The 56,637-nt window shown below is 59.5% G+C and carries 50 protein-coding genes, 1 tRNA gene and 1 pseudogene (1 of these 52 only partly in view); 32 read left to right on the forward strand and 20 right to left on the reverse strand.

The window, feature by feature from the left end:
* From purC to ACIOVB_RS08030, 3 genes are all read left to right on the forward strand, one after another.
* The coding region (gene purC / locus ACIOVB_RS08020; RefSeq protein ID WP_401266497.1) for a phosphoribosylaminoimidazolesuccinocarboxamide synthase at nucleotides 1–622 on the forward strand (622 nt) is incomplete at its 5' end.
* A gap of 84 nt (nucleotides 623–706) precedes the next feature.
* A tRNA-Ser gene (locus tag ACIOVB_RS08025) sits at nucleotides 707–796 on the forward strand.
* A gap of 490 nt (nucleotides 797–1,286) precedes the next feature.
* Nucleotides 1,287–2,291: a glycosyltransferase family 2 protein gene (locus tag ACIOVB_RS08030; protein ID WP_401266498.1), complete on the forward strand. Its 1,005-nt coding sequence runs from the start codon at nucleotides 1,287–1,289 to the stop codon at nucleotides 2,289–2,291.
* Between the two features lie 141 nt (nucleotides 2,292–2,432).
* Here ACIOVB_RS08030 and ACIOVB_RS08035 read toward each other — a convergent pair whose 3' ends face one another.
* Nucleotides 2,433–2,639 (reverse strand): hypothetical protein, encoded by a 207-nt coding sequence (locus ACIOVB_RS08035; RefSeq protein ID WP_401266501.1) that lies wholly within the window; start codon nucleotides 2,637–2,639, stop codon nucleotides 2,433–2,435.
* A 151-nt stretch (nucleotides 2,640–2,790) separates the two neighbouring features.
* A complete protein-coding gene (locus ACIOVB_RS08040; protein ID WP_187680173.1) occupies nucleotides 2,791–2,982 on the reverse strand; it encodes a DUF1508 domain-containing protein in 192 nt (63 codons plus the stop codon).
* Nucleotides 2,983–3,194: 212 nt separating this feature from the next.
* On the opposite strand from ACIOVB_RS08040, the gene ACIOVB_RS08045 reads away from it, so the two are divergent.
* Both ACIOVB_RS08045 and ACIOVB_RS08050 read left to right on the forward strand, forming a co-directional pair.
* Complete coding sequence (locus ACIOVB_RS08045; RefSeq protein WP_187680174.1) at nucleotides 3,195–4,115, forward strand: LysR substrate-binding domain-containing protein; 921 nt, start codon at nucleotides 3,195–3,197, stop codon at nucleotides 4,113–4,115.
* 53 nt (nucleotides 4,116–4,168) lie between these two features.
* Nucleotides 4,169–4,534, forward strand: a complete 366-nt coding sequence (locus ACIOVB_RS08050) for a 5-carboxymethyl-2-hydroxymuconate Delta-isomerase (protein WP_187680175.1) — start codon at nucleotides 4,169–4,171, stop codon at nucleotides 4,532–4,534.
* Between the two features lie 3 nt (nucleotides 4,535–4,537).
* Here ACIOVB_RS08050 and ACIOVB_RS08055 read toward each other — a convergent pair whose 3' ends face one another.
* Together ACIOVB_RS08055 and ACIOVB_RS08060 are read right to left on the reverse strand one after the other, a co-directional pair.
* A complete protein-coding gene (locus tag ACIOVB_RS08055; RefSeq protein WP_401266504.1) occupies nucleotides 4,538–5,473 on the reverse strand; it encodes a LysR substrate-binding domain-containing protein in 936 nt (311 codons plus the stop codon).
* 197 nt (nucleotides 5,474–5,670) lie between these two features.
* Nucleotides 5,671–6,855, reverse strand: a complete 1,185-nt coding sequence (locus ACIOVB_RS08060; protein WP_401266507.1) for a cyanate transporter — start codon at nucleotides 6,853–6,855, stop codon at nucleotides 5,671–5,673.
* Between the two features lie 400 nt (nucleotides 6,856–7,255).
* Here ACIOVB_RS08060 and ACIOVB_RS08065 point away from each other — a divergent pair, with 400 nt between their 5' ends.
* From ACIOVB_RS08065 to ACIOVB_RS08080, 4 genes are all read left to right on the forward strand, one after another.
* Entirely contained in the window at nucleotides 7,256–8,905 is a 1,650-nt protein-coding gene (locus tag ACIOVB_RS08065; protein ID WP_401266509.1) for a phosphoethanolamine transferase, read from the forward strand.
* Between the two features lie 163 nt (nucleotides 8,906–9,068).
* Nucleotides 9,069–10,202: a ribonuclease D gene (rnd, locus tag ACIOVB_RS08070; RefSeq protein WP_187680179.1), complete on the forward strand. Its 1,134-nt coding sequence runs from the start codon at nucleotides 9,069–9,071 to the stop codon at nucleotides 10,200–10,202.
* The gene (locus ACIOVB_RS08075) at nucleotides 10,199–10,492 is read left to right on the forward strand and encodes a YcgL domain-containing protein (protein WP_187680180.1); all 294 of its coding nucleotides are present in this window, start codon (nucleotides 10,199–10,201) and stop codon (nucleotides 10,490–10,492) included. The genes rnd and ACIOVB_RS08075 overlap by 4 nt, the downstream gene beginning before the upstream one ends.
* Before the next feature lie 105 nt (nucleotides 10,493–10,597).
* Complete coding sequence (locus ACIOVB_RS08080; RefSeq protein WP_401266512.1) at nucleotides 10,598–11,530, forward strand: D-2-hydroxyacid dehydrogenase; 933 nt, start codon at nucleotides 10,598–10,600, stop codon at nucleotides 11,528–11,530.
* Between the two features lie 124 nt (nucleotides 11,531–11,654).
* Here ACIOVB_RS08080 and ACIOVB_RS08085 read toward each other — a convergent pair whose 3' ends face one another.
* Nucleotides 11,655–12,248, reverse strand: coding sequence for a nitroreductase family protein (locus tag ACIOVB_RS08085; protein WP_305441902.1), 594 nt, complete (start codon nucleotides 12,246–12,248; stop codon nucleotides 11,655–11,657).
* A gap of 165 nt (nucleotides 12,249–12,413) precedes the next feature.
* Here ACIOVB_RS08085 and ACIOVB_RS08090 point away from each other — a divergent pair, with 165 nt between their 5' ends.
* Complete coding sequence (locus ACIOVB_RS08090; RefSeq protein ID WP_122608869.1) at nucleotides 12,414–12,863, forward strand: YcgN family cysteine cluster protein; 450 nt, start codon at nucleotides 12,414–12,416, stop codon at nucleotides 12,861–12,863.
* 35 nt (nucleotides 12,864–12,898) lie between these two features.
* Nucleotides 12,899–14,128, forward strand: coding sequence for a hypothetical protein (locus ACIOVB_RS08095; protein ID WP_401266514.1), 1,230 nt, complete (start codon nucleotides 12,899–12,901; stop codon nucleotides 14,126–14,128).
* Nucleotides 14,129–14,241: 113 nt separating this feature from the next.
* Here the strand turns inward: ACIOVB_RS08095 and ACIOVB_RS08100 are convergent, their stop codons facing one another.
* The 4 genes from ACIOVB_RS08100 to ACIOVB_RS08115 form a co-directional block, all read right to left on the reverse strand.
* Nucleotides 14,242–14,619 carry a DUF2892 domain-containing protein gene (locus ACIOVB_RS08100; protein WP_187680184.1) on the reverse strand — a complete coding sequence of 126 codons (378 nt, stop codon included), beginning with the start codon at nucleotides 14,617–14,619 and terminating at the stop codon, nucleotides 14,242–14,244.
* Between the two features lie 81 nt (nucleotides 14,620–14,700).
* Nucleotides 14,701–15,171 (reverse strand): RNA methyltransferase, encoded by a 471-nt coding sequence (locus tag ACIOVB_RS08105; RefSeq protein WP_007911337.1) that lies wholly within the window; start codon nucleotides 15,169–15,171, stop codon nucleotides 14,701–14,703.
* A 101-nt stretch (nucleotides 15,172–15,272) separates the two neighbouring features.
* The gene (locus tag ACIOVB_RS08110) at nucleotides 15,273–15,644 is read right to left on the reverse strand and encodes a YajD family HNH nuclease (protein ID WP_007911336.1); all 372 of its coding nucleotides are present in this window, start codon (nucleotides 15,642–15,644) and stop codon (nucleotides 15,273–15,275) included.
* A gap of 48 nt (nucleotides 15,645–15,692) precedes the next feature.
* Nucleotides 15,693–16,379 carry a spermidine synthase gene (locus tag ACIOVB_RS08115; RefSeq protein WP_093103748.1) on the reverse strand — a complete coding sequence of 229 codons (687 nt, stop codon included), beginning with the start codon at nucleotides 16,377–16,379 and terminating at the stop codon, nucleotides 15,693–15,695.
* Nucleotides 16,380–16,457: 78 nt separating this feature from the next.
* On the opposite strand from ACIOVB_RS08115, the gene ACIOVB_RS08120 reads away from it, so the two are divergent.
* A complete protein-coding gene (locus tag ACIOVB_RS08120) occupies nucleotides 16,458–16,742 on the forward strand; it encodes a hypothetical protein (RefSeq protein WP_187681368.1) in 285 nt (94 codons plus the stop codon).
* On the opposite strand, the gene ACIOVB_RS08125 is transcribed toward ACIOVB_RS08120, so the two are convergent.
* Nucleotides 16,739–17,212: a cyclic nucleotide-binding domain-containing protein gene (locus ACIOVB_RS08125; RefSeq protein WP_186548822.1), complete on the reverse strand. Its 474-nt coding sequence runs from the start codon at nucleotides 17,210–17,212 to the stop codon at nucleotides 16,739–16,741. The two genes, ACIOVB_RS08120 and ACIOVB_RS08125, sit on opposite strands and share 4 nt — an antisense overlap.
* 202 nt (nucleotides 17,213–17,414) lie before the next feature.
* Nucleotides 17,415–19,469 (reverse strand): S9 family peptidase, encoded by a 2,055-nt coding sequence (locus ACIOVB_RS08130; RefSeq protein WP_401266519.1) that lies wholly within the window; start codon nucleotides 19,467–19,469, stop codon nucleotides 17,415–17,417.
* 1,206 nt (nucleotides 19,470–20,675) lie between these two features.
* On the opposite strand from ACIOVB_RS08130, the gene ltrA reads away from it, so the two are divergent.
* From ltrA to ACIOVB_RS08150, 4 genes are all read left to right on the forward strand, one after another.
* Nucleotides 20,676–22,373 (forward strand): group II intron reverse transcriptase/maturase, encoded by a 1,698-nt coding sequence (ltrA, locus tag ACIOVB_RS08135; RefSeq protein ID WP_401266521.1) that lies wholly within the window; start codon nucleotides 20,676–20,678, stop codon nucleotides 22,371–22,373.
* 95 nt (nucleotides 22,374–22,468) lie between these two features.
* Nucleotides 22,469–22,966 (forward strand): MFS transporter, encoded by a 498-nt coding sequence (locus tag ACIOVB_RS08140; RefSeq protein WP_401266523.1) that lies wholly within the window; start codon nucleotides 22,469–22,471, stop codon nucleotides 22,964–22,966.
* A gap of 16 nt (nucleotides 22,967–22,982) precedes the next feature.
* The gene (locus ACIOVB_RS08145; protein WP_024012022.1) at nucleotides 22,983–23,759 is read left to right on the forward strand and encodes a class II glutamine amidotransferase; all 777 of its coding nucleotides are present in this window, start codon (nucleotides 22,983–22,985) and stop codon (nucleotides 23,757–23,759) included.
* Nucleotides 23,760–23,771: 12 nt separating this feature from the next.
* Nucleotides 23,772–24,314: a DUF2937 family protein gene (locus ACIOVB_RS08150; protein ID WP_305441908.1), complete on the forward strand. Its 543-nt coding sequence runs from the start codon at nucleotides 23,772–23,774 to the stop codon at nucleotides 24,312–24,314.
* 172 nt (nucleotides 24,315–24,486) lie between these two features.
* Here ACIOVB_RS08150 and ACIOVB_RS08155 read toward each other — a convergent pair whose 3' ends face one another.
* Entirely contained in the window at nucleotides 24,487–25,401 is a 915-nt protein-coding gene (locus ACIOVB_RS08155; RefSeq protein WP_401266526.1) for a LysR family transcriptional regulator, read from the reverse strand.
* A 158-nt stretch (nucleotides 25,402–25,559) separates the two neighbouring features.
* Between ACIOVB_RS08155 and ACIOVB_RS08160 the strand changes: the two genes are divergently transcribed.
* From ACIOVB_RS08160 to ACIOVB_RS08175, 4 genes are all read left to right on the forward strand, one after another.
* Nucleotides 25,560–26,846 carry an MFS transporter gene (locus ACIOVB_RS08160; RefSeq protein ID WP_305441910.1) on the forward strand — a complete coding sequence of 429 codons (1,287 nt, stop codon included), beginning with the start codon at nucleotides 25,560–25,562 and terminating at the stop codon, nucleotides 26,844–26,846.
* A 77-nt stretch (nucleotides 26,847–26,923) separates the two neighbouring features.
* Nucleotides 26,924–27,676: a 5-oxoprolinase subunit PxpA gene (locus ACIOVB_RS08165; RefSeq protein ID WP_401266528.1), complete on the forward strand. Its 753-nt coding sequence runs from the start codon at nucleotides 26,924–26,926 to the stop codon at nucleotides 27,674–27,676.
* Complete coding sequence (pxpB, locus tag ACIOVB_RS08170; RefSeq protein WP_401266531.1) at nucleotides 27,673–28,377, forward strand: 5-oxoprolinase subunit PxpB; 705 nt, start codon at nucleotides 27,673–27,675, stop codon at nucleotides 28,375–28,377. Before ACIOVB_RS08165 ends, pxpB begins: the two co-directional genes overlap by 4 nt.
* Nucleotides 28,374–29,291 (forward strand): biotin-dependent carboxyltransferase family protein, encoded by a 918-nt coding sequence (locus ACIOVB_RS08175; protein WP_401266534.1) that lies wholly within the window; start codon nucleotides 28,374–28,376, stop codon nucleotides 29,289–29,291. Before pxpB ends, ACIOVB_RS08175 begins: the two co-directional genes overlap by 4 nt.
* 87 nt (nucleotides 29,292–29,378) lie before the next feature.
* Here ACIOVB_RS08175 and ACIOVB_RS08180 read toward each other — a convergent pair.
* From ACIOVB_RS08180 to ACIOVB_RS08190, 3 genes and pseudogenes are all read right to left on the reverse strand, one after another.
* Nucleotides 29,379–30,528: pseudogene (locus ACIOVB_RS08180) on the reverse strand (VWA domain-containing protein).
* A 12-nt stretch (nucleotides 30,529–30,540) separates the two neighbouring features.
* A complete protein-coding gene (locus ACIOVB_RS08185) occupies nucleotides 30,541–31,386 on the reverse strand; it encodes an AAA family ATPase (protein WP_401266536.1) in 846 nt (281 codons plus the stop codon).
* A gap of 189 nt (nucleotides 31,387–31,575) precedes the next feature.
* Complete coding sequence (locus ACIOVB_RS08190) at nucleotides 31,576–32,652, reverse strand: DUF748 domain-containing protein (RefSeq protein WP_401266537.1); 1,077 nt, start codon at nucleotides 32,650–32,652, stop codon at nucleotides 31,576–31,578.
* A 127-nt stretch (nucleotides 32,653–32,779) separates the two neighbouring features.
* Between ACIOVB_RS08190 and cysK the strand changes: the two genes are divergently transcribed.
* From cysK to ACIOVB_RS08205, 3 genes are all read left to right on the forward strand, one after another.
* Entirely contained in the window at nucleotides 32,780–33,754 is a 975-nt protein-coding gene (gene cysK / locus ACIOVB_RS08195; protein WP_401266540.1) for a cysteine synthase A, read from the forward strand.
* Nucleotides 33,755–33,939: 185 nt separating this feature from the next.
* Entirely contained in the window at nucleotides 33,940–34,878 is a 939-nt protein-coding gene (locus ACIOVB_RS08200) for an aspartyl/asparaginyl beta-hydroxylase domain-containing protein (protein WP_401266542.1), read from the forward strand.
* A 479-nt stretch (nucleotides 34,879–35,357) separates the two neighbouring features.
* Complete coding sequence (locus ACIOVB_RS08205; RefSeq protein WP_401266544.1) at nucleotides 35,358–36,221, forward strand: DMT family transporter; 864 nt, start codon at nucleotides 35,358–35,360, stop codon at nucleotides 36,219–36,221.
* Between the two features lie 38 nt (nucleotides 36,222–36,259).
* Here the strand turns inward: ACIOVB_RS08205 and ACIOVB_RS08210 are convergent, their stop codons facing one another.
* The 4 genes from ACIOVB_RS08210 to ACIOVB_RS08225 all read right to left on the reverse strand — a co-directional run bounded on the left by ACIOVB_RS08210 (nucleotide 36,260) and on the right by ACIOVB_RS08225 (nucleotide 40,395).
* Nucleotides 36,260–37,201, reverse strand: coding sequence for a LysR family transcriptional regulator (locus ACIOVB_RS08210; protein ID WP_095187746.1), 942 nt, complete (start codon nucleotides 37,199–37,201; stop codon nucleotides 36,260–36,262).
* 67 nt (nucleotides 37,202–37,268) lie between these two features.
* Entirely contained in the window at nucleotides 37,269–38,798 is a 1,530-nt protein-coding gene (locus tag ACIOVB_RS08215; protein ID WP_401266546.1) for a tripartite tricarboxylate transporter permease, read from the reverse strand.
* Nucleotides 38,795–39,328 carry a tripartite tricarboxylate transporter TctB family protein gene (locus ACIOVB_RS08220; protein WP_401266548.1) on the reverse strand — a complete coding sequence of 178 codons (534 nt, stop codon included), beginning with the start codon at nucleotides 39,326–39,328 and terminating at the stop codon, nucleotides 38,795–38,797. The genes ACIOVB_RS08215 and ACIOVB_RS08220 overlap by 4 nt, the downstream gene beginning before the upstream one ends.
* A 53-nt stretch (nucleotides 39,329–39,381) precedes the next feature.
* Complete coding sequence (locus ACIOVB_RS08225) at nucleotides 39,382–40,395, reverse strand: Bug family tripartite tricarboxylate transporter substrate binding protein (RefSeq protein WP_401266550.1); 1,014 nt, start codon at nucleotides 40,393–40,395, stop codon at nucleotides 39,382–39,384.
* Between the two features lie 378 nt (nucleotides 40,396–40,773).
* On the opposite strand from ACIOVB_RS08225, the gene ACIOVB_RS08230 reads away from it, so the two are divergent.
* The 7 genes from ACIOVB_RS08230 to ACIOVB_RS08260 all read left to right on the forward strand — a co-directional run bounded on the left by ACIOVB_RS08230 (nucleotide 40,774) and on the right by ACIOVB_RS08260 (nucleotide 49,604).
* Nucleotides 40,774–42,114, forward strand: a complete 1,341-nt coding sequence (locus tag ACIOVB_RS08230) for an MFS transporter (protein WP_401266552.1) — start codon at nucleotides 40,774–40,776, stop codon at nucleotides 42,112–42,114.
* On the forward strand, nucleotides 42,107–43,075 hold the full coding sequence (locus ACIOVB_RS08235; protein ID WP_401266555.1) for an amidohydrolase family protein: 969 nt from the start codon (nucleotides 42,107–42,109) through the stop codon (nucleotides 43,073–43,075). Before ACIOVB_RS08230 ends, ACIOVB_RS08235 begins: the two co-directional genes overlap by 8 nt.
* On the forward strand, nucleotides 43,072–44,076 hold the full coding sequence (locus ACIOVB_RS08240; RefSeq protein ID WP_401266558.1) for a 4-hydroxythreonine-4-phosphate dehydrogenase PdxA: 1,005 nt from the start codon (nucleotides 43,072–43,074) through the stop codon (nucleotides 44,074–44,076). Before ACIOVB_RS08235 ends, ACIOVB_RS08240 begins: the two co-directional genes overlap by 4 nt.
* Before the next feature lie 336 nt (nucleotides 44,077–44,412).
* Nucleotides 44,413–45,738, forward strand: coding sequence for an MFS transporter (locus ACIOVB_RS08245; protein WP_401266560.1), 1,326 nt, complete (start codon nucleotides 44,413–44,415; stop codon nucleotides 45,736–45,738).
* Between the two features lie 33 nt (nucleotides 45,739–45,771).
* Nucleotides 45,772–46,947 carry an L-rhamnonate dehydratase gene (locus ACIOVB_RS08250; RefSeq protein ID WP_401266562.1) on the forward strand — a complete coding sequence of 392 codons (1,176 nt, stop codon included), beginning with the start codon at nucleotides 45,772–45,774 and terminating at the stop codon, nucleotides 46,945–46,947.
* A gap of 54 nt (nucleotides 46,948–47,001) precedes the next feature.
* Nucleotides 47,002–47,997: an AraD1 family protein gene (gene araD1 / locus ACIOVB_RS08255; RefSeq protein ID WP_401266564.1), complete on the forward strand. Its 996-nt coding sequence runs from the start codon at nucleotides 47,002–47,004 to the stop codon at nucleotides 47,995–47,997.
* A 26-nt stretch (nucleotides 47,998–48,023) separates the two neighbouring features.
* Nucleotides 48,024–49,604, forward strand: a complete 1,581-nt coding sequence (locus tag ACIOVB_RS08260) for an aldehyde dehydrogenase (NADP(+)) (protein WP_401266565.1) — start codon at nucleotides 48,024–48,026, stop codon at nucleotides 49,602–49,604.
* Nucleotides 49,605–49,717: 113 nt separating this feature from the next.
* On the opposite strand, the gene ACIOVB_RS08265 is transcribed toward ACIOVB_RS08260, so the two are convergent.
* Nucleotides 49,718–50,626 carry a DMT family transporter gene (locus ACIOVB_RS08265; protein WP_401266568.1) on the reverse strand — a complete coding sequence of 303 codons (909 nt, stop codon included), beginning with the start codon at nucleotides 50,624–50,626 and terminating at the stop codon, nucleotides 49,718–49,720.
* A gap of 227 nt (nucleotides 50,627–50,853) precedes the next feature.
* Between ACIOVB_RS08265 and aceK the strand changes: the two genes are divergently transcribed.
* The gene (gene aceK, locus ACIOVB_RS08270; RefSeq protein WP_401266570.1) at nucleotides 50,854–52,575 is read left to right on the forward strand and encodes a bifunctional isocitrate dehydrogenase kinase/phosphatase; all 1,722 of its coding nucleotides are present in this window, start codon (nucleotides 50,854–50,856) and stop codon (nucleotides 52,573–52,575) included.
* Between the two features lie 233 nt (nucleotides 52,576–52,808).
* Nucleotides 52,809–56,637: the 5' portion of an ATP-dependent RNA helicase HrpA gene (hrpA, locus tag ACIOVB_RS08275; RefSeq protein WP_401266573.1), read on the forward strand. 83 nt of this gene lie beyond the right edge of the window; the window shows 3,829 of its 3,912 coding nt (coding positions 1–3,829); the start codon lies at nucleotides 52,809–52,811; its stop codon lies beyond the right edge, outside the window.

Below are 56,637 nucleotides of genomic sequence, written 5' to 3' on the forward strand. Positions count from 1 at the left end.
CACCTCGGCGTTCGACGGCAAGCGCATCGAACAACTCGACCGCAAAGGCATGGTGAACAACAAGTTCAACGCCTTCATCATGCAGAAACTCGAAGCGGCCGGCATTCCGACCCAATTCGACAAGCTTCTGGGCGACAACGAGTGCCTGGTGAAGAAGCTCGACATGATCCCGGTCGAGTGCGTCGTGCGTAACTACGCCGCTGGCAGCCTGGTAAAACGCCTGGGCGTCGAAGAAGGCCTGAAGCTCAACCCGTACACCTTCGAGTTGTTCCTGAAAGACGACGCCAAGGGCGACCCGTTCATCAACGAATCCCACGTCGTGGCATTCGGCTGGGGCACCGCCGAGCAGTTGGTTCGCATGAAAGAACTGTCGCTCAAGGTCAACGAAGTGCTGACCAAGCTGTTCGACGACGCCGGCCTGCTGCTGGTCGACTTCAAGCTTGAGTTCGGCGTGTTCAGCGACGGCTCCATCGTCCTGGGCGACGAGTTCAGCCCGGACGGTTGCCGTCTGTGGGACAAGGACACCAAGAAGAAGATGGACAAAGACCGCTTCCGTCAGGGCCTCGGTGACGTTATCGAAGCCTACGAAGAAGTCGCCAATCGTCTGGGCGTACCGCTTTAATCGACGCAAGCATCTGATAGCACGGAAAAAATTTGCGAAAGGGGGTTCGCTTTCGGCAAAAGTGTTGTTATGATGCGCGCCGTTGGAGAGATGCCAGAGTGGCCGAATGGGACGGATTCGAAATCCGTTGTACCTTCACCGGTACCTAGGGTTCGAATCCCTATCTCTCCGCCATTACATAGAAAAAGCCCCGTAGCTGAGAAGCTGCGGGGCTTTTTTGTTTGTGCGTCTTACGTACGGGGGAGAGGTGCGTAAATTTCGCAGCCGAAAACCTCCGGGATGAAAAATTTTGGGCGGCGTTTTTTGAGCGGACAACACCCGCAAGGTGGCCCCTTTTAGCTCTTTCTGAGGTCATGTAGTCAGTCCCCGGTGTCACCCCTTCGCATAGCCCCGTCCAAGCTGGCTCGTCAACATTGAGCTATTTAATCCGTAGCGGTCGGTCGTGGCCGGCATGTATTTACCCGGCAAACAGTTAAGGGATTTATCTCCCATTGATTCAAACCGCAATCGATAAGGTAAGTCCTGCGTCTGGATGCGGATCTTGACTGCTGTGGTAGGAGAGGGGCTGCTTTTCGCTGCTCAAGTGTAGTTGGTGTATCACCGTGTTATGATGTTAAACTTATGATCGTGTTTTTTATTTTTTTAAGTTTAAAGAGCATATATCATGTTGGATTCGAAGGTCTCCGTTATTATTGCTGCATATAATGTAGAAGATTATATAGTTGAGACAATGGAGTCGCTCTTTGGGCAAACTGTTCAATCATCGGAAATCGTGATTGTTAACGATGGGTCGACGGATGGAACGCTGGCGTTAATTAATTCAAAGTATGGGCATGACAGCCGTGTAAGAATAATCACCCAAGAAAACAAGGGCGTCGGCTGCGCCCGTATGGTCGGATTCAATGCCGCTACAGGGGACTACTTGTTTTTTTGCGACCCGGATGATGTGGTAAGCCTCGATCTTTTCGAAGGCTTTAATAAAGCATTAAATGAAAACAGTGATTTAGAACTTTATTACTTCTCGAAACGCTCTTTTGTTGATTCGAGTGGCAAGCGCAATTACTTGAAGCGTGATACCGCACCTTCCCGCGAGGGTTGGTTCAGTAAGGGCGTGGAGCTGTTCGAGGATCTGATCCTCAGTAATAAATACAAGGCCACGACATGGCAGTACATTTTCAAAAAAACCATGACTGAACGCTTCGACGTGACTTTCAAGGGGCGTGCGCACGAGGATCAGTTGTTCAGCATGAACGTCTATCTTCATAGCAAGCTCTGCTATGCGACGCAGGCCGACCGATATTTCCAAAGGGTGCGCCAAGGGTCGCTGACCAATAGTGTCAAAGACGAGCACCATGTCCTGACAAGTTACGACGCTTACCGGGACACCCTGGCTGTGCTCAAGACCCACCTCCATCACTTCAGTCGCAAGCGACAGGTGGCAACGGCTTATATGAAGCGAGGTGTCACTTGGACGATCAAGGGGTGCATTCGAAACCGAGTGAGATTACCCAGCCGATTTTTTGCGCTGACACGCAAGGATTGCCACGAGTGTGGCGTGGGACGCGAGGGCGGCATGATATTGACCCTGCCGGAATGGCATTTTTTCGCGAAGAAGGTCAGCTTCGAGTTAAAGATCCGTTTGCGTCGGGGCCGTCCCCCCGTTGTCTGATTGCGGGCTTGTTCCTGAACACCTATGGATGAGTTTCGCTGCGCAACCGCAAGGTATCGCCTGCTGACTAAAGCCCCACAAATTCAAACCTGTGGGGCTTTTCCATTTCTGCAGAATCCAGAAAATTCCGCAATCACTCACTCAAGGCTGTGAGTGTCCCAGCTTGCGCTTGATCAGCTCATAAACTTCCTTGTGCGTCGAGTTATGCAGCGAATTGTCCTTGCACGCCGAGGCGAGGAAGGTTTTGACTTCGTCCTTGGCGTGCGGATAGAGGCTGGCGACGTAATCGGCTTCATGTGCTTGCGTGCAGTTGAAGTGCTTGTCGTCTTTCGCTTTGTCTCTAGCCATTGTGCGGCTCCTTTTGATTTCGAGTGATGGAATGAAGCTGGGCCGGATTGCCCCTTACGCCGGTGAGCGTAGAGGTGGAAAGCAGGCGTGCCAGTCATTCGACTAAAAAAGGAAAGTGCTGTAGGACACAGTCGCGCTTTCACTCTCGTGGTCAAATCTCCCTAACCGGCGTCTCCCCCGTTGCACCCTTGATCAGCTCGATCACATGCAAACAATCCGCCTTGTTCACGTACGACTCGCCGCTGGCGATGGTCTCGTGATTGCCTGCGCGCAGCCTCCAGCGCCATTGGCCTTTGCCGGTGCTTGGGGTGCCTCTGGATTGCCTGTAAATCTCGAAATACATTCAGTTCGCTCCATGCGATTTAATCGTGCGACAACCTGTGTGGCGCATCGACGCAAGCCTAGCGCAGGCGGTTATTTTGGCTATCGGACATTTGTTTCCAATCGTTCGCGGATGTTTCTGTGTTCATCTAAACCTCTCCTGCTGCGCATGTTGATGGACGGCAGCCCAGTAGACTTTCTACACTGCGGGCAGTCTGGGGATGGGGGCAATGGATGAACCGCAATGAACTACGCAAGGCCGATATCAACCTGATGGTGGTGTTCGAGACCTTGATGCTCGAACGCAACGTGACCCGGGCGGCAGAGAAGCTGTTTCTTGGCCAGCCAACCATCAGCTCGGCGCTCAACCGTCTACGCACGATGCTCAACGATCCGTTGTTTATCCGAGTCGGCCACCGCATGGAGCCGACGGCCCGCGCCGAGGACATCTTCCGCCACCTCAAGCCTGCGCTGGATTCGTTGTCGGTGGCGCTGAGCCTGACCCGCGATTTCGATCCGGCGATCAGCACCATGACTTTCCGCATCGGTCTGTCCGATGATGTCGAGTTCGGCCTGCTGCCGCCGCTGTTGCGTGCACTGCGCCAGGAAGCGCCGAATGTGGTGTTTGTGGTGCAACACGTCGACTACTGGCGGATTCCCGATCTGCTGGCCGCCGGCGACATCACCGTCGGTATCAGCCAGACCCGCGGCCTGCCGGCCAATGCCAAGCGCAAACTGCTGCGGCACATCCAGCCAAGCATCCTGCGTGCCGACGCCTCCGCTACACCGCTGACCCTTGATGAATATTGCGCGCGCCCGCACGTGCTGGTGTCCCACACGGCCAACGTCAGCGGTTTCGCCGACGAGTGGCTGGCAGAGCTGGGACGTACCCGTCAGGTCGTGCTGTCGGTGCCGCAATACAGCGCATTGCCGGCATTGCTGGCCGGCACGGACCTGATCGCCAGCCTGCCGGACTACACCGCCGCAGCCATGGCTACCTCCGGATTGCTGTTCAAGGAGCCGTTCCCATTCAAGACGCCGACGCTGGATCTGTCGATGGTCTGGCTCAGCCACGTCGACAGCGACCCGGCCGAGCGCTGGTTGCGTTCACGGCTTGAAGCGTTCATGAGCGAGCGGCCGATCACACCGCCCTGAGCCGGCGCTGTGTTATATGTACGCCCTTTCTGCCGACTGACTGGAGCATCCCAATGCCACACCTGCACATGGAATACACCGCCAACCTGCCGCAGTTGAACGCCGACGTCGCGTTGATCCGGCTCAACAACACGTTGGTGGGGTCCGGTCAGTTCGCAGCAGAGTTCGATATCAAGAGCCGTGCGGTAAAGGTGGAAACCTTCAAAGTGGGCACCGCCATGGGCGAGCGCGCTTTCGTGCATGTGAAGCTGGCACTGCTCAGTGGCCGTTCGCCGGGGATAAAGAAGCAGCTTTCGCAAAGCCTGCTGGCGGTGTTGCAGGATCTTTGCGAATGGCCCGCCGGCGTCGAGGTGCAGTTGTGTGTGGAACTGCTGGATATCGACCGTGAGTCCTACAGCAAAACCGCCATTGGCGTGTAAGACTCAGGCCGCTTCCAGTTCGCTGCACACCTTGATCACCTGCTCGCGCAGCCAGACGTTGGCGCTGTGCTGATCGACGCTCTGGCTCCATTGCATGTCGAGGGTGAACCCCGGCAAGCCATTAGGCGCCTCACAGTGATTAAACACCGCTTCGCTGGTCAGTAAACGCTGAATGCGCCGGGGCAGGGTGAGAATGAAGTCGGTGCCGGTGATCATCTTCAACGCAGCGCTGTAGCTGTTCGATCGCGCCACGATCTGACGCTTCTGCGCCTGCCGTGCCAGCCAGCCATCGACCATGTTGGTGGTGGAAGTCCACGGGGTCGGAAACACATGCCGACGCTCGGTGAAGGCTTGCAGGCTCAGGCGTGGTTCCAGCGGCGTGGCGCGCTTGTCGAAGACGCAGACCAGATCATCTTCCAGCAGCATCTGCGACTTCAGGTCAGTGTGGTTGCGATGAAAATTGGGGCCGAAACTGATCACCAGGTCGAGGCTGCCGTCGCGTAACTCATCGGCGGGCACGTCGGTTTCGAACTTGTGCATGTTGACTACCACCGGCAAGTCATCGAAGTCGAAGCGCTTCAACAGACGCGGCAGGATCAGTTGCTCGAAGTATTCCGGTGCGCAGATGTTGAATGTGACGGCTTGTCGGGTTGGATCAAACACCGGGGCGCCGGCGTGGCACAGGTTGATGCTTTCGAGAATTTTCTGCACATGGCCGTACATGCTGCTGGCCTTGTAGGTCGGGCGCATGCCGGTGCGGGTGTTGATGAACAGTTCGTCTTCGAAACTGGTGCGCAGTTTTTTCAGGCAGTAACTGACGGTGGACTGGCTGACAAACAGCGTTTCCGAAACATCGGTGACGCTGCTCTGCTCATACACGGCGATAAACACCATGAGATCCTGCATGTCGAGCTTTCGAAGCAAGTTACTGTTCAGCATCCGTTCTGTCTCGCTGTGCTCCTTGCGCTGAATCCGCGCAAACGTGTGCGAATGATCCTAACGGAACGATGGTGCCAGGAGAACGCCCTGTAGGACATTTCACGGATACATGTGGGACAGAAAGTTTTAGGAACACGACGTCATTGATCAATGTGCGCAAAGATGGCCAGAGGCCTCTAGCTCGCGCGCCTCTGCAATCATTGAATATGCCGCGCGTACTGCCGGGGATCGAAGCGCAACACCATCAGGAGCATGGCCACCATCACTGCAGTCAGTGCCCACCAAGCCCATTCGAAGCTGCCCAGTTGATCGCGAGCCATCCCGGCGAGTAGCGGCGAGAGACCGGCAATCAGATACCCAATGCCCTGCACGAATGCAGTCAGGTTTCCGGCGCGCTGAGGATTGTCTAGGTGGTCGAGCGAGACGATCAGGCTCATCGGGAATAACCCGCCGATGCCCAGGCCCAGCAAGCAGGGCCACAGCAGACTGAGGTGTTGGGGGCTGAGGGTCAGGCCACAGAAACCGGTGATGATCAGGCCGAGCAGCGCCATCAGCACCACGCGCCGGTCTCGGCTACGGTTGGCGATGGGCGGCACTATCAGTCCGGAAATTACCTCCATGGCTGTCATAAAACCCAACAACAGACCGGCGCTTTGTTCGCTCCAGCCTTTTTCAACGTAGTAGGGCGCCAGCCAGGCGAGCACACAGGTGTAGGACGCAGTCCCCAGACCGAAGAAGATTGCGAGTAACCAGGCGCGGGAATTGGCGAAAAACGATTCTTTCTTCGCCACACCGGTCATGGCGTTTGGCAATTGCCAACGTTGCAACCACCAGAACACCAATGCCAGCAGCGCCAGTGCTGCCCAAATGGCTAAGCCGAGGCGCCAGCTACCGGTTTGCACCATCACCCGTGGGGCGAACGAGGCCGCAAGCGCCGCGCCGCCCATGATCGACGTCACGTACAAGCCCATGCACAGCGCCACATTATTGGGGAAGTGCGACTTGATCAGCGCCGGCATCAACGCCTGAATCAAGGCAATGCCAATCCCCGCCAGCACGGCGCTGACAATCAACTCTGCCGCCGAATCGACAAACAGCCGCGACAGTGTCGCCAATGCAATGATCAGCAGCGACAGCAACACCGTGCGCTGTTCACCCAGTCGTTGGCTGATGCCGATGCCGAAGAACATCGCCAGACCCATGGCCATCACTGGCAGCATGGTCAGCAACGACGCGACGCTGAAGTTCAACGCAATGTCGCCGCGAATTGCCGACAGCAGCGGCCCGATGGCCGCCATCGACGGGCGCAGATTGAGCGCGACTAGAATGATTGAAAGCATCAGCCAAGTAGCGGGGCGGGAAGTGGTGCGGGCGTTTTCCATCTTCAGACCTTTGATGCTGGGGACTGAGGATTAGGCGCGTCACTGCCTGACTCGGGCAAACCAGAAAATCCGCAGCAGTATTTGAAAACTCGATAACACCCGATCACTTGTAGGCGTGAACCTGCTCGCGAAAGCGGGCTGCCTGTCTATGCAGTAGTGGCTGTCACACCGCAATCGCGAGCAGGCTCACTCCCACAGGTAAAGCCGTGCTGTTTTTCTGAACGAGAACTGAATCATTCTCAAACACTTCACAAGTTTGGATGTAATACCCAGGGCCAACTAATTGTTGGCGTCTTTTTCACAAAAAATTGATGGTTGCGCGCCTAAAGTTTGTCATGCCCTGGTTAATGAATTTTTCACAGTTAGTCACAGCTCTTCTTTTCAGGAATTGCCAACCTCTATGTTGAAGTTAAAAGCCGTGCGCCCGGAATGGGTGACGTTGATTGCCAGCGCCTTTCTTTTGCTCGGCTTCAACTTTGTGCTCTGGCAGCACCTCTTCGAGATCACCGCCGCAGACGGCAAGGGCATCGCCATGCGCGTGGCTTTCGGGGTGATGATCTTCGCGGCGTTCAACATCGTGCTGACGTTTCTGGCCTTCCGCCCGCTGCTTAAACCGGTGCTGACGTTGATGTTTTTGATCAGCGCCGGTGTGGCTTATTTCATGAGCCAATATGGCGTGATGATTGATGCGGGTATGTTGCGTAACTTTGCTGAGACCAATGTTACGGAAGTGCGTGATCTGCTGTCGTTTAAGTTGTTCGCTTATATATTCCTGCTCGGAGTTTTACCGTCCTGGTTGTTATGGAAAGTGCCGGTCAGCTATCGTCGCTGGCATCATGAGTTGCTCAGCAAAGTTATCGTCAGCGTGGCGTCGGTTGCGGTCATCGGTGGGGTGGCGCTGGTCAACTATCAAGGCCTGTCGTCGCTGTTTCGCAATCACCATGAGTTGCGTTTGATGCTGGTGCCGAGCAACTACATTGGCGCCTCGGCCGGTTACCTGCGTGAGCAGGTTGTCTCGGCGCAGCAACCCTTCGTCAAGATCGGTGAAGACGCGCAGCGCAACCCGGATCTGCATCTTCAGCCGCGCAAATCCCTGACCGTGCTGGTGGTGGGTGAAAGTGCCCGTGCCGAGAACTTCGGCATTCTCGGCTACGACCGAGACACCACGCCGAAGCTGGACCAGGAAGCGGGGCTGATCGCCTTCACCGATGTGCATTCATGCGGCACTGAAACAGCCGTCTCGGTGCCGTGCATGTTCTCCAACATGGGCCGCAAGGATTACGACGCCAGTAAAGCCAAGAACGAAGAAGGCCTGCTTGATGTGCTCAAACGTGCTGGCATCGACGTGATCTGGCGCGATAACCAGTCCGGCTGCAAGGGCACTTGTGATCGTGTCACCTTGCAGGATGTCAGCAATTTGAAAGACCCGACGCTGTGCGCCAACAGTGAATGCCGCGACGAAATCCTGCTGCAAGGTCTGCAAAGCTTTATCGATCATCTGGACAAGGACACCGTGTTGGTCCTGCACCAGATGGGCAGCCACGGCCCTGAGTACTTCAAGCGTTATCCAAAGGAGTACGAGCACTTCACGCCTGTCTGTGAAAGCAATGCACTGAACAATTGCAGCCGCGAAAGTATCGTCAACGGTTACGACAATACGCTGGTCTACACCGACCATGTGCTGTCGAGCCTGATTGATGTGTTGCGTAACAATCAGGACAAAGTTGATACCGCGATGTTGTACCTGTCCGATCACGGCGAGTCGCTGGGCGAGTACAACCTGTTCCTGCACGGCACGCCTTACATGCTGGCGCCGGAGCAACAGAAACATGTCGCGATGCTGGCGTGGTTCTCCGACAACTATCAGAAAGCCTATTCGGTCGACACCCATTGTCTGCAAATGAGCCGCGACAAACCGCTGAGCCAGGACAACCTGTTCCATTCGATGCTTGGCCTGCTGGAAGTGCGCAGCAAGGTGTATCAGCCGGGTCTGGATATGTTCGCCGGTTGCCGTGGTGCAGTGATCGACGGCGTGTTGGCCAAGGACTGAACCGCTTCGGGCCTGTCGTCCTGACACGACGGGCCTGTCTGTTTCCTCTGTCAGACTATTCTTGCTCTCTGGCAGGACATTTCGTTACAGCTCTTGCCCTTCGCAGGCGCGTAAATCGCCAGTGGCGATATATACTGCGCGCCATTCTTCAAGGGAGAGCCGTGTGGCCATCGATATTCACTGGATTCGCGACAACGAAAGCCTCGCGCAATTTTGCGCCGAGTGGCAGCAGCTGCCTTTCGTGGCCCTCGACACCGAATTCATGCGGGTCGACACCTTCTACCCGATTGCCGGTCTGTTGCAGGTTGGCGACGGCAAACGCGCCTATCTGATTGATCCGCTGACCATCAATGCCTGGCAACCGCTGGCCGCCTTGCTGGAAAACCCGGCGGTGCTCAAGGTCTTGCACGCGTGCAGCGAAGATCTCGAAGTCCTGTTGCGTCTGACCGGCAGCTTGCCGGCACCGATGTTCGACACCCAACTGGGCGCCGCTTATCTGAACCTCGGGTTCTCGATGGGTTACTCGCGTTTGGTGCAGGCCGTACTCGGCATCGAACTGCCGAAGGGCGAAACCCGCTCTGACTGGTTGCAGCGTCCTTTGTCCGACACGCAAATCAGTTACGCCGCCGAAGATGCCGTGCATCTGGCAGAGGTTTTCGTACAACTGCGGCCGAAACTGTCTGACGACAAATTTGCCTGGGTGCTGGAGGACGGCGCCGAACTGGTCGCCAACCTGCGTCGGGAAACCGATCCGTATGAGGTTTATCGCGAGGCCAAACTGGCGTGGAAACTGTCCCGTGCGCAACTGGCCGTGCTGCGCGAGTTGTGCGCCTGGCGCGAGCGCGAAGCCCGCGCCCGCGACCTGCCGCGCAACCGTATCGTCCGTGAGCACTCGCTGTGGCCGCTGGCCCGCACGCAACCGGACTCCCTCAGTGCGCTGGGCAAGATCGAAGACATGCACCCGCGTACCGTGCGTCAGGACGGTGAATTTCTGCTTGATCTGATCAAGCGCTCTGGCAGTGTGGGGCCTGATCAATGGCCGCCCGCTGTGCCAGAGCCGTTGCCGATCGAAGCGGCTGCGTTGATCAAGCAACTGCGCGCCCTGGGGCAGGCCGAGGCCGAGCGCCTGGGCATCGCGCCAGAACTGATGCTGCGCAAGAAAACCCTCGAAGCGCTGGTCAAAAGCGGCTTTCCTGAGGGTCCTTACCAATTGCCTGAGTCGCTGCGTGGCTGGCGCCGCGAACTCATGGGTCAGAAGCTGCTCGACAGCCTGGCCACCGCCGGAGAACAGCCTTGAAACGTATTTGCTCTATTTACCAAAGCTCGAAGCGCAGCGGCATGTATCTCTACGTGCTCAAGAGCGATGAGTTGGAACGTGTGCCCGAGGCGTTGATGGCGGCCTTCGGCAAAGCCATTTTTGCCTTTAGCCTGGTGTTGACTCCCGAGCGCAAATTGGCCAGCGAGGACATCGTCGTTGTCCTGGAAAACCTCGACAAACAGGGTTATCACCTGCAAATGCCGCCTGCCGAGGACGAGTACATCGAACACTTGCCCGAAGAGTTGCTGCGACGCAACGACCCGATGTGATCTGCAAGGCCCTGTTCTGGGCCTTTGTTAACTCTGGAACTGTTTTTACCGCGATGGCCACCCTGAATCCGGTGGCCGTCTGCACGGTTTGCGAAAGGTTTGAAGATGCGCGTTCTGATTGCTGAACACGACCACGCGATATACGCCCGGCTGCTGCAACAGGCAGCGCCGGAACTCGAAGTGCTGACCAGCGGCGACTCCGCTGAACTGGCCCGCAAGGCCGCCGATTGCCCGGTGTGGCTGGGGCAACCGGATCTGCTCGCGACCCTGTTGCGGCAGGGCCATCAACCGCAATGGCTGCAGTCGACCTGGGCCGGCATCACGCCGCTGCTCGCCGACGGCCTGCGCCGGGATTACCGCTTGACCCGCGCGGTGGGGATTTTTGGCCAGGTGATGGCCGAATACGTGCTGACTTACATGCTCGGCCACGAACGCGAAGTACTGGCGCGACTGGTCAGCCAGGTCGAGCGCAAGTGGGACAACCGCACCGGCCAGAGCCTGGTCGGGCGCAAGGTGCTGATTGTTGGCACCGGTGATATTGGCCTGAGCGTGGCGCAGTTTCTGTTGCCGTTCGGCGTCGAACTGTACGGCATCGCCAGCAGCGCACGGGAGCAGGCACCGTTTGTTGAAGTCGGGTCGATGGCCGATCTGCCACGGCTGGTGGGCGAAGTGGACTACGTGGTCAATCTGCTGCCGAACACGGCGCATACCCATGATGTTTACGACGCAGCGCTGTTCAAACAATTCAAGCCGACCGGGTTGTTCATCAACGTCGGGCGTGGTGTAGCGGTGGTTGATGCCGATCTGGTAGAGGCCCTCAAGGAAGGGCATCTGGCGGGTGCGGTGATCGACGTTTGCCGTCAGGAACCGTTGCCGCAGCGTCATCCGTTCTGGACGGCGTGGGGCCTGCTGCTGACCGGTCACAGCTCGGCACCGACTTCACCGGCGTTGATGGTGCAGTTGTTTGTCGAGAACCTGAAGGCGTATCAGGCGGGCGAACCGTTGCGTGGGGAAGTGGATTTCACACGCGGTTACTGATTCAACGTAATAAAAACTGTGGGAGCGAGCCTGCTCGCGAAGAGGGCGTGTCAGTCGACATCAATGTTGATTGACACAGCGCTTTCGCGAGCAGGCTCGCTCCCACATTGTTTTTTGTGATGGCTTAAAGGGTGAAGTCGCCTTCAGCCGCCAATTCGCTCAGCGGGCGACGCGGGCTTGGTTCTTCGCGTGCTTGCAGGTACTCGGCCAAGGTCGATTTGTCACCCAACTTGCCCACCGCAACGGCGGCATGCAGGGCATAACCCTCAGGAATATTCAGTTCCTTGCGCGTCAGCTCCTGATCGAAGCCGGCCATGCCGTGGGTGTGCCAGCCGCTGATGCTCGCTTGCAGCGCCAGATGGCCCCATGCCGAACCGGTGTCGAACGTGCTCCACAGCGCCGGCGTCTCTTCAGTGGCGCCCGGCACGGCGAAAGTGGTTTTCGAGATCACGATCACCAGCGCCGAAGCGTGTTGCGCCCAGCCGCGGTTGAACTCGTTCAGCAGGCCCAGATAACGCTCCCAGTTCGGCGTATCGCGACGCGCGTAGAGAAAACGCCACGGCTGTGAGTTGTAGGCCGATGGTGCCCAACGCGCGGCTTCGAAGAAGCTCAGCAGGGTTTCTTCCGGGATCGCTTCACCGGTGAAGGCGCGGGGTGACCAGCGATCAGTGAACTGCGGGTGAATGGCGTAATCGGCGACGCGAGGGTTGGCACTCATCAAGAGATTCCTTGCTACGTTTGAGTAATAAAACCGTGGCAAAACCCTACTTGGCGGCGATTGGGCTGACAAGCACGATTTACCGACAGTCGCCAGCGCTTGGCCCGCAAGGCCTTGGGCACTAGACTGGCGGCCTTTTCACCATCTGATGTTGATGCTTGAGCCATGGCCGCCAAAGTCGAACCGTTCTGGATACGCAAAACCCTCGATCAGCTGGATCACGAGGAGTGGGAATCGCTGTGCGACGGCTGCGGTCTGTGCTGCCTGCAAAAGCTCGAAGATGAAGAAGACAACAGCGTCTATTACACGCGCATTGCCTGCAAACTGCTGGACCTTAAGACCTGCCAGTGCAGCGATTACCCGAATCGCCTCAAGTTTGTCCCGGACTGCATCCAGCTCACCCCGGGCCAGGCTGAAGAATTCAAATGGTTGCCACCAACCTGCGGTTATCGACTGGTCAGCGAAGGCAAGGATCTGCCGCTGTGGCACCACTTGGTCTGCGGCGACCGCGATGCAGTGCACCACGAGCGTATTTCCCAGTCCGGGCGCATGCTCGCCGAAGGCAGCGTGCCTGAGGATGACTGGGAAGATCACCTGATTTTCCGGGCTGGCTAGACGCCCACCGATTCCAGTTTCAACAAGGAGTGTGTATGGCTGTGGGATTGCGGCGGGGGTTGATCGCCGGGCTGCTGGCGCTGAGCGCCCCTGTGTGGGCTGCGAAGAAAGTCGATCTGGATTATCACGTGCGCCTGTTGCCGCAGAGCGATCAGGCCGAAGTGCGCCTGACCCTGGCCAAAGGCGAAGCCGTACGCAGCCTGGATTTCGACCTCGGCGACGGCAGTCATTACAGCGACTTCAAGGCCGACGGCCAATGGCTGCTGACACCGGGCAAGCAGGCACGCGGCGTCTGGCGTCCGGCCAGCGACAAGTCCAGCCTGACCTACCGCGTGCGCATCAGCCACGGCCGCAAGAACGGCAGCTTCGACACGCGCATGACCCCTACTTGGGCTTTGATGCGCGGCGACGAACTGGTGCCGCCGGCCAAACTTGATCAGCAGGACGGCACCGAACTGGTCTCGCGCCTGCAGTTCGAATTGCCTGACGGCTGGACAAGCATCGAAACCGCTTGGCCGCGCGTCGGCAAAAACAAATTCCGCATCGACAACCCCTCGCGTCTGTTCGACCGCCCGACCGGGTGGATGCTCGCCGGGCACTTGGGCAGCCGCCGCACGCGTCTGGGCGAAACCGAAGTCACCGTGGCCTCGCCGCAAGGGCAGGGCATGCGCCGGATGGATGTGCTGACCTTGCTCACCTTCGTCTGGCCTCAGGTTCAAGCCCTATATCCACGGCATCCCACGAAACTGTTGATCGTCGGCGCCAACGACCCGATGTGGCGCGGCAGCCTCGGCGCGCACGAATCGATTTACCTCAACACGCGGTTGCCGCTGGTCAGCGAAAGCGGCAGCAGTGCGCTGGTACGCGAGTTGGCGCAGGTGTTCGGGCGGATCAATGACGAGCAGCGCAGTGACTGGATCAGTGAGGGTTTTGCCGAGTATTACGCGATCGAACTGGTGCGCCGGGCTGGCGGCATGAGTGACGAGCGTTATCAGAGTTTGCAGGCGAAATTGGCCAAGGATGGCGCAAAGGTCACAACGCTGCGCGGCGAGCAGGTCAGCCCGGCGCAAATCTCAAAAGCGGTAATTGTGTTGCAGGAGCTGGATGGCGAGATTCGCCTGAAGACGCGCAACAAGCGTTCACTGGATGATGTGTTGCGCGGGGCGATGCATCTGGGGACGGTGAGTACCAAAGCGTTTGTGCAACTGGCCGAGAGTGTTCTTGGCGAGTCCTCCAAAGTGCTTGATACCGCGTTGCTTCAGTAATATCCCCATTCGCGAGCAGGCTCGCTCCCACACTGGTTTTGTGTTCGACAAAGATTAAATGTGGGAGCGAGCCTGCTCGCGAAGAGGCCACAGGCCTTACAACAAATTCAGGATCAAACCCCGGCTTTCGGCGATTTCACCGAATCATTACCAGTCACCGTCGCCGTGCTGGTCGCCGCCTCGGCATTGGCTTTGAGCTTGCTCAGCTCTTCTCCGGCCCGCTCGATCTTGGCCCGCACGTTATTCATGTCCTGACGGCTTTTCTCAAACAGGCTTTTTACCGAACTGTGCCCGGTGATCCCGCGAGCCATGGCCACACCGCCAATCGCCACCTGAATCAGACCGAACACCCCGCCACGGCGCAGGCCCTTGCCGACCATGATCACGCCACCGGCCAGCGAGCCGATGCGCTCCCAGCCTTCGACGTTCTGCTCGGTACGAGTCTGGAACGGGGTGGATTCGATACGCTCGACGCGTTTGAGCTCGGTCATGATCTTTCTCCAGGTAATGAGTAATGGATAAACAAGCTGACTGCCGGAGCGGTCAGCTTGTTCCATCGGATGTGCGACGCTTCAGCGGAATTTCGGTCCGGAGCGAGTATTCAGGCCCTTGGCCATGCGGTCGTAGAGCACGACATTGACGGTGGCGGCGAGGTTCATGCAACCGGTGGTCGGGATGTACACGACGTCTTCGCACCAGTCGCGGATCTCTTTATCCAGCGAGCCGTCTTCCGGGCCGAAGATGTACAGGGCGCGATCCGGGTGGGTGTATTCCGGCAGAGGGCGGGCGCCTTCGACCAGTTCCACGGCGACCGGTACGCAATTGAGCGGGAGGATCTTTTTCAGATCGTCGATGCCGATCAGCGGGATGTCGTAGTGCACGCGCTTGGTGTCGGTAACGAAATCGGCGGCGCGTTCATAACGCTTGCCGGTGTAAAACACCGACGCCACGCCGTAACAGCCTGCGGCGCGCATCACCGAACCGACGTTCTCCGGTGATTTGGGGTTGTACAAACCAATGCAGCTGTAACGTTTGTCTGCCACGAGCGGGGTGCCTTCGGGAAAAAGAGCGCGATTATACGGGGATTGGGGGAGGGCGGGCACTGATCGTTCCCACGCAGAGCGTGGGAACGATCATGGCTGGTTCAGTCTTCTTTCTTCATCAACCCGGCCAGTGCGGCGAACGGGTTGTGCGTCGCCTTGGCGATTTTCGGCGTGCTCAGCGAGCCTTCGCTGAAGTATTGCTGATCGGTGTAGCGCGAGTGTTCGTTGTCGTGGCAGTACAGGCACAACAGCTCCCAGTTCGAGCCGTCCTGCGGGTTGTTGTCGTGGTTGTGGTCACGGTGGTGCACGGTCAGTTCGCTCAGGCGCTTGCCGGAAAATTCACGGGTGCAGCGGCCACAGACGTGCGGGTACATCTTCAGGGCCTTGTCGCGATAGCCCATTTCCTTGTCGCGCTGGTTGTCGGCGAGGATGCGATCCAGCTTCGACGTATTGGTTGGGGTGGACGAACTCATGGGTTCACCTTTGTAGAAGACTAATGACGGTTATGTACAGAGTTTAGCTCAGCCCTTGAGCTTCTCGGCAATCCAGATCGTGTGGCGAGTGCCCTTGTTGCCGTGGGCGAAGACCTGCACTTCCTCAGCCTTGAAACCGGCCTTCTTCAATTTGTCGGAAAACTGCCGGTCAGCGCTGGCCGACCACACGGCCAGCACCCCTTTCGGGCGCAGTGCCTTGGCGCAGGCATTCAGGCCCGCGGCGGAATACAGCCAACTGTTGGCCTTTTGCGTCAGGCCTTCGGGGCCGTTGTCGACGTCGAGCATGATCGCGTCGAAGCCGTTCGGCTCGCTTTGCAGGACGTTGGCCACGTCTTCCTGACGAATCACCGTGCGCGGATCGAGCAGCGGCCGGCCGGACTTTTCACCGAGCGGGCCACGGTTCCACTCGACCACGCCCGGCACGAGTTCGGCGACCACCACTTCAGCGCTCTTGCCCAGATGCTTGAGCGCCGAGGCGAGGGTGAAACCCATGCCCAGCCCGCCGATCAGCACCCGCGAGTCCGGCCGGCCGGCAACCTTGCGGCAAGGGATTTCGGCCAGCGCATCTTCAGAGCCGTGCATGCGCGTGTTCATCAGTTGCCCGCCGTCGCCGCCCTGGATCTTGATGACGAAATCCTCGCCATACTCGAACAGGCACAGGGCACCGCCGCTTTCAGGGATCGGGGTGGTGTCGAGCAGAACGAAACGTTTCATGGAAATCTCTACAAGGGGGAAGGCAAGCAGGCCCGTTGGGAGTAGCCTGAGCGCAGACTAAGGCCAACGGAGCCCTTGATGAAGCGCACCATTCTAACGGTCATTGCCCTGGCCGCGCTCTCGATAACTGCAGTGCAGGCGCAGCAGACCATTCCGGTCAGCCCGGCGCCGCAGCCCGGCTCGCCCGGCACCGCAACGCCAACCCCATATCCACAGATCACGCCGATCAACATCCCCAAGTCGGGCGCCGGCAGTGGCAGCCCGCCGCTGGTGCCGATCGAAATGCCCAGCCCACCAATCAAGGATCAACCGGTGCCGGGTATTGAACAGACCGGCACCAAGATCAAATCCCCCGGCGGTTAAACCTGTTGCGCCGCCAGTTGGCCGTCGGCCATGCGCAAGCGTTTGGACAGGGAGACGGCGAGGGCGCGGATGATCTTGGCGGCGATTTTCGGCGCGTCGTTGAGCATTTTTTCCAGCGAGTCCTTGCCCAGATTGAGCAACTGGCAATTGCTCGCCGCCACGCAAGTGGCCGAGCGCCGTTCGCCGTCGAGCACGGCCATTTCCCCGAACGCCCGACCGCTGCGCAGGGTGGCCATGGTGATGACCTGACCGTCGGCACCGGTTTTCTGCACGGCGACCTGGCCGGTGTGGAGGATGCACATGAAACTGCCAGCATCGCCCTCACGGAAAATTGCTTCGCCTTCAGCCACGGTGCTGATGCTGAAGTAGCCGGAGGCGGCGGCGAAGTCGGCCAGTTGCAATTGGTCGAACAGGCCGCAGTCCATCAGCCAGTCGCGGATTTCGTTGTTCAGTAAGGTCGGTTCTGACATGTCGTTGCGATCTTATTTTGTGTTCACTGATTTCAGGCGCTGCACGGTTCCAGTGTAGGAGCTGCCGAAGGCTGCGATCTTTTGATCTTGCCTGTCTGAAAATCAAAATCAAAAGATCGCAGCCTTCGGCAGCTCCTACATGGAACTGTAGGTATCGGCCTCTTGGGTCTTGAGTTAAGACCCAAGTGACCGACGGAGTTCCTCAGGCCAGCCCCAGAACCTTGAAAACAAATGCATATTCGAGCGCTACGTCACGTAATCCCTGATAGCGCCCGCTCATTCCGCCGTGGCCGGCGCCCAGTTCAGTCTTGAGCAGCAGCACGTTGTTGTCGGTTTTGGTCGCTCGCAACTTCGCCACCCACTTGGCCGCTTCCCAGTACTGCACGCGGCTGTCGTTGTAGCCGGCGATCACCAGTGTCGCGGGATAGGCCTGCGCAGTGACGTTTTCGTAAGGCGCATAGGCCTTGATCCGCTCGTAGACGTCCGGCTCCTCAGGGTTGCCCCACTCGTCGTATTCAGTGACGGTCAGCGGCAGTTCAGGGTCGAGCATGGTGTTGAGCACATCGACGAACGGTACTTCGGCAATCGCCACGCCAAACAGATCCGGACGCTGGTTGAGCACCGCGCCAATCAACAAACCGCCGGCGCTGCCGCCGCTGATCGCCAGTTTTTCAGCCGTGGTGATGCCGTTGAGGATCAGGAATTCGGCGCAGGCGATAAAGTCGCTGAAGGTGTTGTGCTTGTGTTCCTGCTTGCCGGCGCGATACCAGGCTTCGCCCAACTCGCCGCCGCCACGTACGTGGGCGATGGCAAAGGCCATGCCGCGATCGAGCAGGCTCAAGCGTGCGTGGGAAAACCATGGGTCGAGGCTCGAACCGTAAGCACCGTAACCGTACAGGTACAGCGGCACCGGTTTGCCGACCATTTCGCGTTTCATCACCAGACTGATCGGCACTTGCGTTCCGTCCGGCGCGGTGGCCCAAAGGCGCTGGCTAACGTAAGCGTCAGCATCGAACGGGCCGAGTACCGGTGTTTCTTTCAGAACAGTCTGTTCGCCGCTGGCGAGGATCAACTGGCGAACCTGCGCCGGGCGATTGAGTGCCTCGTAGCGCAGGCGGATACGATCGCTTTCAAACTCCAGGCTGTTTTGCACATAGAGGCTGTAGGCCGCGTCCGGCAATTGCACGCGATAAGGCGCCAGACCGTGTGGGTGAACTTCGATGATCGGCAAGCCACCTTCGCGCAGGCTCAGGGTCATGGCCTCGGTATTGAGGCTCACGCCATCGAGCATCACCTCGTCGCTGTGCGGGATCAGGTTCTGCCAGTCGGCCTCAGTTGGGGCGACGCCAGTGTCCGGTGCCTGATACAAGGCGTAGTTGATGCCGTCGCGGTTGGTGCGGATGAACCACGTCCATGTGCCATCGAGCAGGCCGTGGTCGACGTCGTATTCGTGATCTTCGACGCGTGGTGCCAGGCAGGTGAACGGCAGGTGCGGCTGGCTGGCGTCCAGTGCCCAGACTTCGCTGGTGGTCTTGCTGCCCAGCGACAGCAGCAATTGCTGTTCGGAGCTGGATCGGTAGCAATGCAGGAAGAAACGCCCGTCCGGCTCGTGGAAGACTTCTTCAGCGGCAGTGCCGTCGAGGCGATAACGGAACAACTTGTGCGGGCGGTGGGTGTCGTCGAGCACGCCGAAGAACAGCGTCAGACTGTCGTTGGCCCAGGTCATGCTGCCGTCGCAGTCCTCGAATTCCAGTTCGCTGACCTTGTCGTTGGACAGTTCCTTGACGAACAGCGTGTAGATCTCATCGCCCGAGGCATCAACGCTGTAGGCCAGGCGCTGGTGATCGGGGCTGATGCTGAACGCGCCCAGGGAAAAGAATCCGCCATTGGCCAGCACGTTCGGGTCGAGCAGCAGTTGCTCGCGGCTTTCGTCGAGGGTCAGGCTGTCGTCCGCCGGGCGCGGGCAGCGGTAATGCCGGGCATATTCGTCGCCCGCTGTGGTGCGCGTGTAATACAGGTACGGCCCCCAAGGGGAGGGCAGGGACAGATCGGTTTCGAGAATCCGGCCCTTGATCTCTTCGAACAGGGTTTCGCGCAGTTCGGCCTGATCGGCGGTTTGCGCTTCTTGGTAGGCGTTTTCGGCCTTGAGGTAGTCGAGCACCGCATCGGTGTCGCGCTCTTGCAGCCAGGCATACGGGTCGGCGCCGGCCGCCTTGTGGGCAATCGGGGCGCTGATGACGTTGGCGGATTCGGGCATGGAAGGCTCTCGGACAATATTCGGAAAAGGGATTTCGCAGCGCTTGAGACTGATGCTCTCACAGGGATTGCTGCTCGCCGTCTGGCATTGGGACAAGCCTGGCGGGCGAAAAGTCGTTACTATAAGCGCCTCTGTGCGACACGCGTAGCGTGTCTCCGAACTTCGGGGTGCAAAGCATCTAGAAGGGTTCTCTCTGAAGAGAACTTGAGCTCAGGTGACAAGCCTGAGAAATACCCAGAAGTCCATATGCTTCAAGGACTTGGCCGCTGCGGCGGTTGCAAATTCCCTGGTCGGACCGCACTCTATTCGCTGACCAAAGTATCGGTACATCCCGGTTCTTGAGTGCACTTTCATCTCGTTTCATCCCAGCCCGTTTCTAGGCACAACCTTGCGGAAAATAATTCCCGCAGGGGTTATTTCCCGCCTCAGACACACGAGGCAACACTTCTTCGAGCATGCTGCATAAGCAGTTCCTGCTCTCGTCAACTCTCGGAGACATGAGCGAAAGCTCTGTCTGTCATTGTCCATCTACCTTGCTAGCAAGGTGGCAGCGGACTCGTTGTGCGACCAACGATAGCCTACGAAGACATGCGTCACTGGTAACGGTGGGGTGTGAAGCTCTTCTTACAATGTAGCCCCCATCAGGGTGCGCTTTCGCCGTGAGGTGGGAGTGTGGATGCTCGGAGCAGTACCGGGTTGAGGCGCTAGGCTGGTTGGCATGGGTAACTCATGTGAACTGCTGATAAACGTCGTAATTATAAACAAGCCAAAACTGCTATCAGGCTTGCGCCAAAAGGCATGTGGTCGGTTACCTCTGTAGAGGCTGGAGGTACGTCGTCATCAACGCCACCGGTGGAAAGGCAGACCCTAATCCAATCGTGTGACAGGCAGGGAACGTGGTAAGCCCGTATGGCTGCCTTCGGGCAGGTGAACCGCAAGGGGATCTGTTGGCTGTGCGGGTATGGGATCGCAGAGAAAGCGAACGCCGGGCTGTAATGGTTCGGATAGGGGTTGAGACATTACCTCACGGGAAACCGGGCAGACTTCTGCGTGGTCTTTCGTCGCATGAACTCTGACTGAACCTGTCTCAATGATCTTAGAGGCCAGCAGTAATGGTCTCCTATTAATCCAACCCTGACGGGAACGTCCATTCCCGTCAGGGGATGCGTACGTCTTCTGTCCGGGGAAACTTGAGAGGAAGGCAGCATGATAGAACACAGCCTAAAGGCCGTGTCTGCGCCCTCCGGCGTTCCGCAGCAGTGGCACGACATCGACTGGTGTCGTGTTCAGCGGAATGTTCGGGCAATGCAGGTACGGATTGCGAAGGCTTGTCGGGAAGGTCGATGGCGCAAGGTGAAAGCCTTGCAACGGATGCTGACCCGCTCTCGAACGGCCAGGTACTTGGCCGTACGGCGAGTTACTGAAAACCAGGGTAAGCGCACGGCGGGAGTCGACCGCGTGCTCTGGGATACACCCGACGCGAAATGGAAAGCAGCAAACGGGTTGAAGCGCCACGGATATCAGCCACGGCCCTTACGGCGTGTGTTCATTCCGAAGTCGAATGGGAAAGAACGCCCTTTGGGCATTCCGACCATGACCGACAGGGCCATGCAGGCTTTATACCTGCTGGCGCTGGCGCCCATCGCGGAAACCACCGGTGATCCGAACAGCTACGGCTTCAGGATTGAACGCTCGACGGCGGATGCGATGGGGCAGTTGTTCGTGTGCCTATCCAAGAAGGTCTCGGCCGAATGGGTATTGGAGGCGGACATCAAAGGTTGCTTCGACCATATCAACCACGACTGGCTGATCGCCAATGTCCCTACGGACAAAACGATCCTTCGGAAGTGGTTGAAAGCTGGTGTGATTCATAAAGGCCAGCTACAGGCAACGAATGCCGGTACGCCTCAGGGCGGGATTATCTCGCCCACCTTGGCAAATATGGTGCTGGATGGTCTGGAAAAACAGCTCAAGCAACATCTGGGCGTGACAAGGGCCAAGAAGCTGAAGATTAATGTGGTGCGCTATGCGGATGATTTTGTGATCACTGGTAGCTCGAAAGAGATACTGGAAAACGAGATCAAACCTTGGGTGGAGCAGTTCCTTTCAGTACGGGGACTGCAGCTTTCACCGGAGAAAACCCATGTCGTCCACATTGATGAAGGCTTCGACTTTTTGGGATGGAATTTCCGCAAGTACGACGGGAAGCTCCTGATCAAACCGAGCAAGAAAAACGTGCAAGCGTTCTATCGCAAGGTAAAGGAAGTCATCAGTACCCAAAAGACGGCGAGGCAGGAGGATCTGATCCGCCTGTTGAACCCGATGCTGCGAGGTTGGGCGTTGTATCACCAGCCCGTAGTAGCCAAGAAAGCGTACAGCCGCATGGACAATTCCATTTTCCACGTTTTGTGGCATTGGGCGAAACGGCGTCACCCGAACAAATCGCTCGATTGGATCAGGAAGAATTATTTTCTGAGTCATGAAGGAAGGAATTGGGTCTTCGCCTCCATGGTAAGGAATGAAGTTGGGAAGGAACGCTTGGTATCGCTGTATTCGATAGCGAGTACACCGATTGAGCGGCACAAGAAGGTGAGTGGGGGATATAACCCCTTTGATCCTTCCATGGAAGAAATGGGTGAGAAGCTGCGGATGGAGCGGATGCGTAAAAAGCTGAAGTACCGGAAGCAAATACTTAGCCTCTACCAGAGCCAAAAAGGAGTGTGTCCGTTATGCATGCAACCCATAACCAAGGTCAGTGGATGGCACGACCATCACATAATCCACCGCTCCCAAGGCGGTGGAGACACCTTGGATAACCGGGTACTATTGCATCCAGTTTGTCACCAACAGCTTCACAGCCGTGGATTGACAGTTAACAAGCCGGCTCCGCAAGGGGCTTTCTAAAGACTTGAGCCGTATGCGCCGAAAGGCGCACGTACGGTTCTTAGGGGGAGGCAGACCAGTAATGGTCTGTCTCTACCCGACTTGCCTGCCTTGCCATGGACACCATGACCGAGAACGACTATCTGATCGCCTGGGGCCTCTACGCCTTTGCCGCTGTAGGCTGCCTGTTGGTATGGATGCGCCTGACCACCTGGATGTGGCGCTGGCTGCGCGAGCCGCTGCGCGTGTTGATGGTGGTATTGCTCTTCAGCCCGACTATCGTTGACCCAGTGAAGGAAAAGGTCGCTCCGGCCATCGCCATTACCGCACTGGATCTGGCGTTCAAGGTCGGCAACAACGCCTGGCGCGCGGTCTCCGATCTGTTCATGTACGGCATGATCGCCTTCGGCATCTACCTGATTTTCGTGTTGATCCGCTTCCCGATCGAACGTGCCTCCAAGGCTCGCCGTGAACAGGCCGACGCCGCCAAGGCCGCAGCTCGCGCCGATGAACGCGACGATGATCAGCCGTTCGGTGGTGCCGGTGATGACCGTTATGGCCGCCCGCCGGTACCGAGCAATCCGCAGCGCATGCGGGTCGAGCCGCGTCTGTAATCCCGAGAGTCCGCACATGTGTGAATTACTGGGCATGAGTGCCAACGTGCCGACCGATATTGTGTTCAGCTTCACCGGGCTGATGCAGCGCGGCGGCCGCACCGGCCCGCACCGCGACGGCTGGGGCATCGCCTTCTATGAGGGCCGTGGCCTGCGGCTGTTTCAGGATCCGGCGGCGAGCAGCGAGTCGGAAGTCGCCAATCTGGTGCAGCGTTACCCGATCAAGAGCGAAGTGGTCATCGGCCACATCCGCCAGGCCAACGTCGGCAAGGTCTGCCTGTCCAATACCCACCCGTTCGTGCGCGAACTGTGGGGGCGCAACTGGTGCTTCGCGCACAACGGCCAGCTCGCCGATTTCACCCCGATCAAAAGTTTCTACCGCCCGGTTGGCGATACCGACAGTGAAGCGGCGTTCTGCGATTTGCTCAACCGCGTACGTGCAGCCTTTCCGGAACCGGTCGATATAGAAGTGCTGCTGCCGGATCTGGTCGCCGCGTGCGCCGAATACCGCAGCAAAGGCGTGTTCAACTGCCTGCTCAGCGATGGCGACTGGCTGTTCTGCTATTGCTCGACCAAACTGGCGCAGATCACCCGGCGCGCACCGTTCGGCCCGGCGCGGCTCAAGGATGTCGATGTGATCGTCGATTTCCAGGCCGAAACCACGCCCAACGATGTGGTGACGGTGATTGCCACCGAACCCTTGACCGAAAACGAAACCTGGACCCGCTACGAACCGGGCCAATGGAGCCTGTGGCGACGCGGCGAATGCGTAAGCCAGGGCAAGACCGAATAAGGATTGCACCCCATGTTGCTCAGTTATCTACGGCTGGTGTTGTTTGCGGCGGGCCTGTTGATCGGTGTCCAGGTGCCGGGGTTCATCAACGATTACGCTAAACGCGTCGAGGCGCATCTGATCGAGGCGCAGACTGGTCTGCGTGGGTTCCAGGGCACGGCCGAACAGTTTTTCAAGGGCGACATGCAGGCCTTGGTCGCGCATTATCGCGCCAGTGAAGACCCGGTGTTTCGCAGCGATGCCGATAGCCTGAGCACGATGCTCAATCGTCAGTTGGCCCTGGATAAACAGTTCCAGGCCATGCAGGGGCCGTGGTACATCCGCTTCCTGCAAGTGGTGCTGGCCGCCGACCCGGACATCCGCAAGGAAACCTGGAACGGCTACAGCTATCAGATCCTGCTGACTCCGGAAGCGATGATCTGGGGCATGAGCGGCGCGTTGCTGCTGTCGTTCGGCATCGAATGCCTGTTCCGTCTGATCGACTGGGTGGTACTGGGCGGCAAGCGCCTGCGCCAGAGCCGGCCGATTGAAGACCGGGATGTGCGCGGCTTGTAAATTCTGCACAACCCCCTGAAATGAGGGGGTTTTGTGGTGAGGGGATTTATCCCCGATGGGCTGCGAAGCAGCCCCAAACCCGGCAAAGCGGTGTGTCAGAAAGACTGAGTTGTTTGGTGTACGACTGCTGCGCAGCCGGTCGGGGATAAATCCCCTCACCACAAGTATGTGATCAGTTAGTAAGGGTGATGTAGTTTTCACCCACCTTCACCGCATACCCCTCCAGCACCTGCTGACACAACGTCACAATCTCCTCGACCCACTCCACACCCACCCGCCACGACACCACCACTTGCAGATTCGGTGGCCGCTGAACAATGGCGAGCAGGGTCAGTTCACCCCGCGCCAACTCCTCGGCCACCAGCACCGGCGGCAATACACCAATGCCAAAACCATCGCGCAGCAACCGGGTAATCGCCGACACCGAATTCACGCAATTCAAGCGCGGCGCCAACACCCCGTTGGCCTGCATCAGCGCCAATAGGTCCTGGTGCGGCCGGGAGTTTTTCGAGTAGGTGATGATGCGTTCCTGCGCCAGTTCGGCGAGATCGGCGTAGTCGCGGTTGTAGATCGAATGGCTGGCGACGATCCAGCCCAGCGGATGGCTGGCCAGCTCCAGACTGCGCACGCTTTCATGGCGCACCAGATCGGTTTGCAGGATCAGATCGAGAAAGCCTTTTTGCAGCTGATCGCAGAGGTTCAGCGAGGTATCGGCCACCAGCTCGATTTCCACGCGTGGATACAGGTCGGTCATCTGCGCCACCAACGGGCTCAGCCAAGTGTGAATCACCGTGTCCATCACGCCGATGCGTACACGGCCAACCTTGCTTGAGCGGGTTTCGATCGATTGCTTGAGCGCGCTCATGGTGTCGAGCATTTGCTCGGCATAGTCCAGGACTTTCAAGCCTTCGGGTGTGAGGCTGACGCCGCGCGAATCACGCAGAAACAGCTTCACCCCCAACTCGCCTTCAAGCACCGCAATGCGGCTGGAAATCGATGCCTGAGTGGTGAACAACTTGTCGGCGGTCAGGCGAAAACTCTTCAGCCGGGCGACCCAGACAAAGGTCTCGAGAAACTTCAGGTTCATGGGCAAGGCTCGGGTGACAAATTTTTCTTATGCCTAAGGCGGGTTTTTATTCGTTGGACGCAGCAGGGCGGGGCGCCCAAAAATCGGCGCATCCGGTTCCCACGATAGGCGTCGTCGGGACTACGAACAAGACCAATAAAAGCCTGCGGAGACTTGCCATGAGTGCGCCCGACACCCTCGACCTCGCCAAGACCACGGCCCGCCCCGGACCGTTCGACTGGTATCGCAACATCAACAAGCAGGAGCGTCGCACGTTCTGGAGCTGCAAGATCGGCTACGGTCTGGACGGCATGGACACCCAGATGCTCAGTTTCGTGGTGCCGACCCTGATTGCGATGTGGGGCATCACCACGGGCGAAGCCGGGCTGATTCACACCAGCACCCTGATCGCCTCGGCCATCGGCGGCTGGGTCGCAGGCATCCTGTCCGATCGCATCGGCCGTGTGCGCACTTTGCAACTGACGGTGTTGTGGTTCGCCTTCTTCACCTTCCTCTGCGGCTTCGCGCAAAACTACGAACAGTTGTTGATCGCCCGCACCCTGATGGGCTTCGGTTTCGGTGGCGAATGGACGGCTGGCGCAGTGCTGATCGGCGAAGTGATCCGGGCGAAGGATCGCGGCAAAGCGGTTGGCATGGTGCAATCCGGTTGGGCGCTGGGCTGGGGGCTGACGGCGATTCTGTATGCGCTGCTGTTCTCGATCATGCCGCCGGAAGACGCCTGGCGAGCGCTGTTCATCCTCGGCATCGTGCCGGCGATTTTCGTAATTTTCGTGCGACGTCTGGTCAAAGACCCGGAGATCTACCGCGAAGCCAAGGCTGCGCAAACCCCGGAAAATGCGGCGAAGTTCTATGAGATCTTCGCCCCCGGCATGCTCTTCACCACTTTTCGAGCCTCCTTGTTGACCACCGGCGCACTTGGCGGTTACTACGCGATCACCTCGTGGTTGCCGACCTTCCTGAAAAACGAACGGGGCTTGAGCGTGCTCGGCACCGGCGGTTACCTGGCGATGGTGATTGTCGGTTCCTATGTCGGTTACGTGATCAGTGCTTATCTGACCGACCTGTTGGGTCGCAAAAAGAACTTCATCCTGTTCGCGGTCGGCTCGTTCACCATCGTTCTGCTCTACACCCAATTGCCGGTCAGTAATGGCGTGATGCTCTGGCTGGGCTTCCCGCTGGGGTTCTTTGCCTCGGGGATTTTCAGCGGGATGGGCGCGTTTCTCACCGAGTTGTTCCCGACGCGGATTCGCGGCTCGGGCCAGGGCTTCTGCTACAACATCGGCCGGGCGCTGGCGGCGCTGTTTCCGCTGCTGATCGGCCTGCTCAGCCAGAAAGTGCCGTTGAGCGTGGGCATTGGTGCATTTGCTGCGGTGTCTTACGGCGTGGTGATTATCGCGGCGTTGAGCCTGCCGGAAACCCGTGGCAAGCAACTCGACGCGCAGTAACTGATAACCTGCGGGGGCATTGCCCAAGGGGCGATATCCTACGGATAGAAAGATAAAAAGCTACAGGAGTGTTTACCGTGAGCCGCCTGTTATTGAATTGCGACATTGGTGAGAGTTTCGGCAGCTGGACCATGGGTCTGGACGCCGAAGTCATGCCCTTCATCGACTGCGCCAACGTGGCCTGCGGCTTCCACGCCGGCGACCCGGGCATCATGCGCAAAACCGTCAGCCTGGCACTGAGCCATGGCGTGCAGATCGGCGCGCACCCGGCCTATCAGGATCTGGTCGGATTCGGTCGGCGCTCCATGGCGTATTCCGCACAGGAACTGCAAGACATCCTGCATTACCAGATCGGCGCGCTCGACGGCATCTGCCGCGCTCAAGGTGCAAGAGTCAGCTACGTCAAACCCCATGGCGCGATGTACAACGACATGATGGCCAACCCGGCGCAGTTGCGCGCGGTGATTCAGGCGGTGGCCGCTTACGATCGCACGTTGCCGTTGATGTTGATGGCCACCCGCGACAACTCGGCGGCGCAGCAACTCGGCGACGAGTACGGCGTAACCCTGTGGTTTGAAGCCTTCGCCGACCGTGCCTACGACAGCGCCGGTCGCCTGGTCTCGCGACAACTGCCGGGCGCGGTGCATCACGAACCGGAAAAAATCATCGAGCAAGCGCTGACCATTGCCCGTGGCGACAACCTCACCGCCAGCGACGGCAGCGCCTTGCACCTGCAAGCCAACACCCTTTGCGTACACGGTGACAACACCAGTTCGGTGGCCGCCGTGCAGCGTATCCGCGAGGCCTTGAATCAGCAGAGTGCGTCATGAATCCAAGGATTGAAGTCGTAGCACTGGATTGCCTGATGCTGCGTCTGTTCGATGACATCGCCGAGGCCAACATGCCATGGATGCTCGCTGCCAGTGAGCGCTTACGCGCGGTGTTCGGCGCGCAACTGATTGATCTGGTGCCGTCCTATACAACGTTGATGGTGCATTACGACTTGACCGTTTTGAGCCCGAATCAGGCTCGGGAATTGATCGCTGAGGCGTTGATTGATCTTTCGCCGAATGCACGGGCCACCGGCCAGTGCCACGTGCTGCCGGTCTGGTACGACCTGAGCGTCGGCCCCGAACTGAGCCTTTTGGCCCAACGCAGTGGATTGGCGGTAGAAGAGGTCATCCGCCGTCACAGTGCCCGGGAGTATCAGGTATTCGCTCTTGGTTTTGCCCCGGGTTTTGCCTTCATGGGGCTGGTCGAAGAAGTCTTGGCTGCGCCACGCCTGAACACCCCGCGCAAGAAAGTCGCCGCCGGCAGCGTCGGCATTGCCGAACGGCAAACCGCCGCGTATCCGGTGGTTTCCCCGGGTGGCTGGAACTTGATCGGCCGCACCCCGGCGAAACTGTTTGATCGTCATCGCGACGGCTACAGCCTGATGCAACCTGGCGACACCGTGCGCTTCGAAGCGGTGAGCCACGCCGAGTTCATCCATCTGGGTGGCGACGACACACCGCTGGAGGCACTGGCATGAGCCGACTGACGATTGAAGCAAGTACGCCGCTGTGCCTATTGCAAGACGCCGGGCGGTTTGGCGTGCGGCATTTGGGCGTGACCCAGGGCGGTGCGGCGGATTGGCGGTCGATGCGTTGGGCGAATTGGCTGCTGGGCAACGGCCTGGATCTGCCGGTGATCGAAATCACCCTCGGCGGGTTTGCCGTGGTGGCTGAAGAGGATTGCCTCTTGGCGTTGGCCGGGGCAGATCTCGACGCGCACCTTGATGACCAACCGCTGTCGCCGTGGTGCAGTTTCAAACTGCGCAAAGGGCAGACTTTGAAACTCACCCAGCCACGACTCGGTGCCCGGGCTTATCTGGCGGCGCCGGGTGGTTTTGACGCGCCGAGGGTTCTGGGCAGCAGCGCCACGGTGGTGCGCGAGGAACTCGGGGGGCTCGATGGCATGGGTCTGCCGCTGGCCAAAGGGGCGACGTTGAGCTATCAGGGTGAAACCTTTCTGGTTCGGGAAGTGCCAATGGCGCATCGCCCGGATCTTCGGCTGAATGCGCCGCTGGATCTGGTGCTCGGGGCGCAGATCGGCCAGTTCAGCGGGCAGAGTCTGTTTGATGTATTCAACAGCGCCTGGACGCTGGACAGTCGCGCTGATCGCATGGGCATTCGCTTGCTGGGCAAGCCTTTGCAATACCAGGGGCAGCCGATGATTTCCGAGGGCATTCCACTGGGCGCGGTGCAGGTTCCGCCGGACGGGCAGCCGATTGTTTTGCTCAATGATCGACAGACGATTGGTGGTTATCCGCGCTTGGGGGCGTTGACGCCGTTGGCGTTGACTCGGCTGGCGCAATGTCTGCCGGGAGCAAAGGTGAGATTGCGGCCGGTGGTGCAGGACGTTGCGCACCGGGAGCATGTCGACTATCTGCAGCTGTTTGGTTGAAGATCAAAAGATCGCAGCCTGCGGCAGCTCCTACGGAGAAATCCCCGCTCCCCTGCAAGAGCTGCCGCAGGCTGCGATCTTTTGATTTTATTTGGACAGGAATCTCATCCCTTCTTCCAGCCCACGCAAGGTCAGCGGATACATCTGATCCTCGATCAAGTCCCGCACGATGTTGGTCGATGAGGTATAGCCCCACGTATCTTTCGGGTACGGATTGATCCAGATGAGCTTCTTGTATTTCTCCATGAAGCGTTGCATCCACAGATAACCGGGCTCTTCGTTCCAGTGTTCGACGCTGCCGCCGGCCTGGGTGATTTCATAAGGCGCCATGGCGGCGTCGCCGATAAAGATCACTTTGTAGTCGGCGCCGTATTTGTGCAGCAGATCCTGAGTCGAGAAACGCTCGGAGGTGCGGCGCATGTTGTTCTTCCACACCGATTCATAAATGAAGTTGTGGAAGTAGAAATACTCCAGGTGCTTGAACTCGGTCTTGCAGGCCGAGAACAGTTCCTCGCAGATCTTCACATGCGCATCCATCGAACCGCCGATGTCGAACAGCAACAACAGCTTCACCGTGTTGCGCCGTTCCGGGCGCATCTGGATGTTCAGCAGTCCGGCATCTTTGGCGGTGTGGTCGATGGTGCCGTCGATGTCCAACTCTTCCGCCGCGCCCTGACGAGCGAATTTACGCAGGCGGCGCAGGGCAACCTTGATGTTCCGCGTGCCCAGTTCGACGGAATCGTCGAGGTTCTTGTACTCGCGCTGATCCCAGACTTTTACCGCTTTACCCTGACGCTTGCCGGCATCGCCGACCCGAATGCCTTCCGGGTTGAAGCCGCCGGAACCGAACGGACTGGTGCCGCCGGTACCGATCCATTTATTGCCGCCGGCGTGGCGTTCCTTCTGTTCTTCCAGACGCTTCTTGAACTCTTCGATCAGCTTGTCCAGACCGCCGAGGGACTGGATCTGCGCGCGTTCTTCGTCGCTCAACGAGCGTTCGAACTCCTTGCGCAGCCAGTCTTCGGGAATCAGCGCCTGAAGATGATCGTCGAGTTTTTCCAGGCCATTGAAGTAGGCGCCGAACGCACGGTCGAACTTGTCGAAATGCCGCTCGTCCTTCACCAGAATCGCCCGCGACAAGTAGTAGAACTCGTCCATGTCGGCGAAGGTCACGCAGCTCGCGCACCGACACCGGCACCTTGGCTGCGCGCATTTCATTGAACAGGTTGAGCAACATGGCATCAGCCTCTTAGCGGGTGCCGCGACGGCTCATGAACGCCAGGCGCTCAAGCAATTGCACGTCCTGTTCGTTCTTTACCAAAGCCCCTGCCAGCGGCGGAATTGCCTTGGTCGGATCGCGTTCGCGCAGCACCGCTTCGCCGATATTGTCGGCCATCAGCAGCTTCAGCCAGTCGACCAGTTCCGAGGTCGACGGCTTCTTCTTCAAACCAGGTACTTTGCGCACGTCGAAGAACACGTCCAGCGCTTCGCTGACCAGATCCTTCTTGATGTCCGGATAGTGAACATCGACGATTTTTTGCAGCGTGTTGCGGTCGGGGAAGGCGATGTAGTGGAAGAAGCAGCGGCGCAGGAAGGCGTCCGGCAGCTCTTTCTCGTTGTTGGAGGTAATGATGATGATCGGGCGCTTCTTGGCCTTGATGGTCTCGTCGATCTCGAAAACGTAGAACTCCATCTTGTCGAGTTCTTGCAGCAGGTCGTTAGGGAACTCGATGTCGGCCTTGTCGATTTCGTCGATCAGCAGGATGACCCGCTCTTCGGACTCGAAAGCCTCCCAGAGCTTGCCTTTCTTCAGGTAGTTGCGCACGTCGTGGACTTTTTCTGTGCCCAACTGCGAGTCGCGCAGACGGCTGACGGCGTCGTACTCGTACAGGCCCTGATGCGCCTTGGTGGTGGACTTGATGTGCCAGGTGATCAACCGGGCGTTGAACGATTCGGCCAGTTGCTCGGCGAGCATGGTCTTGCCGGTGCCCGGCTCGCCCTTGACCAGCAGCGGCCGCTCCAGGGTGATGGCGGCGTTGACCGCCAGCTTCAGGTCATCGGTGGCGACATAGGCCTGGGTGCCTTCGAACTTCATCTGCTAATCCTCGAACGGTAACGCCGACCTGAACGTGCAGGGCGGGGGCGAAATAATCGGATGCACCGACTATAACGCGCCCCCCGGTCGACTGTGAACGCAGACGGCTTATTCAGTCTCTGAATGGGGCGTCACATGTTGACTCGGTTTCGGCCGAGACCCTTCATCGGGAGGTGCTGGCGCAAAGCCTTAACCCTCATCCGGCTTCGGCCGCTCATACCGCGCATTGAAAGCCTGAACAAATCCATTGCGCAAAATCTGCAAAAACGCTTCGAACCCGTTGATATTTTGTTGGTGCACGTTACCGCTGAGTTGCACGCGGGTAGCGAACTGATTTTTGACCTGGTTTTTCAACACGGTTTCGGTACCGCCTACCAGTGCTTCCCAGACCGAGCGGAACAGACCTTTGTTCTTGTTTTCAACGTCTTGCTGCCAGTCGAACACATCGACATCGCGCAGCAACGGTTTGATGTAACCGGTCACTTTGGCTTTTTCGGCTTTTGCTTCAATCACCACGTCGCCATGCCCGGCGTTGAAGTCGAACTTGCCATAAGCCGAGGCGAAGTCATTCATGCGCTTTAGCTCGATGTCTTTTGCGCGAAGTCGAAACTCGAAGTCTTCGAAGTTGCTCAGCGGATCGAAGGTCGCGGTGGTTTCCAGAGGGGCGTGGCCCAACAACAAAGCTTTACCTTCGAAACGCGCATCGCGTTTGCCCTCTTTGTCGACCACGTTGGTCAAGTTATAAATGCTGGCGTCGACGTTGGTGGCGTTCATGTTGACGGGCGGTTTGGAGTTGAAATTGCGGAATGTGACGCGGCCATCGTGGATCTGGACTTCATCGAGGGTAATCGGCAGCAACTTGCCCAGTTGCTCGCGCCAGTCAGTGCCCTGACCGGTCTGGGAATTCTGCTTGTTGGCCCCACCGTCGACGAAATTCACTTCCGGTTTGATGAACTGCACCTGCGCTACCACCGCTCGCTCGTACCACAACGAGTGCCAGCTCACCGACAAGTCAATCACCGGTGCGTTGACGAACGGTACCGGCACCTTGCCGTCGACCTTTACGATCTTCAGACCGTTGATTTTGTAGGCGCCGCGCCAAAGCGCCAGATCGACATCGGTGATCTGCCCACGGTAGTCACCCATGTTCGCCATTCTGTCGTTCAGATAATCGCGCACCATGTAGGGCAGGGCGATGTGAAGTGCAATCAACAGCACGACAATCCCAGCGAAAATCCATAACGGCCAGCTATAACGACGCTTCATGGTGCCAATTCCCGAACGATGTAAACGGTTGACTGCCTGCTGCCGCAGACGTTCGACCCGACTGGACTGTAACGGGCAACAGGCATACCTTGGAGCGCTAAATTCAACGCTGCACAAGGACCCAGCCATGAGCCGTATCTTTGCTGACAACGCCCATTCCATCGGCAACACGCCGCTGGTGCAGATCAACCGTATCGCCCCGCGTGGCGTGACCATTCTGGCCAAGATCGAGGGGCGCAACCCCGGTTATTCGGTCAAGTGCCGAATCGGCGCCAACATGATCTGGGACGCCGAAAGCAGCGGCAAACTCAAGCCGGGCATGACCATCGTCGAGCCGACTTCGGGCAATACCGGCATCGGCCTGGCCTTCGTCGCCGCCGCGCGTGGCTACAAGTTGATGCTGACCATGCCCGCCTCGATGAGCATTGAGCGTCGCAAAGTACTCAAGGCGCTGGGCGCCGAACTGGTGCTGACCGAGCCGGCCAAAGGCATGAAAGGCGCGATCGAGAAGGCCGCCGAGATTGTTGCCAGTGATACAGGCAAATACTTCATGCCGGCACAGTTCGATAACCCGGCCAACCCGGCCATCCACGAAAAAACCACCGGCCCGGAAATCTGGAATGACACCGACGGTGCCGTGGATGTGCTGGTGGCTGGCGTCGGCACCGGCGGAACCATCACCGGCGTTTCGCGGTATATCAAGAATACTCAGGGTAAACCGATTATTTCGGTGGCCGTGGAGCCTGCCTCGTCGCCAGTGATTACTCAGGCACGGGCTGGCGAAGAGATCAAGCCGAGCCCGCACAAGATTCAAGGCATTGGTGCCGGTTTCGTGCCGAAAAACCTTGATATGTCGATGGTCGACCGGGTCGAGCAGGTCACCGACGAAGAGTCCAAGGCCATGGCCCTGCGCCTGATGCAGGAAGAAGGGATTTTGTGCGGTATTTCCTGCGGTGCGGCAATGGCGGTGGCGGTGCGTCTGGCTGAGACACCTGAGATGCAGGGCAAGACCATCGTGGTGATTCTGCCGGACTCCGGTGAGCGTTATCTGTCGAGCATGCTATTCAGCGATCTGTTCACCGAGCAGGAGAACCAGCAGTAATCGAGTTGATTCAGGTCAGCCCGGGTTCAGGATGCTTATGTTAATAAATGCTTTGTTGCGCAATTCTTAACACTGAATCTTGGGTTGAACGGGTTTTGCCCCGGGCCAGGAGTGTTTATCATGGCCGGCTGCCATGCCGGGTAAAGGGCGTTGCGCAGTGTTGTTTTTATTCCAAGGAGTTGTTGATGACCTTTTCGTTTGCCGCCAAGGCTTCGGTATTGCTGCTGTTTCTGGGCAGCACGCTCTATGTGCATTTGCGCGGCAAGGCGCGTTTGCCGGTATTGCGTCAGTTCGTCAACCACTCGGCGCTGTTCGCCCCCTACAACGCCTTGATGTACCTGTTCTCCGCTGTACCGTCCAAGCCGTATCTGGATCGCAGCAAATTCCCGGAACTGGATGTGCTGCGCGATAACTGGGAAGTCATTCGCGACGAAGCGATGCACCTGTTCGACGAGGGTTACATCCGCGCCGCCGAGAAGAACAACGACGCCGGTTTCGGCTCGTTCTTCAAGAAGGGCTGGAAGCGTTTCTACCTCAAGTGGTACGACAAACCTCTGCCATCGGCCGAAACCCTGTGCCCGAAAACCGTGGCACTGGTCAGTACCATTCCGAACGTTAAAGGCGCGATGTTTGCGCTGCTGCCGGGCGGCAGTCACCTCAATCCGCACCGCGATCCGTTTGCCGGTTCCCTGCGTTATCACCTCGGCCTGTCGACACCGAACTCCGATGACTGCCGGATCTTCGTCGATGGTCAGGTCTACGCCTGGCGCGACGGTGAAGACGTGATGTTCGACGAGACCTACGTGCACTGGGTCAAGAACGAAACCGACAAGACGCGCGTCATCCTGTTCTGCGACATCGAACGTCCGCTGAGCAACCGGCTGATGACCCGAATCAACCGCTTCATCAGCGGCTGGCTCGGCCGGGCAACCGCACCACAGAACCTTGATGACGAACGCGTCGGTGGCATCAACCAGGCTTACGCCTGGAGCAAGAACTTCAGTGACAAGTTCAGCGGTGCGGTCAAACAGTGGAAACGCCGTAATCCGAAAGCCTACCGTGTGCTGCGGCCGGTGTTGGCGGTGGTGGTCTTGACGTTGCTCGGGTATTGGCTGTTTGGTTGAGACCGAACCGGAAATGAAAAACCGCTTCTTGTGAGCGGTTTTTTATTGCCTGCGATTCAGCGCCGTCCAGCGAGAACGTTGGGTTCATCCACGTCAATGCCATCGACCAGAACTTGCAGAAATCCCAAGCCATTGCAATCTGTGTCCCACGCTGGTTATAGTCGCCGCTCGTGAATCAGGTGATTCACGTTCCAAACCCTTCAAAAAAGATCTGCCCCAATGCCTGTATCCCTCATCAACGCGGTAGTCGATTCAGCGGTCAACGCTGGCGTCGTGCCGTGCGGGAATCAGCAGCCCGGGCAGATCAGTCATTACCCCCCACCTGTCAGTAGCACGCCGGTGTGCGCAGTCGTATCACCGCCGGGCGTTGGCGTATCGGGCTGATCGGCATTTTCTGCTGACCCCCTTGCCCGCCTGAAAAACCTACTGAATTTCAGCTTCGGCTGAGTTGGCTATTGGCCTGACTACAGGTGGTATTCATGTTTGTCCTTTCGAAAAAATCCGCGCTCGCGGCGACGTCCACGAGCCTGTTCGTTCTGCTGTGGAGCAGCGGGGCGATCTTCTCCAAATGGGGCCTGGCCCACGCGTCACCGTTTGCCTTTTTGCTGATTCGCTTTGCCATCGCCCTGTGCGGCCTGGTGCTGCTGATTCCTTTACTCAAATTGAAACTGCCCAAGGGCGGCAGGCCGATGCTGTTTGCGATTGCCACGGGTGTGGTGCTGTTGGGGGCTTATCAGATTTTCTATCTGCTGGCCCTCAACACCAAAGTTACGCCGGGGGTGATGGCGACCATCATGGGCGTGCAACCGATTCTCACGGTGGTGTTGATGGAGCGGCAGCGCTCGGCCAGCCGGATGTTTGGGCTGGCGCTGGGGTTGGCCGGTCTGATCATGGTGGTGTATCAGGGGATCGGTCTGGCCGGGATCTCGTGGGCGGGGATGCTGTTCGGTCTGCTGGCGCTGGCGAGCATGACGCTCGGTTCGATCATGCAGAAGCGCATCACCGACAATCCCCTCGGCACGCTGCCGGTGCAGTATCTGGCCGGACTGTTGTTGTGCGGGATCTTCGTGCCGTTCCAGCCATTTCACTTCGAGCACAGTGTGGGCTTCATCGTGCCGGTGTTGTGGATGGGCCTGGTGGTGTCAGTGCTGGCGACGCTGTTGCTGTATCGCCTGATCGCGCGGGGCAATCTGGTGAATGTCACCAGCCTGTTTTATCTGGTGCCGGCGGTGACTGCAGTGATGGACTATCTGTTTTTCGGCAACAGACTGGCGACGTTGAGCATGTTAGGCATGCTGTTGATCGTCATCGGTCTGGCGTTCGTCTTCCGTAAAACAGCGTAAACCGCAAAAGGCCCGGAGCCTGTCTCCGGGCCTTTTTTTCATTTGCTCAATGCATGTTCGGCCCGCACCGAGTTCATGAACGCCTGCATCGCCGACGATTGAATCCGGTGGCGTCGGGTAATCAGACCGAACGGTGGCAGTCGCGCTTCGAACTTGATCGGCAGCACCGCCAGCAGATCGCGGCCGGGGTAGTCCTCGACCACCGACACCGGTGTTACGCCGAGCATATCGGTCTGCTGGATCAATGACAGCAAGGTCATTATCGAGGTGGTTTCGACGATGCTGCTGGGGATGTCGACCCGGGCGTTGTGGAACACCTGATTGATGATCGCGCGCATCGGACTCGGTTGCTGTTGCAGCACCCAGGTCATGTTTTGCAATTCTGCCCAGCTGAGGTTTTTCTCTTTCGCCAGCGGGTTCTGCGCGCCGGCAATCACGCACAAGGCTTCTTCGCCGAGACTGTCGAAGAGCAACTCTTCGGCCCGCGCTCCGGCGGGTATTCGCCCCAGCACGATGTCCAGTTGATCCTGCAACAGCGCCTGCACCAACACGTCGCTGGTGTCGACTTGAATGCTCATTGATAACCGTGGATGGCTTTGCTTCAAGGTCGCGATAGTTCGCGTCAGCAACCCCGAGGCCAGCGCCGGAATGGCCCCGACCGCGACCCTTCCGAGATTGCCCGATTCCAGCGCCACCAACTCTTCGCGCATGCCACTGAGTTCGGCGAAGACCATGCGCGCGTAATAGATCACCGTCTCGCCGAAGGGCGTCGAGCGCATGCCCCGGGGCAGGCGCTCGAACAGTTCGACGCCGAGCAAATCCTCGGCCTCGTGCAGCATCTTGGTCGCCGCCGGTTGAGTCATGCCGATGTGGTCGGCGGCGCGGCGCAGCGAGCCGAATTCCTGTAACGCCAGCATCAGCCGCAATTGGCGCAGACGCAGGCGGCTGTGGATCACGTTGGCATCAGGAATTCGGGTCATGGGCCGTGCTCGCGAAAAAGACAGGAGGCCAGCCTGACAACAAATGTCAGGCAGTGCCAGTCCTGTGTCACAGCACCGATTTTGGCTTGGCCGCAGGGGGCTTGCGCAAACCGACCATGACTTGCAGCGCCTTGGAGATCAGTGGCCAGAACAACATCAGCAACGCCGCCGTGGTCAGGCTGCCCACCAACGGGTTGGACCAGAAGATGCCCAAGTGCCCGTCGGAGAACAGCATCGACTGGCGGAACGCGTCTTCGGCCTTGTCACCCAGCACGGCGGCGAGCACCAGCGGCGCGATCGGGTAGCCGAGTTTCTTGAACAGATAACCCAGCGCGCCGAAGCCGAGCATCAGCACCACGTCGACGAACGAGTTGTGTACCGAGTAGGCACCGATGGCGCAGACCATGATGATGATCGGCGCGATGATCGAGAAAGGAATGCGCAGGATCGAGGCGAACAACGGCACGGTGGCCAGCACGACGATCAGACTCACGACGTTGCCCAGGTACATGCTGGCGATCAGGCCCCAGACAAAATCGTGCTGCTCGACGAACAGGGTAGGGCCGGGGTGCAGGCCCCAGATCATCAAGCCGCCGAGCATTACCGCTGCGGTGGCCGAACCGGGAATGCCCAGGGTCAACATCGGCAGCAGGGCGCTGGTACCGGCGGAGTGGTCGGCGGTTTCCGGAGCGATCACGCCTTCCAGTTCACCCTTGCCGAAGTTGTCGCGGTTCTTCGAGAAGCGCCGCGCCAGGCTGTAGCTCATGAACGACGCCGCCGTCGGCCCGCCCGGGGTGATGCCCATCCAGCAACCGACCAACGTGCTACGCACAATGGTCAGCCAGTAACGCGGCAGTTTCGCCCAGGTGCGCAGGATCACCATCGGCGTGATGCGCGCATGTTCACCGCGAAACACCAGGCCTTCTTCCACTGTGCAGAGGATTTCACCGATGCCGAACAGACCGATCACCGCCACTTCGAAACTGATCCCTGTCATCAACGCGGGCTGATCGAAGGTCAGGCGCAGGTTGCCGGACACGGTATCCATGCCCACCGCCGCCATGGCGAAACCGATCATCATCGCCACCACGGTTTTCAGCGGTGGGTTCTTGCTCATGCCAATGAACGTGCAGAAGGCCAACAGGTACACCGCAAAGAATTCCGGTGAGCTGAAGGACATGGCGAACGCGGCGATCTTGGTCGACAGGAACGTCAGCAACAACACGCCGGCCAGTGCGCCAATCAGCGCCGAACTGAACGCGGCGGTGAGGGCTTCGGCGGCGCGGCCTTCACGGGCCATCGGGTAGCCGTCGAAGGTGGTCGCCACCGATGACGGCTCACCGGGGATGTTGAACAGAATCGAGGTGATCGACCCGCCGAACAACGCCCCCCAATACATGCACGACAACAGGATAATCGCCGACACCGGCGACATGGTGAAGGTCAGAGGCAGCAGCAACGCCACGCCGTTGGGGGCGCCGAGGCCGGGCAACACACCGACCAGAATGCCCAGCAGCACGCCGATCACCATCAGGCCGATGTGGCCCGGGGTCATGATCAGGTTCATGCCTTGCATCAGGGAATCGAATTCGCTCATTTGAAGTTTCTCCCGGCGAGGGCAATCCAGTCGCCCATCGGGCCGGCATCCAGCGGCACCTTGAACCACAGCGCGAAGATCAGGTAACTGGCGAGCACCGCGCCGAGCGAGACGCTGCCGATCATCCATTTGCCGTAGGGTTTTACGCGTACTTTGTCGCGCCACATGAACCAGGCAATGAACGCCGCCGAGGCCACATAGATGCCGGTGAAGGGCATGGCCGCGACGAACAGGGCAATCGGCAGGAACACCGAGAACACTTGCCGAAAAGCGCTGCGGCTGACGAACGCAATGCTCATGGCCTGCCAGCGCACCACGGTCAGAATGCCGTTGGCCACGCTCGCGCCACTGAGCATCAGGCCGATGTAGAAGGGGAAGTAACCCGGCTCAGGCCCGGCGTCACCCCAGCCGATGCCTTGTTCAAGGCTGCCGTACATCACCACCGCGCCGATCAGCGTGGTGAACAGGGTCAGGCCGAGTTCGACCCAACGGGTGCTGACCAGCGCCGGTGAATCCGAAGAATGGGACATGAAACACCTCCAGCAGGTGACGGCCGCGCATCATCGTGCGGCCGTGGACGACCTCAGTTTTTCAGCCAGCCGGCTTCCTTGAACACCGGCGTGACACGGGCGGTGTCGTGCTCGATGTACGCGGTCAGCGGCTCGCCTTCGAGGAAGGTCGGTACCAGCGCGTTCTGTTTCACGTAGGCCTGAAACTCGGGAGTTTGGGTCACTTTGCGCATCAGCTCGACATAGAACGCGCGCTGTTCGGCGGTGACATCGCCCGGCATGAACACGGTGCGCGGAAAGCGATATTGATCGATGCCCAGGCCTTGTTCGTGGCAGGTCGGTACATCCGCCCAGGATTTGTCGCCAGCCACTTTTTCGGTGTAGGCCATGCGCTCTTTACTGAACACGCACAGCGGCTCGATCTGATCGCCACGCCATTGGCTGATGCTTTCGCTGGGATTGTTGAGGTTGGCGGCGATGTGCTTGCCGGCCAGTTGCGTGGCGGCTTCGCTGCCACTCTTGAACGGGATGTACACCAGTTTGCTGTTGTTGGTCTGGTTGAGCAGCAGGGTCAGGGTCTGGTCGACGTCCTTGGACTGGCTGCCGCCCATGCGCAGTTTCGACGGGTCGGTTTTCACCGCCTCATAGAAGCCCTTGGCGTCTTTCCAGGGTGCGTCCTTGTAGCTCCAGAGAATGAAGTCATCCTCGGCAACGGCGGCCACCGGGGTCAGTTCCTGCCATTGGTAACCGAGCTTGGACACCAGCGGCAGCAGGTAGATGTTGTTGGTGCCGATCACCAGTTTTTCCGGATCGCCCTTGTTCATCTTCAGGTCAAGGAACGCTTCGGCGCCGTTGCCGCCGCCCTTGTTGAGGACGATGGTGTTGACCTCAAGGAACTTGTGGGTGGTGATGATCGACTGGATCAGACGACCGAGCTGGTCGGTGCCGCCACCGGGGCCGCCGGCGACGACGATCTCGACGTTCTTGTCCGGTTGCCAGGCGTGGGCGAGGGAGGGGAGGACACCGGCCGCGAGCAGGGTACAACCCAGCAGCAGACGGGAGGTGCGACGGACGAATGCAGTACGCATGGGAGGCCTCATTCTTGTAGTTGTTATGAGTGACTTGTCTGCGCTCGAAAGCCGCAAGCCTGGCCTGAGTGTGGGAAGGTATGACGGCGGCGTCTACTCAAAACAAAACATACACCGATAGCCTGGGGTTATCGCTCGGGCGCCAATCAATTACCCAAACGTGGGGCAGACTTTGCCGTAGAGCGTTTCAGGCGCACATTCATCGTCATGGCTGGCGATGTAAGCGTGATGAAAGATCGGCATGGCATAACCCGAGGCTATCGCCTGATTTCAAGTTTTGATTAGACGGTTATCGCCGGGCCTTCGATAGTGCCCTCCGGATGCCGCGAAACAGCGGCGTGGCGACACCCACAAAAATAATAAAACGAGGTACGCACCATGGCTCGTCCCAGTGCTTCCCTGCACCTGCCTGTCGCAGGCGCCCTCCCGACGGCAGCGGCGGCTGCGCTGACCGCCAGTACCACGGCCAGCAACGTGCGCTGGCGGATCTTTGCAATTGTCTTCGCCCTGACCATGGTCAACCTGATCGACCGCGTGTCGCTGTCGATTGCGATGCCGACCATCGCTACCGAATTTTCCCTGTCACCGAGCCTGCAAGGCTTGATCCTCAGCAGTTTCTTTTGGGCCTATGCGCTGTTGCAGATCCCCGGCGGCTGGCTGATCGACCGTTACGGGCCGCGCCGGGTCATCACTTGGTCGACCGGTTTGTGGGGCACCTTTCAGGTGTTGGCGGCATTCGCCACCGGCGGCCTGTCGCTGCTGTTCGCCCGAGTCGCTTTGGGCGCGGCGGAAGCGCCACTGTTTCCGTCCGGCGGCAAACTGATTTCCCTGTGGCTGGCCCCCGGCGAGCGCAGTCGCGGCGCGGTGTTGATGGACAGCGGCAGCCCGTTGGGCGTGGCGTTGGGCGGTTTGATCATCGCTTACCTGATTGCCTCGCTGAACTCCTGGCGCCTGGCGTTTGTGATTGCCGGTATCGCCACTTTGGTGTTGGCGTGGCTGGCCTGGCGTTATCTGCGCGACGATCCAGCCTGCCACCCGCAAGTGAATGCGGCGGAGCTGGAAAAGATCAACGCCGGCCGCGCCACGCCTGCCGCCGAGGCAGCGCGGGCACCGGTCAAGGGTCTGGGCATTGCCGCACGTTCACTCAGTGGTTTGCTGATCGGCCGGGCCAGTTGGGCGATGGTTTATTTCGGCCTGCTGACCTGGGGGCCGACCTATCTGTCCCAGGCGCGTGGCTTCGATATCAAGGGCATTGGTTTCGCCACGTTTGTGATCTTTGTCTGCGGCGCGCTCGGCTCGCTCACCGGTGGTTTTCTCTGCGACGGGCTGATTCGCAAAGGCGTCAGCCGTGGTGTGGCGGTCAAGAGTCTGTTGGCTTTTTCCGGTCTGGTGGCGTTGGGCGCGTTCCTGCTGCTGCCGACCTTGAGCAACCCTTTTGCGGCCGTGGCGCTGTTGGCCATGACCGCGTTTTTCCTGATGTGGGGCAGCCTCTACTGGAGCTTCCCGGCGCTGCTCGCGGCACCGGCGCGGGTCGGCCTGATCGGCGGAGTGATGAACATGGCCGGCAGCGTCGGCGGGATTACCGTGCCGATTCTGGTCGGCGTAATCCTGCAGATGGCCGGCGGTTTCGCTCCGGTACTCGGTTTCTTCGCGGCGTGTTCGGCGGTGTTTGTGCTGGCCACGCTGTTCATTGCACTGGACGAGGTGCGCCATGACTGAGCAGAACCGCCCACTGTGGGATGGCCCGATCATCGACGCCCATCATCATTTCTGGGACCCGGCGATCAACGATCACCCGTGGCTCGCGCCCGAGGCCAACATCCCGTTTCGCTATGGTGATTACAGCGCGATCAAGCGCCGCTATTTTCCCGAGGATTACTTCGCCGACGCGGCACAGCATCAAGTGGTGCAAACCGTCTACATCGAGACCGAATGGAACCCGCAGGACCCGATCGGCGAGACCCGCTTCATCGAACAACTGGCCGCCCGTTATGGCGTGCCGAATGCGGTGGTGGCCCAAGCCTGGCTTGATCATCCGGACGCCATTGATGTGCTTACCGAACAGGCGCGCTTCAAGCATGTGCGCAGCGTGCGGCACAAACCCGGCGGGCCGACATCACCCACGCAAGTCGGGCGTTCGCGCAGCCTGATGAGCGACGAGCATTGGCGCCGCAGTTACGCCGCGCTGCAAGGTTTGGGGCTGCACTTCGATTTGCAGACACCGTGGTGGAACCTGCCGGAAGCCGAGCGACTGGCCCGGGATTTTCCCGACACCACGCTGATTCTCAACCACGCCGGCCTGCCCAGCGACCGCAGCGCCGAAGGTTTGGCCGGTTGGCGCACAGCCATGGCGCGACTGGCCGAGTACCCGAACGTGCAGGTGAAGATTTCCGGTCTCGGTCAGGCCGGTCGTTCATGGCGGGCCATCGATAACGCGTGGATCGTGCGCGAGATCATCGCCATGTTCGGCAGCGCGCGGGCGATGTTTGCCAGCAACTTCCCGGTCGACAGCCTGTGCGGCTCGTTCGACAGCATTTACAGCGGTTTCAAACACATCGTCGCCGATCTGCCGCAGGCCGATCAGCAATGTCTGTTCTACAGCAACGCGCAGCGGGTTTACCGCTGCGAACCTGGTGTCCTTGAGCGGGCCGGGTCTGAGCCTTTGAGGAGTCAAGCATGAACAAAACCACGATCGCCATGGTACTCGGTGACCCGGCGGGCATTGGCCCGGAACTGATTGCGCGGCTGCTCGGCGAGCCGGCCGTGCGCAGTCAGGCTCAGGTGATTCTGATTGCCGATGAAGCCGAGATGCAGCGCGGCATGCGCATCGCTGGCGTCGAGTTTCCCTATCGCCGGATCGAGTCGCTGGAGCAACTGGATTTTGCCGATGACACGCCACTGTTCTACAACGTGCGCGGCGATACCGTGGGCGAGTTTCCCCGCAGCGAAGCCAGTGCAATCGGCGGCCGCTACAGCCTCGATACGCTGGAAATCGCCCTGCGTCTGACCCAGGCTGGCACCACCGATGCGGTGCTGTTCGGGCCGTTGAACAAAACCTCGCTGCACATGGCCGGCATGGCCCACAGCGACGAGCTGCACTGGTTCGCCGAGTTGCTGGATTTCCATGGTCCGTTCTGCGAATTCAACGTGCTCGACAACCTGTGGACGTCACGGGTGACGTCACACGTGGCGCTGGCCGATGTGCCGGGGCTGCTCAGTCAGGAGCGGGTAGGCGAGGCGATCCGCCTGATCGACACCGCGCTCAAACGCAACGGTCTGGAGAAACCGCGCATCGGCGTGTGTGGCCTCAACCCGCACAACGGCGACAACGGCTCGTTCGGTCGTGAAGAACTCGACATCATCGGCCCGGCAGTACGTACGGCACAGGCCGAGGGCATTGCGGCGGAAGGGCCTTATCCGGGCGACACGATTTTCCTTAAGGTGCAGGGCGATGCCAGCGCATTTGATGCGGTCGTCACCATGTATCACGACCAGGGCCAGATCGCGATCAAGCTGATGGGCTTCTCCCGTGGGGTGACGGTGCAGGGCGGTCTTCCGATCCCGATCACCACCCCGGCCCATGGCACCGCGTTTGATATTGCGGGGCAGGGCAAGGCCAACGTCGGCGCGATTCGCCAGGCGTTCGAAATTGCCTGCCGGATGGGTGCCAACAGCTACTGACAAAATTTCCAACACAACACAAAACCCTGTGGGAGCGAGCTTGCTCGCGAAAGCGGTGTGTCAGACGGCATTGATGTCGACTGACACACCCCCTTCGCGAGCAGGCTCCCTCCCACTTTTTTTTGGCGCGTAGCCCCGATAACCCTATCTGCCCATAAATCGCTTGATGCGATCACCCCAGGTTATCGCCGGATACGCATAAGTGATTATCCGGCAGCCCTTTGCGCTGGCTACAGTCGCTCCATCGACTGAACGCATGTTCATGCGACCGACAACTACAAAAAGCCCGCCCTGTCACTTCCGCAGGGCACATACCGGCAGCAAAGGAACCTTCACATGACCCGTCCAGATTCCGCCCTGGTTTTGTCCAGTGCCATCGCCAAAAGCCGGCTGCGCCTGCTGCCGTTTCTGATCCTGATGTACATCCTCGCCTTCATCGATCGCTCCAACGTCGGCTTCGCCAAAGCGGCGCTGCAAGCCGATACCGGGCTCGGGGATGCGGCGTTCGCCTTCGGTGCGAGCATCTTTTTCATCGGTTACGCGTTCTTCGAAGTGCCGAGCAACTACATGCTCCATCGCCTCGGCGCCAAGGTCTGGCTGTGCCGGATCATGGTCACCTGGGGTCTGGTGTCGGCGGCGATGATGTTTGCCCACAACGCCGAAACCTTCTACGTCCTGCGCTTCATGCTGGGTGTGGCCGAAGCCGGGTTCTTCCCGGGGATCATCCTGTACCTCACCTATTGGTTCCCGGCGCAGAGCCGTGGCCAGGCCCTCGGTCTGTTCTATTTCGGCCTGCCGCTGGCACTGGTGTTGGGCAGCCCTTTGTCCGGTTGGTTGCTGGAGTTCCACGGCGTGTTTGGCCTGACCAACTGGCAGTGGCTGTTCGTCGTTGAGGGGCTGATGGCTTCGGTAGTGGGCATCGCTGCTTACTTCTACCTGGTCAACCGTCCGGCTGAGGCGACATGGTTGAGTGTCGAAGAAAAGCAGGCACTGCAAACTGCACTCGATGAAGAAGATGCAAAGAAAAAAGACTCCAGCCCCCACGGTTTCCTGAGTGCCTTGCGCAACCCGCGAGTGCTGCAATTCTGCCTGGCGTATTTCACCATTCAGATGAGCGTTTATGGCGTGGTGTTCTACCTGCCAACCCGCATCGCCGGGTTGCTCGACGGTCATGTCGGTTTGAACGTCGGCCTGATCACCGCGATCCCGTGGATCTGCGCCTTGGTCGTGACCCGCATCGTCACTCGCTACGCCGACCGCACCGGCCAGCACCGTCGCCTCGCCGTGTGCATGTTGACCATGGCAGCCCTTGGCATCGCGGCGTCGGCATTGGGTACCAGCATGGTGCCGGTGGTGCTCGCTTTCTGTTTCGCTGCCGCCGGATTCGTCTCGGTGCAGCCACTGTTCTGGACCATACCCACCAGTTACCTCAGCGGTGCCGCCGCAGCCGGCGGGATCGCCCTGATCAACTCCATCGGCAACCTCGGCGGCTTTGTCGCACCGAACCTGAAAACCGTGATGGAAACCTCCTTCGCTGACCCCCGTGCCGGCATGTTCGCCCTGGCGCTGGTAGGCCTCGTTGGCGCGGTTCTGTTGTCCCGACTTCGCACCACCCAAACCCCTGTTTCTCCCTCGCAGCTCACACCGGCTCAGGTTGGCTGATCACTACTTAAGCGTTAGCAAGGAACCGTATTCATGAAAATCAAAGCGATCCGTACCCGCGTCTTCGAATGGAAAGGCAAAGTCGTGCCACCGCAAGCGCACTTCTGCACCAACGCCAGCGACATCCTTTTTGAGCGTGGCGACGCCATGGGCTCGTTCCGTTTCCACGGCTGGCTGGTGGTGGAAATCGAAACCGACACCGGTCTGGTCGGCATCGGCAACTGTGCCCTGGCGCCGCGCGTGGCCAAGGAAATCATCGACACCTATCTGGCACCGATTGCCATCGGCGAGGATCCCTTCGACAACGAATACATCTGGCAGAAGATGTACCGCCAGAGCCACGCTTGGGGCCGCAAAGGCATCGGCATGGCGGCGATCTCGGCCATCGATATCGCCATCTGGGACATCATGGGCAAAGCGGTGAACAAACCGGTGTTCAAACTGCTCGGTGGGCGCACCAAGGAAAAGATCTGGACCTACGCCTCCAAGCTCTATGCCAATGACAACCTCGACCTGTTCCTCGAAGAGGCGCAGGGCTATCTGAATCAGGGTTTCACCGCGCTGAAAATGCGCTTCGGTTATGGCCCGAAAGACGGCCCGGCGGGCATGCGCAAAAACATCGAGCAAGTGCGCGCCCTGCGTGAACTGGCCGGCCCGGACATCGACATCATGCTCGAGTGCTACATGGGCTGGACCCTCGAATACGCCCGCCGGATGCTGCCGAAACTGGCCGAGTTCGAGCCGCGCTGGCTGGAAGAACCGGTGATCGCTGACGACATCGAAGGCTACATCGAGCTGAAAAAAATGGGGATCATGCCGATCTCCGGCGGCGAGCATGAATTCACCTCCTACGGCTTCAAGGATTTGCTGGAACGCCGCGCCGTCGACGTGATCCAGTACGACACCAACCGCGTCGGCGGCATCACCGCTGCGCGCAAGATCAACGCCATGGCCGAAGCCTGGTCGGTGCCGGTGATCCCCCATGCCGGGCAGATGCACAACTACCACCTGACCATGTCCACCACCGCCTCGCCGATGGCCGAGTTCTTCCCGGTGTTCGACGTCGAAGTCGGCAACGAACTCTTCTATTACGTGTTCAAGGGCGAGCCGCAACCAGTCAACGGCTATATCCAGCTCGACGACAACAAGCCGGGCCTGGGCCTGGAAATTTCCGATGAGTATTTGAGCGACTTCAACATCATCGAATGACCTGTCGGGCGTCGCCTGCGGGCGGCGCCCTCCATGCATTTCCGGAGGCCGCATATGCGCCTGATTCAATTTGAAAACACCGCCGGCCAGCGCCAGGTCGGGCTCGTCGAGGGCTCGCAGGTTCACGTTGTGCGCAACACCGTCAGCACCCGCGAACTGGCGCTGGCAGCGATCCGCGCCAGCCATGGTCTGCAAGATCAAGTCGCCCTGCGCGGCACTGAACTCGGCCCCGATTACGCCGAGCTGCTGCAACAGGGCCGCGTCCTGCCGCCGCTGGATCACGAAGACCCGGCGCATTGCCTGATCAGCGGCACCGGCCTGACCCACTTGGGCAGCGCCTCGGCACGGGACAAAATGCACCAGCAGGACGGCGCCGTTGAAGCGGGCATGACCGACACCATGCGCATCTTCAAGTGGGGCATCGAGGGGGGCAAACCGGCGGCCGGTGAAGTCGGTGCGCAGCCGGAATGGTTCTACAAGGGCGACGGCAACATCGTTGTGCGCCCTGGCGCGGATTTTCCGGTGCCGCCATTTGCCGAAGATGCCGGAGAGGAGCCGGAATTGGCCGGCCTCTACGTGATTGGCGACGATGGCCTGCCGTATCGCCTCGGTTATGCGCTGGGCAACGAGTTTTCCGACCACGTCATGGAACGGCGCAACTACCTGTATCTGGCCCATTCCAAGTTGCGCTTTTGCGCCTACGGCCCGGAGCTGCGGGTCGGTGCGTTGCCCATTGATCTGTCAGGCACCAGCCGCATCCTGCGTGACGGCGAAGTGCTGTGGGAGAAGCCGTTCCTCAGTGGCGAAGACAACATGTGCCACAGCCTCGCCAACCTCGAATTTCATCACTTCAAATACGCGCAGTTCCTGCGTCCAGGCGATGTCCACGTGCATTACTTCGGCACCGCCACGCTGTCGTTTGCCGACGCTATCAAGACCCGCCCCGGCGACCGCTTCCAGATCAGCCTCGACGCGTTCGGCGCGCCGCTGGAAAACGGCATCGGCGAAAGTGCCCAGCCGCTGGCCATCGGTCAGGTACGTGCGTTGTAACGCCCAAATTTTTTTGAGGAATTCCCATGACATCGCTACTGGGTCACAACTACATCGGCGGCCGCCGCAGCGCCCAAGGCAGCGTGCAGTTGCAAAGCCTCGACGCCACAACGGGTGAGGCGCTGCCGGGGCATTTCGTCCAGGCCACCGAAGCCGAGGTGGATGCTGCTGCCAAAGCCGCCGCCGCTGCCTATCCGGTTTATCGCAACCTCAGTGCGGAAAAACGCGCTGCGTTTCTCGATGCTATCGCCGCTGAAATCGACGACCTGGGGGATGAATTCGTCGCTACCGTATGCCGTGAAACCGCGCTGCCCGCCGCCCGTATCCAAGGCGAGCGCGGGCGCACCAGCGGCCAGTTGCGGCTGTTCGCCAAAGTCCTGCGCCGGGGTGATTTTTATGGTGCGAGGATTGATCGGGCGTTACCTGAACGTCAGCCGTTGCCACGTCCGGATCTGCGCCAGTACCGCATCGCCCTCGGTCCGGTGGCGGTGTTCGGCGCGAGCAACTTTCCGCTGGCGTTTTCCACGGCCGGTGGCGACACCGCCTCGGCGCTGGCCGCCGGTTGCCCGGTGGTGTTCAAGGCCCACAGCGGCCACATGGCCACGGCCGAGTGGGTGGCGGACGCGATCATCCGTGCCGCCGAGCGCTGCGAAATGCCCGCCGGCGTATTCAACATGGTCTACGGCGGCGGAGTCGGCGAATGGCTGGTCAAACATCCGGCGATTCAGGCCGTGGGTTTCACCGGTTCGCTCAAGGGCGGCAATGCCCTGAGCCAGATGGCCGCGAGCCGCGCGCAACCGATCCCGGTATTCGCCGAGATGTCGAGCATTAACCCGGTGTTCCTGTTGCCTGAAGCGCTGGAAGTACGCGGCGAGCAGATTGCCGCGCAACTGGCGGGTTCGGTGACGCTCGGCTGCGGGCAATTCTGCACCAATCCCGGTCTGGTGATCGGTTTGCGCTCGCCGCAGTTCAGTACGTTTGTCCGGCGCTTCTGCGCCAACATGAACGGGCAACCGGCACAGACCATGCTCAATGCCGGCGCCTTGGCCAGTTACAGCAAAGGCTTGGGCGAGTTGCACGAACATCCGGGGCTGACGCACCTGGCCGGGCATCCGCAGCAAGGCAATCAGGCCCAACCCCAGGTGTTTCAGGCCCACGTCAGCCTGTTGCTCAACAGCGATGCGCTGTTGCAGGAAGAAGTCTTCGGCCCGACCACCATCATCATTGAGGTGGAGGATCAGACGCAGTTGGCGCAAGCGCTGCAAGGCTTGCGTGGGCAACTGACGGCGACGTTGATCGGTGAGGCGGGGGAGTTGCTGGAGTACCGCTGGCTGGCCGAGCAGCTACAGGAAAAGGTCGGGCGGATTCTGTTCAACGGATATCCGACCGGCGTCGAGGTGTGTGAGGCGATGGTGCATGGCGGGCCGTATCCGGCGACGTCGGATCCGCGCGGAACATCGGTGGGAACGTTGGCGATTGATCGCTTTTTGCGGCCGGTCTGCTTTCAGAATTACCCGGATGCGTTGTTGCCCGAGGCATTGCAGGACGCTAATCCGCTGGGGATTCGGCGTTTGGTGGATGGTGAGGTGAGTGCGCTGGCGCTTTAAATCCTTAGCGACTGTGCTGGCGTCTTCGCGAGCAAGCTCGCTCCTACAGTTGGAACGCATTTCCCTGTAGGAGTGAGCCTGCTCGCGATGGCAATTTCAGCAGCCACGCTGTTCTAGCGGGCCGTCACCTCAGCCGATTTCACTACCGCCGGCTTCAACACCAGCCACAACGCCAGTGCGATCAACACCCCGCCATACAGATGCGCCATCGACAGCGGCTCATCCAGCAGCAGCGCGCCCCACAACACACCGAACGCCGGGATCATGAAGGTCACGGTCATCGACTTCACCGGGCCGATGGAGCTGAGCAGACGGAAGTAAATGATGTAGGCAAACGCCGTGCAGCCCAAGCCCAATCCCAGCAGCGACAGCCAGACATTCCAGCCGCCCCAGCTTGCCGGTGGTGCGGTCATCACGCTGTAGCCGAACAGCGGCAAGAGAAACAGCGTTGCCCCGAGCATGCTGCCCACCGCCGAGAGTCGACTATCGAGCCCGCCGCTATGATCCAGCCAGCGACGGGTGAGGAAACCGGCGAAACCGTAGCAAGTGGTGGCAAGCAGGCAGGCGAGGGCGCCCATCAACAATTCCAGATCGAAAGCCACGGGGCCTGCGCGCGTGAGCACGCCGACACCGAACAAGCCAAGGAACACACCACTGAGTTTGGCGACGGTAAGTCTTTCACTGAAGAACAAGCCGCCAATCAGCACGCCCATCAACGGCGTGGTGGCGTTGAAGATCGCCGAATAACCCGCCGGCAATACCTGCGCCGCCACTGAGTACAGCGTCGCTGGAATCCCCGAATTGATGACACCCAGCAGCATCACGGTTTTCAGCTTGCCTTTGAAATCCCAGCTGATGCGCATCAGCCCAAGGATCACCAGCAGACCGACGGCCGCAATCGACACGCGCAAGAACGCCGTCGGAATTGTGCCGATCACCGGCGCAATAATGCGCATGAACAGGAAGCTCGCGCCCCAGATGGCTGCCAGCGACAGCATGCGGAAAATATCGACGGGGCTCACGGTGGCGCTCCTTGCTTGGTCGGGACGAGAGTGTTGCCGAGCGCCCTGACGATGGCAACCGCTAATCAGGCATTTAATTTTGGTCTGACCGGTCCATTGTTTACGCCGGCAACGAATAATCCCTGCCGTGTGCAACCACGACGCGGTTTTGGCAGAAATTGCACTTCTCCTCGGGCCGGTTCCGTGGCTAAGCTCAAGCATTCCGAATGCACGCAGAGGTTTCATCTATGCCGCAGCCATGGCCAGCCACCGACATCGCCCGCATGATCCTCGATGGCTTCGACGATTACCGCGAGCATTTCCGCCGGATCACCGACGGCGCGCGGGAGCGCTTCGAGCAGGCGCGCTGGCAGGAGATCCAGACGGCATCGGCGGCGCGGATCAACCTCTACGAAGAAAAGGTCGGCGAAACCATCGCTCGCCTGCGTGAGTATTTCGACGACGAAACGCTGATGGATGTCAGTTGCTGGCCGCTGGTGAAAAGCGCATACATCAGCGTCATCGACCTGCGCTTCGACGATGAGCTGTCCGAGACCTGGTACAACTCGATTTTCTGCGGGCTGTTCAGCCATGACCTGATCAGCGACGGCTGCATGTTCATCCACACCACGCGGCCCAGCCTGCGCCGTGCCCGCGCCGCGCAAACCCGCACGTACAAACCGCAGGGCCAATTATCGGGGATGCTGGCGAGCATTTTTGCCGACTACCGCTTCAGTGAGGATTACGCCGATTTGCCGGGCGATTTGCTCAGACTCGAAGCGCAATTGCGCGAGAACCTGCCGGACTGGGTATGCAAAGACCCGGAACTGAGCGTCGAGCTGTTTTCTTCGGTTTTGTATCGCAACAAGGGCGCGTATCTGGTCGGGCGCATCTATACCCGTGACGAGCAGTGGCCGCTGGTGATCCCGTTGCTGCACCGCGAAGGTCGCGGAATTCAGATCGACGCGCTGATCACCGACGAAGCCGATGTGTCGATCATCTTCTCCTTCACCCGCTCGTATTTCATGGTCGACGTGCCGGTGCCTGCGGAGTTCATCGGTTTCCTGCGGCGGATCCTGCCGGGCAAGCACATTGCCGAGCTGTACACCTCGATCGGCTTCTATAAACACGGCAAGTCCGAGTTCTATCGTGCGCTGATCAACCACCTGGCCAACACCGACGACCAGTTCATCATGGCCCCCGGCGTGCGCGGCATGGTCATGAGCGTGTTCACCCTGCCGGGCTTCAACACCGTATTCAAAATCATCAAGGACCGCTTCTCGCCGTCGAAAAACGTCGACCGCGCCACGGTCATCGAGAAGTACCGTTTGGTGAAAAGTGTCGACCGGGTCGGGCGCATGGCCGATACCCAGGAATTCGCCGATTTCCGCTTTCCGCTGAGCAAGTTCGATCCGGCGTGCCTTGAAGAATTGCTTGAAGTCGCGCCGTCCACGGTGTCGGTGGAAGGCGACACCGTGCTGATCCGCCACTGCTGGACCGAACGACGGATGACCCCGCTCAACCTGTACCTGGAAAACGCCAACGATGCGCAGGTGCGCGAGGCGCTGGAGGATTACGGGCTGGCGATCAAACAACTGGCGGCGGCGAACATCTTCCCCGGTGACATGCTGCTGAAGAACTTCGGCGTCACCCGACACGGGCGCGTGGTGTTTTATGACTATGACGAAATCTGCTTCCTGACCGAGGCCAACTTCCGCCACATCCCCCAACCTCGTACGCCGGAGGACGAAATGGCGTCGGAGCCGTGGTATTCGATCGGGCCGCTGGATGTGTTCCCCGAGGAGTTTCCGCCGTTTTTGTTTGCCGATTCCGGTCAGCGCAAGTTGTTCGATCAGTTGCATGGCGAGTTGTATAACGCCGATTACTGGAAGAGCTTGCAGGAGGCGATTCGGGCCGGGAAGGTTATTGATGTGTTCCCGTATCGGCGCAAGGGCCTGGATAACGAATAATTTTCAAGTGAACACTGTGTGGCGAGGGGATTTATCCCCGATGGGGTGCGAAGCACCCCTAAAACCATTCAGCGCAGATGTGACAGATCGGCTTTGATATCCAGTTGGCGACTGCTGCGCAGCCGATCGGGGATAAATCCCCTCGCCACAAAAGCACCTCACAGTCGTGTTCAGTGCCGCAAATCTGCGACAATCGCCCCCCTGCGCCACTAGACGACCGAATTGCGTACCCGATGACCGACGAATCGCCCTCCATCGACAAATTGTTGAAAAACCTCGATCACGCCATGCTCGCCGACCGTCACCGGTTGCGGCGGCAGTTGCTTGAGCTGCGCAAGAAACCCGACGAGGCCAAGCTGGCCCAGTGGGTGGCGCGCATGCAGGCGTCCTGCGATCAGGTGTTGGCGCGCAAGGCCAGCCTGCCAGTGATCCGTTACGACGACAGCCTGCCGATCGCGGCCAAGCGTGACGAAATCAAAAAGGCGCTGGAGCAGCATCAGGTGCTGATCATCGCCGGCGAAACCGGCTCGGGTAAAACCACGCAGTTGCCGAAAATCTGTCTGGAAATCGGTCGCGGCCAGCACGGCTTGATCGGCCACACCCAGCCACGCCGGATCGCGGCGCGCAGCGTTGCCAGCCGGGTTGCCGAAGAGCTCGGCACGCCGCTGGGGTCCTTGGTCGGCTATCAGGTGCGTTTCGAAGATCAGAGCGACTCCAACACCCTGATCAAACTGATGACTGACGGCATTCTGCTGGCGGAAACCCAGAACGACCGGTATCTGGAACGCTACGACACGATCATCGTCGACGAAGCCCACGAGCGCAGCCTCAACATCGATTTCCTGCTCGGTTACCTGAAAACCCTGCTGCCGCGCCGCCCGGATCTGAAAGTCATCATCACTTCTGCGACCATCGATCTGGAGCGCTTCTCCAAGCACTTCGACGATGCGCCAATTGTCGAAGTCTCCGGCCGCACCTTCCCGGTGGACACTTGGTATCGCCCGCTGACCCTGGAGCAGGACGAAGAGGGCAACCGCGTCGAAGACGACCTGACCGTGGATCAGGCGATTCTCGCCACCCTCGACGAAATCGCCGCTTACGAGCGCAGCGAACGCCGCAGTCCGGGTGACGTGCTGGTGTTCCTGCCCGGCGAGCGCGAGATTCGCGACGCCGCCGACATGCTGCGCAAGGCCCAGCTCAAACACACCGAGATTCTGCCGCTGTACGCGCGCCTGTCGCCGGCCGAGCAGCAGCGGATTTTCCAGTCGCACCCGGGTCGACGTGTGGTGCTGGCGACCAACGTTGCCGAAACCTCGCTGACCGTGCCGGGCATCCGCTACGTGATCGACAGCGGCACCGCGCGCATCAGCCGTTACAGCTACCGCGCCAAGGTACAGCGCCTGCCGATCGAAGCGATTTCCCAAGCCAGCGCCAATCAGCGTAAAGGTCGTTGCGGTCGCGTCGAGCCGGGTATCTGCATACGTTTGTACAGCGAAGAGGATTTCCTCGGTCGCCCGGAATTCACCGATCCGGAGATTCTGCGCACCAACCTTGCTGCGGTTATCTTGCAGATGCTGCACCTGCGCCTCGGCGAAATCACCGCGTTCCCGTTTATCGAGCCGCCGGACGGCAAGGCGATCAGCGACGGCTTCAACCTGCTGCAAGAACTCTCGGCGGTGGATCGCAACAGCCAGTTGACCCCGTTGGGTCGCCAGTTGGCACGCCTGCCGGTCGACCCGCGCATGGGCCGCATGCTGCTGGAAGCGGCGAAGCTCGGCAGCTTGCAGGAAGTGCTGATCGTCGCCAGTGCCATGTCGATTCAGGACCCGCGCGAGCGTCCGCCGGAGCGCCAGCAAGCGGCGGATCAGGCCCACGCGCAATGGAAGGATGTTGATTCCGACTTCGCCGGGCTGGTCAATCTGTGGCGCGGTTTTGAAGAGCAGCGTCAGGCGCTGACTGCCAGCCCGCTGCGCAACTGGTGCCGCAAGAATTTCCTCAACTACCTGCGTCTGCGCGAGTGGCGTGACTCGCATCGGCAGTTGAGCCTGATCTGCCGCGACATGCAGTTGAGCCTCAATAAAGAGCCGGCGGATTATCCGAAACTGCACAAGGCCGTGCTGGTGGGGCTGCTCAGCCAGATCGGCCAGAAAACCGAAGACGGCGATTACCTCGGCGCCCGTCAGCGGCGCTTCTGGATTCATCCGTCATCGGGCATCGGCAAGAAGCGCCCACAATGGCTGATGACCGCCGAGCTGGTGGAAACCACCAAGCTGTACGCGCGCATGGTCGCCAAGATCGACGCTGACTGGATCGAGCCGCTGGCAGGGCATCTGATCAAGAAAAACCACTTCGAACCGCACTGGGAGAAGAAGCGCGGGCAGGTCGTGGCGTTTGAGCAGATCACTCTGTTCGGCCTGATCGTGGTCGGTCGCCGGCCGGTGCATTACGGCCCGGTTGATCCGGTGGTCTCGCGTGAGTTGTTTATCCGCGAAGGTCTGGTGCGTGGCGAGATTCAGTCGCGGGCCAAATGCCTGACCGCCAATAAACAACTGCTGGAACAGCTCGACGAACTGGAAGCCAAGGCTCGACGTCGCGACATCCTCGCCGACGAAGAAACCCTGTACGCTTTCTACGATGCGCGGCTGCCGGCGGAGATTCATCAGACCGCGACCTTCGACAGTTGGTATCGCATCAACAGCCAAAAAGATCCGCAACTGTTGATCATGCGCGAAGAAGACGTGCTGGCCCGTGAGGCCAGTGAAGTCACCGCGCGGGACTACCCGGACACGCTGCACATCGGCGATCTGGAACTGGCCCTGACTTACCACTTCGAACCCAATCACCCGCGCGACGGCGTGACCCTGCGCGTGCCGGCGCCGCTGCTGCCGATGCTGCCACCGGAGCGTCTGGAATGGCTGGTGCCGGGGCTGATAGAGGCCAAGTGCATCGCCCTCGTGCGTAACCTGCCGAAAGCCCTGCGCAAGAACTTCGTACCGGTGCCGGACTTCATCAAGGCTGCGTTGCAACGCATGACCTTCGCCGAGGGTTCGCTGCCCCAGGTGCTGGGACGTGAGCTGTTGCGCATGACCGGCGCGCGGGTCAGCGACGAGGCGTGGGCGGAAGCCGCGCAGCAAGTCGAAGGGCATCTACGGATGAACCTGGAAATCGTCGACGGCCAGGGCAAGTTCCTCGGCGAAGGGCGGGATCTGGCCGAGCTGACTGCACGCTTCGCTGAGGCGAGTCAGGCCGCGTTGGCGGTGCCGCAGAGCGCGAAAAGTCAGCAACCGGTGGAAGCCAGGGTTTTCGCACCCGTAGCGGAAAAGACTCAGCAGAAAATCGCCGGGCTGTCGATGACGGTCTATCCGGCGCTGGTTGAAGAGGGCGGTACGGTCAAGGAAGGGCGGTTCTCGACCCCGGCCGAAGCCGAGTTCCAGCACCGTCGCGCCTTGCAGCGTCTGTTGATGCAGCAATTGGCCGAGCCGGCCAAATTCCTGCGTGGCAAGTTGCCGGGGCAGACCGAACTTGGCTTGCTCTATCGTGAATTGGGCCGTGTCGATGCGCTGGTCGAAGACATTCTGTTGGCCAGCCTCGACAGCTGCATTCTCGATGGCGAAGACCCGCTGCCGCGTGACGGCGCAGGACTGGCAGCCCTGGCCGAACGCAAACGCGGCAGTTGGACCGAACACGCCGAGCGCATGGCGCGGCTGACGCTGGAGATCCTCAAGCTCTGGCACGGTCTGCAAAAACGCTTCAAGGGCAAGATCGACTTGGCGCAAGCCGTGGCGCTGAACGACATCAAGCAGCAGATCAATAATCTGGTCTATCCGGGGTTTGTCCGGGAAACGCCGATGCAGTGGCTCAAGGAGCTGCCGCGTTATCTGAAAGCGGTCGAGCAGCGTTTCGAGAAACTCGGCGCGCAGGTGCAGAAGGATCGCGTCTGGAGCGGCGAACTCGCCGGCCTGTGGTCGCAATACCAGACCCGTGCGGCCAAACACGCGCAGGAAGGCAAACGCGATCCGCAGCTTGAGCTGTATCGCTGGTGGCTGGAGGAATACCGGGTGT

It is taken from the genome of Pseudomonas sp. NPDC087639 (assembly GCF_044743385.1).
Taxonomy (GTDB): Bacteria; Pseudomonadota; Gammaproteobacteria; order Pseudomonadales; family Pseudomonadaceae; genus Aquipseudomonas.

Excerpts from the sequence above, each read along its gene's own strand:
- ACIOVB_RS08090 (WP_122608869.1), top strand. The coding sequence starts at position 12,414 with ATGGCCGCCAAAGTCGAACCGTTCTGGATACGCAAAACCCTCGATCAG.
- ACIOVB_RS08055 (WP_401266504.1), bottom strand. The coding sequence starts at position 5,473 with ATGCTGAACAGTAACTTGCTTCGAAAGCTCGACATGCAGGATCTCATG.
- ACIOVB_RS08200 (WP_401266542.1), top strand. The coding sequence starts at position 33,940 with ATGACCTTTTCGTTTGCCGCCAAGGCTTCGGTATTGCTGCTGTTTCTG.
- ACIOVB_RS08120 (WP_187681368.1), top strand. The coding sequence starts at position 16,458 with ATGAAGCGCACCATTCTAACGGTCATTGCCCTGGCCGCGCTCTCGATA.
- ACIOVB_RS08130 (WP_401266519.1), bottom strand. The coding sequence starts at position 19,469 with ATGCCCGAATCCGCCAACGTCATCAGCGCCCCGATTGCCCACAAGGCG.
- ACIOVB_RS08030 (WP_401266498.1), top strand. The coding sequence starts at position 1,287 with ATGTTGGATTCGAAGGTCTCCGTTATTATTGCTGCATATAATGTAGAA.
- ACIOVB_RS08145 (WP_024012022.1), top strand. The coding sequence starts at position 22,983 with ATGTGTGAATTACTGGGCATGAGTGCCAACGTGCCGACCGATATTGTG.
- pxpB (WP_401266531.1), top strand. The coding sequence starts at position 27,673 with ATGAATCCAAGGATTGAAGTCGTAGCACTGGATTGCCTGATGCTGCGT.
- ACIOVB_RS08080 (WP_401266512.1), top strand. The coding sequence starts at position 10,598 with ATGCGCGTTCTGATTGCTGAACACGACCACGCGATATACGCCCGGCTG.
- ACIOVB_RS08065 (WP_401266509.1), top strand. The coding sequence starts at position 7,256 with ATGTTGAAGTTAAAAGCCGTGCGCCCGGAATGGGTGACGTTGATTGCC.
- ACIOVB_RS08250 (WP_401266562.1), top strand. The coding sequence starts at position 45,772 with ATGAAAATCAAAGCGATCCGTACCCGCGTCTTCGAATGGAAAGGCAAA.
- ACIOVB_RS08230 (WP_401266552.1), top strand. The coding sequence starts at position 40,774 with ATGGCTCGTCCCAGTGCTTCCCTGCACCTGCCTGTCGCAGGCGCCCTC.
- ltrA (WP_401266521.1), top strand. The coding sequence starts at position 20,676 with ATGATAGAACACAGCCTAAAGGCCGTGTCTGCGCCCTCCGGCGTTCCG.
- ACIOVB_RS08150 (WP_305441908.1), top strand. The coding sequence starts at position 23,772 with ATGTTGCTCAGTTATCTACGGCTGGTGTTGTTTGCGGCGGGCCTGTTG.
- ACIOVB_RS08085 (WP_305441902.1), bottom strand. The coding sequence starts at position 12,248 with ATGAGTGCCAACCCTCGCGTCGCCGATTACGCCATTCACCCGCAGTTC.
- ACIOVB_RS08110 (WP_007911336.1), bottom strand. The coding sequence starts at position 15,644 with ATGAGTTCGTCCACCCCAACCAATACGTCGAAGCTGGATCGCATCCTC.
- aceK (WP_401266570.1), top strand. The coding sequence starts at position 50,854 with ATGCCGCAGCCATGGCCAGCCACCGACATCGCCCGCATGATCCTCGAT.
- ACIOVB_RS08185 (WP_401266536.1), bottom strand. The coding sequence starts at position 31,386 with ATGAAGTTCGAAGGCACCCAGGCCTATGTCGCCACCGATGACCTGAAG.
- ACIOVB_RS08160 (WP_305441910.1), top strand. The coding sequence starts at position 25,560 with ATGAGTGCGCCCGACACCCTCGACCTCGCCAAGACCACGGCCCGCCCC.
- ACIOVB_RS08035 (WP_401266501.1), bottom strand. The coding sequence starts at position 2,639 with ATGGCTAGAGACAAAGCGAAAGACGACAAGCACTTCAACTGCACGCAA.
- cysK (WP_401266540.1), top strand. The coding sequence starts at position 32,780 with ATGAGCCGTATCTTTGCTGACAACGCCCATTCCATCGGCAACACGCCG.
- ACIOVB_RS08045 (WP_187680174.1), top strand. The coding sequence starts at position 3,195 with ATGAACCGCAATGAACTACGCAAGGCCGATATCAACCTGATGGTGGTG.
- ACIOVB_RS08125 (WP_186548822.1), bottom strand. The coding sequence starts at position 17,212 with ATGTCAGAACCGACCTTACTGAACAACGAAATCCGCGACTGGCTGATG.
- ACIOVB_RS08050 (WP_187680175.1), top strand. The coding sequence starts at position 4,169 with ATGCCACACCTGCACATGGAATACACCGCCAACCTGCCGCAGTTGAAC.
- ACIOVB_RS08240 (WP_401266558.1), top strand. The coding sequence starts at position 43,072 with ATGAACAAAACCACGATCGCCATGGTACTCGGTGACCCGGCGGGCATT.
- ACIOVB_RS08220 (WP_401266548.1), bottom strand. The coding sequence starts at position 39,328 with ATGTCCCATTCTTCGGATTCACCGGCGCTGGTCAGCACCCGTTGGGTC.
- ACIOVB_RS08215 (WP_401266546.1), bottom strand. The coding sequence starts at position 38,798 with ATGAGCGAATTCGATTCCCTGATGCAAGGCATGAACCTGATCATGACC.
- ACIOVB_RS08155 (WP_401266526.1), bottom strand. The coding sequence starts at position 25,401 with ATGAACCTGAAGTTTCTCGAGACCTTTGTCTGGGTCGCCCGGCTGAAG.
- ACIOVB_RS08175 (WP_401266534.1), top strand. The coding sequence starts at position 28,374 with ATGAGCCGACTGACGATTGAAGCAAGTACGCCGCTGTGCCTATTGCAA.
- ACIOVB_RS08140 (WP_401266523.1), top strand. The coding sequence starts at position 22,469 with ATGGACACCATGACCGAGAACGACTATCTGATCGCCTGGGGCCTCTAC.
- ACIOVB_RS08225 (WP_401266550.1), bottom strand. The coding sequence starts at position 40,395 with ATGCGTACTGCATTCGTCCGTCGCACCTCCCGTCTGCTGCTGGGTTGT.
- ACIOVB_RS08040 (WP_187680173.1), bottom strand. The coding sequence starts at position 2,982 with ATGTATTTCGAGATTTACAGGCAATCCAGAGGCACCCCAAGCACCGGC.
- araD1 (WP_401266564.1), top strand. The coding sequence starts at position 47,002 with ATGCGCCTGATTCAATTTGAAAACACCGCCGGCCAGCGCCAGGTCGGG.
- ACIOVB_RS08205 (WP_401266544.1), top strand. The coding sequence starts at position 35,358 with ATGTTTGTCCTTTCGAAAAAATCCGCGCTCGCGGCGACGTCCACGAGC.
- ACIOVB_RS08115 (WP_093103748.1), bottom strand. The coding sequence starts at position 16,379 with ATGAAACGTTTCGTTCTGCTCGACACCACCCCGATCCCTGAAAGCGGC.
- ACIOVB_RS08245 (WP_401266560.1), top strand. The coding sequence starts at position 44,413 with ATGACCCGTCCAGATTCCGCCCTGGTTTTGTCCAGTGCCATCGCCAAA.
- ACIOVB_RS08235 (WP_401266555.1), top strand. The coding sequence starts at position 42,107 with ATGACTGAGCAGAACCGCCCACTGTGGGATGGCCCGATCATCGACGCC.
- ACIOVB_RS08060 (WP_401266507.1), bottom strand. The coding sequence starts at position 6,855 with ATGGAAAACGCCCGCACCACTTCCCGCCCCGCTACTTGGCTGATGCTT.
- ACIOVB_RS08190 (WP_401266537.1), bottom strand. The coding sequence starts at position 32,652 with ATGAAGCGTCGTTATAGCTGGCCGTTATGGATTTTCGCTGGGATTGTC.
- ACIOVB_RS08100 (WP_187680184.1), bottom strand. The coding sequence starts at position 14,619 with ATGACCGAGCTCAAACGCGTCGAGCGTATCGAATCCACCCCGTTCCAG.
- ACIOVB_RS08210 (WP_095187746.1), bottom strand. The coding sequence starts at position 37,201 with ATGACCCGAATTCCTGATGCCAACGTGATCCACAGCCGCCTGCGTCTG.
- ACIOVB_RS08260 (WP_401266565.1), top strand. The coding sequence starts at position 48,024 with ATGACATCGCTACTGGGTCACAACTACATCGGCGGCCGCCGCAGCGCC.
- ACIOVB_RS08095 (WP_401266514.1), top strand. The coding sequence starts at position 12,899 with ATGGCTGTGGGATTGCGGCGGGGGTTGATCGCCGGGCTGCTGGCGCTG.